This window comes from Bradyrhizobium sp. SZCCHNR1015 (assembly GCF_032489875.1).
Classification (GTDB): domain Bacteria; phylum Pseudomonadota; class Alphaproteobacteria; order Rhizobiales; family Xanthobacteraceae; genus Bradyrhizobium.
In genome coordinates this window covers 296168-353838 of record NZ_JAUEYW010000003.1, presented here as the reverse complement: position 1 = coordinate 353838, position 57671 = coordinate 296168, and the positions used below count along the sequence as shown (strand labels likewise).

At 62.4% G+C, this 57671-nt stretch carries 42 protein-coding genes, 1 tRNA gene and 2 pseudogenes (2 of these 45 running past the window's edge); 17 read left to right on the top strand and 28 right to left on the bottom strand.

From position 1 onward, the window contains the following. The 3 genes from QX128_RS08085 to QX128_RS08075 all read left to right on the top strand — a co-directional run. Positions 1–4051, top strand: the 3' portion of a protein-coding gene (locus tag QX128_RS08085) for a hypothetical protein (RefSeq protein WP_316237164.1). Its footprint begins 1619 nt before the window's first position; only the last 4051 of its 5670 coding nucleotides appear in the window; its start codon lies off the left edge, out of view; it ends in the stop codon at positions 4049–4051. Then, the gene (locus QX128_RS08080) at positions 4044–5927 is read left to right on the top strand and encodes a hypothetical protein (protein ID WP_316237163.1); all 1884 of its coding nucleotides are present in this window, start codon (positions 4044–4046) and stop codon (positions 5925–5927) included. The genes QX128_RS08085 and QX128_RS08080 overlap by 8 nt, the downstream gene beginning before the upstream one ends. Positions 5928–6801: 874 nt before the next feature. Next, positions 6802–9906, top strand: coding sequence for a DEAD/DEAH box helicase (locus tag QX128_RS08075; RefSeq protein ID WP_316237162.1), 3105 nt, complete (start codon positions 6802–6804; stop codon positions 9904–9906). Between the two features lie 301 nt (positions 9907–10207). On the opposite strand, the gene QX128_RS08070 is transcribed toward QX128_RS08075, so the two are convergent. The 19 genes from QX128_RS08070 to QX128_RS07980 all read right to left on the bottom strand — a co-directional run bounded on the left by QX128_RS08070 (position 10208) and on the right by QX128_RS07980 (position 29113). Further along, positions 10208–10705, bottom strand: a complete 498-nt coding sequence (locus tag QX128_RS08070) for a 2Fe-2S iron-sulfur cluster binding domain-containing protein (RefSeq protein WP_316237161.1) — start codon at positions 10703–10705, stop codon at positions 10208–10210. Between the two features lie 21 nt (positions 10706–10726). After that, positions 10727–11257, bottom strand: a complete 531-nt coding sequence (locus QX128_RS08065) for a luciferase family protein (protein ID WP_315804579.1) — start codon at positions 11255–11257, stop codon at positions 10727–10729. A gap of 7 nt (positions 11258–11264) precedes the next feature. Then, complete coding sequence (locus tag QX128_RS08060; RefSeq protein ID WP_316237160.1) at positions 11265–12254, bottom strand: 2Fe-2S iron-sulfur cluster binding domain-containing protein; 990 nt, start codon at positions 12252–12254, stop codon at positions 11265–11267. 56 nt (positions 12255–12310) lie between these two features. Next, positions 12311–13336, bottom strand: coding sequence for a toluene hydroxylase (locus QX128_RS08055; protein ID WP_316237159.1), 1026 nt, complete (start codon positions 13334–13336; stop codon positions 12311–12313). A 21-nt stretch (positions 13337–13357) separates the two neighbouring features. Continuing rightward, positions 13358–13657 (bottom strand): MmoB/DmpM family protein, encoded by a 300-nt coding sequence (locus QX128_RS08050; protein ID WP_315716254.1) that lies wholly within the window; start codon positions 13655–13657, stop codon positions 13358–13360. 9 nt (positions 13658–13666) lie between these two features. Continuing rightward, on the bottom strand, positions 13667–14047 hold the full coding sequence (locus tag QX128_RS08045) for a Rieske 2Fe-2S domain-containing protein (protein WP_316181163.1): 381 nt from the start codon (positions 14045–14047) through the stop codon (positions 13667–13669). Next, positions 14040–14285: a toluene-4-monooxygenase system B family protein gene (locus QX128_RS08040; protein WP_316237158.1), complete on the bottom strand. Its 246-nt coding sequence runs from the start codon at positions 14283–14285 to the stop codon at positions 14040–14042. Before QX128_RS08040 ends, QX128_RS08045 begins: the two co-directional genes overlap by 8 nt. A 102-nt stretch (positions 14286–14387) precedes the next feature. Further along, the gene (locus tag QX128_RS08035) at positions 14388–15872 is read right to left on the bottom strand and encodes an aromatic/alkene/methane monooxygenase hydroxylase/oxygenase subunit alpha (protein ID WP_316237157.1); all 1485 of its coding nucleotides are present in this window, start codon (positions 15870–15872) and stop codon (positions 14388–14390) included. A gap of 426 nt (positions 15873–16298) precedes the next feature. Next, entirely contained in the window at positions 16299–16622 is a 324-nt protein-coding gene (locus QX128_RS08030) for a 2Fe-2S iron-sulfur cluster-binding protein (RefSeq protein ID WP_316237156.1), read from the bottom strand. Positions 16623–16636: 14 nt separating this feature from the next. After that, entirely contained in the window at positions 16637–17398 is a 762-nt protein-coding gene (locus QX128_RS08025; RefSeq protein WP_316237155.1) for an SDR family NAD(P)-dependent oxidoreductase, read from the bottom strand. Next, positions 17395–18009, bottom strand: coding sequence for an HD domain-containing protein (locus tag QX128_RS08020; RefSeq protein ID WP_315804571.1), 615 nt, complete (start codon positions 18007–18009; stop codon positions 17395–17397). The genes QX128_RS08025 and QX128_RS08020 overlap by 4 nt, the downstream gene beginning before the upstream one ends. After that, positions 18009–19454 carry an aldehyde dehydrogenase family protein gene (locus QX128_RS08015; protein ID WP_316237154.1) on the bottom strand — a complete coding sequence of 482 codons (1446 nt, stop codon included), beginning with the start codon at positions 19452–19454 and terminating at the stop codon, positions 18009–18011. The genes QX128_RS08020 and QX128_RS08015 overlap by 1 nt, the downstream gene beginning before the upstream one ends. A gap of 15 nt (positions 19455–19469) precedes the next feature. Beyond that, a complete protein-coding gene (locus tag QX128_RS08010) occupies positions 19470–20072 on the bottom strand; it encodes an HD domain-containing protein (RefSeq protein ID WP_316181170.1) in 603 nt (200 codons plus the stop codon). Positions 20073–20126: 54 nt separating this feature from the next. After that, entirely contained in the window at positions 20127–21935 is a 1809-nt protein-coding gene (locus QX128_RS08005; RefSeq protein WP_316218015.1) for a PEP-utilizing enzyme, read from the bottom strand. Positions 21936–21977: 42 nt separating this feature from the next. Beyond that, the gene (locus QX128_RS08000; protein ID WP_316237153.1) at positions 21978–23057 is read right to left on the bottom strand and encodes a PEP/pyruvate-binding domain-containing protein; all 1080 of its coding nucleotides are present in this window, start codon (positions 23055–23057) and stop codon (positions 21978–21980) included. Positions 23058–23139: 82 nt separating this feature from the next. Beyond that, entirely contained in the window at positions 23140–24396 is a 1257-nt protein-coding gene (locus QX128_RS07995) for a cytochrome P450 (protein ID WP_316237152.1), read from the bottom strand. Between the two features lie 196 nt (positions 24397–24592). Then, positions 24593–26092 carry a bacterial transcriptional activator domain-containing protein gene (locus tag QX128_RS07990; RefSeq protein WP_315804565.1) on the bottom strand — a complete coding sequence of 500 codons (1500 nt, stop codon included), beginning with the start codon at positions 26090–26092 and terminating at the stop codon, positions 24593–24595. A gap of 299 nt (positions 26093–26391) precedes the next feature. Further along, positions 26392–26835, bottom strand: a complete 444-nt coding sequence (locus QX128_RS07985) for a hypothetical protein (RefSeq protein WP_316237151.1) — start codon at positions 26833–26835, stop codon at positions 26392–26394. A 610-nt stretch (positions 26836–27445) separates the two neighbouring features. Further along, complete coding sequence (locus QX128_RS07980) at positions 27446–29113, bottom strand: hypothetical protein (RefSeq protein ID WP_316218012.1); 1668 nt, start codon at positions 29111–29113, stop codon at positions 27446–27448. Positions 29114–29341: 228 nt separating this feature from the next. Here QX128_RS07980 and QX128_RS07975 point away from each other — a divergent pair, with 228 nt between their 5' ends. From QX128_RS07975 to QX128_RS07950, 6 genes are all read left to right on the top strand, one after another. Then, positions 29342–30472 (top strand): phosphatase PAP2 family protein, encoded by a 1131-nt coding sequence (locus QX128_RS07975; protein ID WP_316237150.1) that lies wholly within the window; start codon positions 29342–29344, stop codon positions 30470–30472. Next, positions 30469–32580, top strand: coding sequence for a S8 family serine peptidase (locus QX128_RS07970; protein WP_316237149.1), 2112 nt, complete (start codon positions 30469–30471; stop codon positions 32578–32580). The genes QX128_RS07975 and QX128_RS07970 overlap by 4 nt, the downstream gene beginning before the upstream one ends. 239 nt (positions 32581–32819) lie before the next feature. Next, positions 32820–33497: a hypothetical protein gene (locus QX128_RS07965; RefSeq protein ID WP_316237148.1), complete on the top strand. Its 678-nt coding sequence runs from the start codon at positions 32820–32822 to the stop codon at positions 33495–33497. A gap of 105 nt (positions 33498–33602) precedes the next feature. Next, positions 33603–34721, top strand: a complete 1119-nt coding sequence (locus QX128_RS07960; protein ID WP_316237147.1) for an alpha/beta hydrolase — start codon at positions 33603–33605, stop codon at positions 34719–34721. A 1270-nt stretch (positions 34722–35991) separates the two neighbouring features. Next, positions 35992–36243 carry a hypothetical protein gene (locus QX128_RS07955; RefSeq protein ID WP_316237146.1) on the top strand — a complete coding sequence of 84 codons (252 nt, stop codon included), beginning with the start codon at positions 35992–35994 and terminating at the stop codon, positions 36241–36243. Further along, a complete protein-coding gene (locus tag QX128_RS07950; RefSeq protein ID WP_316237145.1) occupies positions 36240–36719 on the top strand; it encodes a hypothetical protein in 480 nt (159 codons plus the stop codon). The genes QX128_RS07955 and QX128_RS07950 overlap by 4 nt, the downstream gene beginning before the upstream one ends. Here QX128_RS07950 and QX128_RS07945 read toward each other — a convergent pair. Next, complete coding sequence (locus tag QX128_RS07945; protein WP_316237144.1) at positions 36716–39448, bottom strand: AAA family ATPase; 2733 nt, start codon at positions 39446–39448, stop codon at positions 36716–36718. The two genes, QX128_RS07950 and QX128_RS07945, sit on opposite strands and share 4 nt — an antisense overlap. Positions 39449–39769: 321 nt before the next feature. Then, positions 39770–41067 (bottom strand): annotated as a pseudogene (locus tag QX128_RS07940) (DUF2130 domain-containing protein). Between the two features lie 869 nt (positions 41068–41936). On the opposite strand from QX128_RS07940, the gene QX128_RS07935 reads away from it, so the two are divergent. Then, on the top strand, positions 41937–43835 hold the full coding sequence (locus tag QX128_RS07935; protein ID WP_316237143.1) for a hypothetical protein: 1899 nt from the start codon (positions 41937–41939) through the stop codon (positions 43833–43835). A 41-nt stretch (positions 43836–43876) separates the two neighbouring features. Next, positions 43877–44533: a hypothetical protein gene (locus QX128_RS07930; RefSeq protein WP_316237142.1), complete on the top strand. Its 657-nt coding sequence runs from the start codon at positions 43877–43879 to the stop codon at positions 44531–44533. Positions 44534–44624: 91 nt separating this feature from the next. Here QX128_RS07930 and QX128_RS07925 read toward each other — a convergent pair whose 3' ends face one another. From QX128_RS07925 to traA, 4 genes and pseudogenes are all read right to left on the bottom strand, one after another. Then, positions 44625–45914, bottom strand: coding sequence for a DUF6602 domain-containing protein (locus QX128_RS07925; RefSeq protein ID WP_316237141.1), 1290 nt, complete (start codon positions 45912–45914; stop codon positions 44625–44627). A 244-nt stretch (positions 45915–46158) separates the two neighbouring features. Beyond that, a pseudogene (locus tag QX128_RS07920) lies at positions 46159–46407 on the bottom strand (SOS response-associated peptidase); the annotation flags it as partial. A gap of 767 nt (positions 46408–47174) precedes the next feature. After that, positions 47175–47390: an AlpA family transcriptional regulator gene (locus QX128_RS07915; RefSeq protein WP_316237208.1), complete on the bottom strand. Its 216-nt coding sequence runs from the start codon at positions 47388–47390 to the stop codon at positions 47175–47177. A gap of 129 nt (positions 47391–47519) precedes the next feature. After that, positions 47520–50519 (bottom strand): Ti-type conjugative transfer relaxase TraA, encoded by a 3000-nt coding sequence (traA, locus tag QX128_RS07910; protein WP_316237140.1) that lies wholly within the window; start codon positions 50517–50519, stop codon positions 47520–47522. Positions 50520–50690: 171 nt separating this feature from the next. On the opposite strand from traA, the gene QX128_RS07905 reads away from it, so the two are divergent. The 4 genes from QX128_RS07905 to QX128_RS07890 all read left to right on the top strand — a co-directional run bounded on the left by QX128_RS07905 (position 50691) and on the right by QX128_RS07890 (position 54074). Continuing rightward, entirely contained in the window at positions 50691–51017 is a 327-nt protein-coding gene (locus QX128_RS07905; protein ID WP_316237139.1) for a conjugal transfer protein TraD, read from the top strand. Between the two features lies 1 nt (position 51018). Then, a complete protein-coding gene (locus QX128_RS07900; protein WP_316237138.1) occupies positions 51019–51285 on the top strand; it encodes a conjugal transfer protein TraD in 267 nt (88 codons plus the stop codon). A gap of 704 nt (positions 51286–51989) precedes the next feature. Continuing rightward, positions 51990–52595: a hypothetical protein gene (locus QX128_RS07895; RefSeq protein ID WP_316237137.1), complete on the top strand. Its 606-nt coding sequence runs from the start codon at positions 51990–51992 to the stop codon at positions 52593–52595. A gap of 264 nt (positions 52596–52859) precedes the next feature. Then, positions 52860–54074, top strand: coding sequence for a hypothetical protein (locus QX128_RS07890; RefSeq protein ID WP_316237136.1), 1215 nt, complete (start codon positions 52860–52862; stop codon positions 54072–54074). A gap of 259 nt (positions 54075–54333) precedes the next feature. On the opposite strand, the gene QX128_RS07885 is transcribed toward QX128_RS07890, so the two are convergent. Beyond that, positions 54334–54837, bottom strand: a complete 504-nt coding sequence (locus QX128_RS07885; protein WP_316237135.1) for a hypothetical protein — start codon at positions 54835–54837, stop codon at positions 54334–54336. A gap of 65 nt (positions 54838–54902) precedes the next feature. Between QX128_RS07885 and QX128_RS07880 the strand changes: the two genes are divergently transcribed. Then, a complete protein-coding gene (locus tag QX128_RS07880; protein WP_316237134.1) occupies positions 54903–55151 on the top strand; it encodes a helix-turn-helix transcriptional regulator in 249 nt (82 codons plus the stop codon). Between the two features lie 288 nt (positions 55152–55439). Here QX128_RS07880 and QX128_RS07875 read toward each other — a convergent pair whose 3' ends face one another. Together QX128_RS07875 and QX128_RS07870 are read right to left on the bottom strand one after the other, a co-directional pair. After that, complete coding sequence (locus QX128_RS07875; RefSeq protein ID WP_316237133.1) at positions 55440–56810, bottom strand: tyrosine-type recombinase/integrase; 1371 nt, start codon at positions 56808–56810, stop codon at positions 55440–55442. Positions 56811–57032: 222 nt separating this feature from the next. Further along, a tRNA-Leu gene (locus QX128_RS07870) sits at positions 57033–57117 on the bottom strand. A 173-nt stretch (positions 57118–57290) separates the two neighbouring features. Between QX128_RS07870 and QX128_RS07865 the strand changes: the two genes are divergently transcribed. Continuing rightward, on the top strand, positions 57291–57671 hold the 5' portion of the coding sequence (locus tag QX128_RS07865; protein WP_315804559.1) for a disulfide bond formation protein B. 153 nt of this gene lie beyond the right edge of the window; the window shows 381 of its 534 coding nt (coding positions 1–381); the start codon lies at positions 57291–57293; its stop codon lies beyond the right edge, outside the window.

The window sequence follows — 57671 nt, the reverse complement described above, 5'->3', positions numbered from 1 at the left end:
GATCTTCGACGATTCGACGGTGGAGCGGACCCGCGACTTCTTCGTCCGGCACGTGTCGGCGCGCGGGCCGATGCCTACGATCCGCGTCCGTCGTCAGCCCTACGGCATCCTGCCGGCGACGCCGCGCTCGCGCATCCAATGGATCTTCGCCGGGTCGAACGTCGCGGTCGGGGCCACGCACGCACCGGACGATCCGGAATTGCGGTTCCTGATGCGGTTGTATCAACTGCTGCGCAAGGTCGAGGCCGATCTGGAGCCGCTGATGTCGCGGGTGTCCTACATCGGCAAGCCGGGCGGCGACCGTCATCAGATACTGCTCGATGTCCTCGGCCTGCACGCCGGATCGGTGGAATTCCAGCAGCGCTTCGCCGAAAGCTTCAAGGAACTGTACAACCGCCTCGCGATGCAGGGGGCGGGCGGCGCCTTGGTCGCGCTCCTGCTCGCCGCAGGCTATGTCGGAAGCGGGCTCGATCTGCTGAAGCAGCTCGGCTACACGCCGCCCGAGGGAATCGAGGTGCCGGACATCCTTGAGAAACTCTTTCTCAAGGCGCCCAACCAGCTCAAGGGTCCGCTGATCGACGACCGTCCGTTGTCGGAGACCGAGCAGATCCGCGCCTACACCGCCGGCGGCGACAACTACATCGGCTGGCTGATCAAGGCTGCGGCGACCTCCCACGACGCGCTGCGGCTGCAGCAGGGCTTCACCCAGCGCCCGAATGCGCTGCTGTATCTCATGCTGCATCACGCGCTCGACCTGAGCTTCGTCGAGACCAGCATCCGTCTGTTCTTCAATGCCGGGCTGATCGGCGAGACCGAGCTGAAGGCGGCGCGGCGCGAGCCGAAGTTCTTCCAGGTCGAGGAGGCGAGCCTCGCCGTGCCGGCCGCGGCCGGCGGCAGCCGCTGGCGCTACCTCCACCGCAGCGACGCCGCCGTCACCGGAACGGGACTGAGGACGGTCGGCGAGTTCATCCCGACGGTGCTGACCTCGATGGTCGCCACCGCGTATCTCAAGCGCCAGCTCGATGCGCTCGAACGGCTGAAGAGGTCGCCGACGGCGGTTCTGGAACGGGTGTTCGCCGAGCATCTCGACCTCTGCACCTACCGGTTCGACGCCTGGTACGGCGGCATCATGAGCCGCCAACTGGAGCGGATGCGCTATCCGAACGGTGCCGGCCGGGGGACCGCCCAGCCGGGCGCACCGGCCGGCGAGGCGAAGAGGGGAATCTATCTCGGCGCCTATGGCTGGCTCGAGAACGTCAAGCCGGAGTTCAAGAAGCTGACGGCCGTCGAACTGCCGGCAAACCTCGCGGCGATCTTTGCCGATCCCGACGCGCCGCCGCTGATGCGCGACCGCAGCAACCAGGGCTACATCCACGCGCCGTCGCTGAACCAAGCGGTGACCGCCGCGGTGCTGCGCAACGGCTATCTGTCCAACGCCACGCCCGACAATCCGGGCAGCCTCGCTGTCAATCTCAGCTCGGAACGGGTCCGCATCGCGCTGTCGATCATCGAGGGAATGAAGGGCGAGCAGAGCCTCGGCGCGTTGCTCGGCTACCAGTTCGAGCGCGGCCTGCACGACCGCCACGACGTCGAAGTGGACGGGTTCATCTACGACCTCCGCAAGGTGTTCCCGCTGGTCGGCGACCGGCTGACTCCGACGCGTACCGGTCGGCTCGACGCGTTCGGTCGGCGGCTGCGGATCGACCGGGTGGAGGCGCGCAACGTCATCGACGGCCTGGCCTTGGTCGAGCACATCAAGACCAGCGGCGTGAGCAGCTATCCGTTCGGCCACGATGCCGACCTGCCGGCGGCGAGCCCGCAGCAGGCAGCCGCGATCACCGCCGAGGCCGCGCGGATTGCCGACATCGCCGACGCGGTCGCCGACCTCGCGATGGCAGAGAGCGTGCATCAGGTGGTGCAGGGCAACTACGATCGTGCCGGCGCCGTGCTCGACACCTACTCCAAGGGAAAATTCCCGGCGACCCCCGACGTGGTGCGTACGCCGCGGTCGGGGGTGACGCTGACCCACCGGGTGGCGCTGCATCTCAAGGCCGGGCTCGACCCGAACGACGGCGCGCTGACATCGCCGCGGGCGAAGGCGGAGCCTGCGCTCAACGCCTGGCTCGCGGGCATTCTGCCGCCGCCGGCAGCGGTCGCCTGCTCGGTGACGGTCACCGACCCGCTCGATCTTTCCGCCGTCACCTACAACGTGACGCAGGCCGATCTCGGCCTGCTGCCGATCGACCTGCTGTATCTGCTCGATCCGGACAACGATCCAGCCGCCAAGGCGCTCGACGATCTGATCGAAGCGCATGTGATCGCCGCTCATACGCCTCGCCCGGACGCCATGCTGACGATCGCCTACCGCGAGAGGATCGCGGCGATCGCCGGGCATGTGCCGCTGTTCGAGCTGTCGGCGTTGATGCGGCATCTCAGAAGCCTGCTGCTGCGCTCGCGTCCGCTCAAGGCGAGCGACATGGCGATGGCCGGCGAGGCGAACGAGGCGGTCGATCTCGACGCGGCGCTCGCACGCGAGCGGGCGACGCTGCCGCGCGTCCTGCTCGTCGGGGGGCTTGCGGATCTCGACACCTTCCGTACGGCGCTGCAGGCCCGCCTGGACGCCAAGCAGGAGGCGCAGATCGCCACGGAGATCGAGCTGACGATCACCGGCTTCGTGTCGGTGATGCAGGGTCTCGGTCCGTTCGCGCCGTTGCAGACCGGTACCGGTGCCGTCTACGCCGACCGGCGGCGGATCTTCTCCCAGTTGCATGCCGCACTCGCCGGCTACATCGCTCGATGGACCCGACAACTCGCCGAGTTCGACGCACGCATGGCCGCTTACGACGCTGATCCGGGCGCGCCGGACGCGGCGAAGTTCCTGGCGCTGCGGGTGGCCGAAAAGCTGATCGCGACCACGGCGACCGACCCTCTACCGGCGCAACCGGACGATTTCCGCGACGATCTCATGAGCGGCACGCGCGCCGCCTTCGTCGGACAGCGCGCCGCTCTGATCACGCTTTACGACAATGCGTCCGACCTCGCCGCCCTGCACGACGGCATCGAAGCCTCGAAGGCTGCGAACGCCGCGTTCGACGCCGCGGTGATCGACATCGCAGCCCAGCGCGCGGCGATCGTCGCCCTCGCAGAGGACATGGCGAAGCGCACCGCCGCGCTCGCGCTCGAGCTGACGACGCGGCTGCCGGCGATCCAGGCCCGGCTCGATCAATACGATGCCGCGGCGGAGGCGAAGAACAAGATCGAGGCGTTGACCGCGGCGGCGAAGCTGCTGTTCGGCGACGATTTCAAGATCGTGCCGGATTTCGGCCTGCCAGCGGCGCTGGCCGGTGAATGGAGCAACGCCTGGGGCGCGGGCGCGCAGGCGGACGAGACCATTCTCGGGTTCGTCAAGACGACGATCGGACGCCGCTTTCCGCTCGACGACTGGTTCACGGGTGTCGCGCGGGTGCGGTCGAAGCTGCACGATCTGGAAGCCTCGCAGCATCTCGCCGAGGCGTTCACGGGGGCGGGCGTCGCGCTGCAGGCGCTGCAATTTCCGCATCGCCCCGAGTTGCCGTGGCTCGGACTCGAATTCCCGGAGACCGATGCCGACGGAAAGCCGTTCGTGATCGATGAGGACAAGCTGCTCTATACCGCGCATTTCGCCGAAAGCTTCGATCCGGCGCGGCGGCAACTCGGGCTGTTGCTCGACGAGTGGACCGAAGTGATCCCGCGCCCGACCGAAGATACCGGGCTGGCGTTCCACTTCGACCGGCCAAACGCCGAACCGCCGCAGACCCTGCTGCTGGCGCTGCCGCCGAAATTTGTCGGCGCGTGGCAGTGGCAGGATCTCGTCGACACGGTGCGCGAGACGATGGACCTCGCCAAGAAGCGCGCGATCGAGCCCGACCACGTCGACACCACCGCCTATGCCCGCTTCCTGCCGGCGCTGGTGTCCGCCGTGACCTTCCATCCGATCACGGCCTCGCTCAACCTCGCCTTCAACAACAACCTCGCCGCGGTGCTGGCCGAGACGGAGACGGGCAATGGCTGACTATGTCGCGGTTCAGAACCTCTCCGCCGTGTTCTCCGGCAAGGTGAAGCTGCCCACGATCACGTTGTGGAACAGGCTCGAGGGCCGCCCACGCACGCACGATTTCGACCGCGCGCTCAAGGCCGAGGTTCGTGATCCGCTGTGGCTGCTGACGAAGCAGTGGCAGATGGGCGAGTTTCAGGGCGACGACGCCGGCTCGCCGGTCGTCGCCAAGGTGCACATCGAGACCACCGAACTGACGAAATACCGCGCGGCCGGCAATCCGCCCGAAGCGTTCGCCGACGACGTGCCGCTCGAAGCCAAGGTCGAGCGGCGGCCGATCCCGTTCCGTCTCGCCGGCCAGAAGATGGCGTTCGATCTCCGCATCGCCCTGGGCCGACGCTGGCTGAAGCTCGTCGCCGGCATCGAGCCGGGGCTTGCCCAGCAATTCATCGCGGCGCTGCCGCTCGCCATGCCAGATCCGGCGCTCAAGGCCGATGCGCCGGTCGCCGCCCATCGCGAAGCCTGGCAGACGATGGCGGCGCTCGCCGGCAGGTCGATGGACGGCTACGACCTCGTCGAGCATCTGATGGCCGCGCCCGGCAATCACGCGCACGACCTCGTCGCGCTCGGCAACCCGGCCAGCACTGCTGCGATCGAGACGGCGGAGGCGGAATTCCTGGCGTGGTACCGGGAGGCGTTCTACCAGCCCGCCGCGGGTGCGGCCGATGCCTGGCTGCCCGATCGCCTCGAATACGCCTTTGCAGCGTCGGCGCCCAAGGCGGGCGGCGAGAAGCTCGTGGTCGCCGACGAATACTTCCAGGGGCATCTCGACTGGTACAATTTCGACGTCGACGCCTCCGGCGCAGGGCTCGGTGACCTGGCGGACGCGCCGCCGCCTGCCGCCATCGAGACGACCTTCACGGCGTCGTTCATCCCGGCGCCGATCCAGTTCGACGGCATGCCGAACACGCGCTGGTGGACCTTCGAGGAGGGACGAACGAATTTCGGCGACATCGATCCGGAGACGACGGACGTCAACAAGCTGTTGCTGATCGAATTCGGCCTCGTCTACGCCAACGATTGGTTCCTGATGCCGTTCACGGTGCCGGCCGGGGCGATCACCAGGGTCGCCGGCATGAGCGTGACCAACGTCTTCGGAGAGCGGATCTGGGTCGAAGCCGCGGGCAAGGGCGCGGATGAAGATTGGCAACGCTGGTCGATGTTTACGCTGGCGACGAAGGGGAGCGACGACATTCCCGCCGATCTCAGCCTGTTCGTCGTGCCCAGCGTGCCGAAGATCCAGGAGGGCGAGCCGCTGGAATCCGTGGAACTGTTCCGCGACGAGATGGCCAACATGGTGTGGGGCGTCGAGTCGCGGGTGATGTTGGCTTCGGGCGACAGCAAGAGCGGACGCAGCGCCGCGCTCGACACCCGCCGCTATTTCCGTCGCCTGGTGGAGGAGAGCCTGCCGCCGGCCCCACCACCTGCGGCGCCGATCGAGAACGACGCCGCGATCCGCTATCGGCTGATGAGCGAGATGCCGGAGAACTGGATCCCGTTCATCCCAGTGCACATCGACAACGACAGCCGCGAGATTCAGCTGCGTCGCGCCGCGCTGCTGCGGGTCATCGACCGCGACCCGGATCCGCCGGTGCGCGTCGAACCTCGCACAGATCTGCTGCGCCACGGTCTCGACCTCCCGCAGCAGCAGGGCTACAATCTCCATGAGGAGGAGGTGCCGCGCGCGGGCATTCGTGTCACCCAGAGCTTCCAGCGCACGCGCTGGTACAACGGCCGCACTTTCGTCTGGCTCGGCATCCGCAAGGAGACCGATCGCGGCGAGCGGTCGAGCAAGCTCGCTTTCGACACGATCCTTCCGAAGCGGAAGGCATGAACGCATGAAACGTCACCGTCGAATCTGGCGTGGCGCGGCCGCCGGCGGTGGAGGGTTGAACGGGCGCGGGTCATTCCCAAGTCGGTCGTTTCTCGCGCAACGGCAGACGCTCGGTGCCCCAAGACTACGTAGTGGCCGGCAAGCCTGACTATCCGAGGGCCCATTCCCGACCTGAGCGCTTCCTTCATGACACAGCAGGAGCAACGGAGAGCGAGCACGAGGAACACCGGTTGAGCGCGGAGAGGTTCGCATTGATTGTGTCGAATCTGAAGCTGCTGCGTTATTGTACGTTGCGGCCCGAGCCTCTTCGGCAGAGGCCCATAGCCATAAGGACAGAGATCACGCGGCCTCGCTTACGGCATGGGGCAACCGCAGGCTCTGCTCAAACCTCGTGACAGGTAGTCCCACCGCAGGCCGTCAGCCTGGCTCGCGAATTCTGTGCAGCGCAGTCACCAAGGCCGCGATCACGCTTATCAACGCGTTCGTACCATGGTCGTTCAAGAACGAATCTCTCTGCGTCATAGTTGAAATCACACCCCAGTCTGCCCACGTGGAGCGCGACGATGGTGCTGGTCGGTGACACCGTCGCACTTAAGGGGAGAACGGTGATCGACACTCCGAAGTTTGGATCCCGTGAAGCCGTCGAATCCGCTAAAGCTCGACAGAGATTCGCAGGCTTGCATCGCATTCGTCAATTCAGCACGAGAATTCAGTGACCACTGCTCTTCGTACGCCCCGTGGCTCAACGCCGCGCAAGAACACATCAGCAAAGCGCTCCGCGTCACCAAAGGTCGCCCTGCGGAAGAAGACATCTGTTGCGACAACAACGAAGGCTCCGATTCGGACCGGCATTTCCTCCTCGTCTCCATTGGGCATGTTGGCGCTGTATCTTACTGCGCAATGGCGTGCTTCGGGCCGAGGCGGACTTGTGTTCCTCGCCGAAAATGAGAGCCGAGCCGAGCTGTTGGGTGCGATCATCCCAGTTATCGAGCCGGCTTGTGATGTGCTCGTCTATCCCCGTTTGAACACGCTTCCGTTCGATCAGCTTGAGCCGTCACGTGATATCGCGGGTCGGCGGAGCTCCGTCTTGAGACGCCTTGCCAGGGCAAAGAAGCCGATCCTGCTGATCACGACGGTGGAGGCAATAATGGAACTCCTGCCGTTGCCTGCGAACTGGTCTCGTATCGGATTTCCACTTCGGACCGGGGCCGTCTTTTCCGAGGAAGACCTTGAGGCCCGTCTGAAAGCTCTCGGGTACGACCTGGACGACAGTCCGGATTATCCCGGTGGAGTTTTGTTTCACGGCAACACCTTCGAGATATTCCCTGCCGGCGCGCTCGGACCTTTTAGGATCGAGCATTCCGGAGGGAGAATCCGGCGTATTGCAGCGATCAATCCGATAGACCAGGAGGTGATTTCCGAAGCGAAGGAGCTCCTGATTGACCCGATGTCCGAGCGGCTGGCGTTCACGGGCCGGGCGCGAAGAAGGTCCAGCCTATTGGACTATTGTGCGCGCGCCAAATGGATCGCCGACAGCACCGTGCCCAGGCACGCCGAGACCTGGTTGAGCACGATCGACGATGCGGCCGCCCGCAGTGAGCGTGACCGTGCCTATCTCAGCCGGCGCGAATGGGAGCTGGCGGCGAAGAAGATCACTGTCTTGCCGCCAACCACTCCGTATCGTGCGACGCCAGAGTTCTACAAGGCAGCCTCTCCGCGGAAGGCCCTCCGTGCATTTATCGAGGAAGCCCAGCGCGGCAGCGCACGTGTGCTCTTCGTCGCTGCGGTCGAAGCGGATTTGCGTGTGATGGCCCGGATGAGCGCCATCAAGGCCGAATGCGTGCCCGATTGGGCGCAGGCGACCGCAAGGGGCAGGCAGCAGGCTGCGTTGCTGGCAGGCTTCGATGCGGGCTTTGTCGTTCCTGGAAAGAAGCCGCTCGTGGTCGTCACTGCTGCCGACGTGCTCGGCAGCAGGGCGCACCAGCCGCAACCGACGAACTGGGCGTGGACGCCCGGCTTCGATTCGGGAGATCTCCCCGAACTCGGATCCGTGGTCGTTCATCTGCAACGTGGACTCGCACGCCTTGGCGGCTTGCGATCCATGGGCGCGGGCGATCTTTCGGCGCGCGAGATGGTCAGGTTGGTATTCGCCGGAAACGACGCCGTTCTCGTCCCTCTCGCAGAATTGGCCCTGATCTGGCCCTACGCCGCCGAGCTCGGAGACACCTCGCTGGACAAGGCCGACGGCAGCTCGTGGCGGCCGCGGCGAACGGCTGCCGAGACGGAGATTCACGTGGTCGCAAAGGAGCTGGCCAAGCAGATGAGTCAACGCCGGCGGCGCCCAGCTCCGAAGCTCGTGCCGCGCCCTGCTGTCTATGAGAAGTTCGTCGCGCGGTTTCCCTATTTCACCACCCCCGATCAGGCGAAGGCCATCCGCGACGTTCTGGATGATCTTGCATCGGGGCACCCGATGGACCGGATCGTCTGTGGAGACGTCGGTTTTGGCAAAACCGAGGTGGCGCTGCGAGCAGCGGCAGCCGCCGTGCTGGCCGGAAAGCAGGTCGCTATCGTCGTGCCGACGACAGTGCTGGCGCGACAGCATGTCGAAACCTTTCGAAAGCGCTTTGCGCCTCTTGGCATCGATGTTGGAAACCTGTCGCGGGTTGCCTCGACCGCCGAAGCGCGAAAGGTCAGGGAGGGCCTCAAGAGCGGAGAACTCAGGATCGTCGTCGGGACCCTCTCGCTCGCATCCAAGGAGGTGAGATTTGCCGACCTTGGTCTGATCATCATTGACGAGGAGCAGCATTTCGGCGCTGCTGAGAAAGCCATGCTGTCGGGCCTCAATAAGAACGGCCATCGGCTCTGGATGAGTGCGACACCGATCCCCCGCACACTTGCAGCGGGCTTGACGGGCTTGAGGGACCTCAGCGTGATCGCAACCCCGCCGGTCCATCGTGTTCCGGTTGCCACCAAGGTGGCACCGCTCTCGGACATAGCTATCGCCGCTGCCCTGGTTCGCGAGCACAGACGTAACGGTCAGAGTTTCGTCATTTGTCCGCGGATCCAGGATCTCGATCCCATGCTCGCCAGGATCCACGCGCTGGCGCCGGAACTACGTATCATGACCATTCACGGCAAGTTGCCAACCGACGAGATCGACGAGAGGTTGATGGGGTTCGTCGAAGGTCGTTCCGATGTACTACTTGCAACCAACATCGTGGAAAGTGGCCTCGACATCCCACGTGCAAATACCATCGTTGTGTGCTGGCCGGAAAAATTCGGCCTGGCACAATTGCATCAGCTCAGGGGGCGAGTAGGACGGGGCGGCATCCGGGCGTTTGCGCATTTCCTGACGGAAGGCGGCTCCGAACGCTCGGAAAAACGGCTTTCCGCTCTTGAGGAATTGAGTCGTCCGGGCGCTGGCTTCGCGATCAGCGCTCGCGACCTCGACCTGCGCGGTGGTGGCGACCTTCGCTCCGATCGACAATCCGGCCACACGCAGGTGTTCGGACCGACGCTTTACGGCCACCTTCTGACGCTTGCCCTGGAGGGAGACCGCGATGGAATGTCCGCGCTCTGGATCCCTGAGTTGAATCTTCCCATCCCTGAGCTGCTTCCCTCGAGCTATGTGCAATCGGAGGCGGTCAGGCTGGAGATCTACGCTCGAGCCGCTCGGTGCCGGAGTGATGACGATCTGGAGGAGCTCGAGGATGAAACGCACCGTCGATTCGGCAAGCTGCCATCCGAGGCCAGCAATTTCTTTGCTGTCGCCAAGCTCAGGGTAAGTTGCAGGCAACGGGGGATCATGCGTCTCGATGTCGGTCCGGATGCAATTGCCGCAACGATGCTCGCAGGGAGGATCAAGAAGTCACGCTCACGGTCGCTGCAGCGCGAGGGCGATCGCGTCGTCTACCCCGGGCGCAGCGATGAACCTGCTTTACGAAGGGTCGAGCAGTTCTTGGATCTGTTGGACGAATGACGAGGGATTCGTCACTCAACTTGAAGCGATGTTGTGTGCCCTCCTCGGGGGCCCCGAAATGAAAGCGATGGCGCTTCACCCTTGGCAAGGACGATTGAGAGAACCCGTGTTGCGGGACACAGAGACGATCGTTCGAGCTGTTCTGAACCGGCCGGTCGGATGCGGTGGATCGTTCAAGTTCAAAGCTGCGCTGGCGGCCGACCCAGCCCGGATCCCAACAAACGAATGAGTCAGCGACAGAACCAGCTTCACCTTTTTGCGGCTTTGGTGACCACCAGTCCTCATGATATGCAGAAGGACGCTATTTGGGTTTTGGCCCAATCAGCCCCATCTGAGCGGATGTCGCCGGCTCGTCTGTTCGAGTTCCTGTTGCTGAACGGGTGCACGCGTCGACCCGCGCGGTAGCGCGTCCGCGGCGAAACCGGAGACGTGCGCCGGGCGGATAGGCTCGCGCCAGCTGATTGTGCTCGATCCGGTGTTGCATCATGTCCCGTCGGGTCTGGCGCTCGTCGAGCATCAGGACCAGATCCGAGCACGGCTTGGTCGAACACAGCAGCAGAAAGCCGGCTTCAGCGTCCTGAGGGTAGACCGTCAGCGCATCGGAGCGGTCCACGGTGCCCGACACCAAGCGCGCGGCGCATGCGAGACACCAGCCCTGCTCGCAGATGTAGGGGGTCTCGATGCCGGCGTCGATCATGCTGTACAGCAGATATTCGTCGGATGCGGCGTCGAATGTGAACGTCCCCTCCGGACGTTCCAGCCGTATGCGAAACCGCCTGATGCCGCCTTCATTGGTCATGGCCGAGAGCTCCGTCATCGCTCACCACCGGCTGTCGGGCAATGCGACGTCGCCGATGCGGCCGCTGGCGTAGCAGTGCGCCGCCGCGATGATCCGCGCCGCAACCGCCAGCTCGCTTCGATCGCGCGGCGCGTAGACCACGAGGCTCTGCGGTGGCACGGCGCCCGCCATGTAGCGTGCGAACGGATGCACCGTGCCCCAGCCTTTGGCCGCGACCTTCTGCGCCCATTCCGGTCGCAAGGTCAGGTGCAGCGACCCGTCGGGGCGAACGATGAGCCACACCGGCGCGAACACGAAGGCCTCCGGCTGGCCCATGGCATGGATGTCATCGAGCGCGAAGGCGCGGCCTGCGGCGTTCAGCGGCGCCGGCACCTCTTCGACCCCGGCCAGCGCGCATGTGCAGGACACGAGCTGTGCGGCGTATCCGGCGGGCGAGGTGCCGTCGAGCTGGTGGCAGGGCCATGTCGGTGCGAGCCGCGGTGCGCTGCCGGAACGTGTGGCGAGACGACGCAGTCCCGGTGCCATCGCCCAGACGGGTGCAGCACTGCGCAAGCCTGCTCTAGCCGAAGCTGTCATAATGAACCCGCGTGATCGAAACATCGACGGCGCGCAGCAGCGATCTGACCGCGTTCACCATGACCGGCGGGCCGGCGACATAGAACTCGGCCGCCGCGTGATCCAGGACTGCGCTCTGGATGACATCGGTAACGAAGCCGGCCGCATGCGGCCAGTCGGATGGCGCGTGTTCGACCACGGGCAGGTAGCGCCCCTGCGGAATGCGCGCGATCGCCGTCTCGAGCATGTCATCGGCGGCGAGATCCGCCGGTGTGCGGGCGCCGTAGATGACATCCACGGGCGATCCGAAATCGAGGCGCGCCTCCGCGGCCTCGCGCAGCATCGCCAGGATCGGCGCGATGCCGGTGCCTCCCGCCACGAACACCTTGCGTCCCTGCTGTCGACGCAGCGTGCAGGCGCCGAATGGCGCCTCGATGGTGATCTGTGCGCCCGAGGCCAAAGCGGCGAGCGCGTTGCTGCCCTTGCCGCCATCGTAGCGCTTGGCAATGAACTGCAGGGCTTTGCTGCCCGGCAGGTTGCACATCGAGTAGCAGCGCCGTAGCCCTTCGCCGAGATGCAGGATCGCATACTGACCGGGCCGGAAGTTGATCGGCTCGGCCGTCTCGAAGCTGAACTGGCGGATCTCCGGCGCTAGATCGTCGACGCCGCGCAGGATCGCCTGTTGCTCGACGCATCGCGGCGTCGGCGCGGACCAGTCGCCGGGACCACGCGCGATCGTGACGTCCGAGATCGCGCGTGATTGACAGGCCAGGATGCGGCTGCGTCGCGCGTCGCGCGGATTCATCGCCGGAGCGCCGGGAAAGATCGGATCGACCTGACCGTCGACGAGCGTCACCTTGCAGGCGCCGCAACTGCCCCAGCCGCATTCGTAGGCCAGCGCGATGCCCTGGCGTCGTGCTGCCTGCAGGATGGTGTCATGGTCGGCCGCGTCGATCACGACCCCGTCGGGCTCGATGCGGAGTTGTCGGGTCATCCACGCCATCCTTCCAGTCCCGGCGCTCGGCCGGCACGCCGAGTGCGCCTGCCAGACTACAAGCCGCAATCCGCGATCAGCCTCGCCTGGGTCGTCATGGTCCGCTCCAGGATCGCCCGTGCACCGTCGGCCCCGGGCGCGGTCGAAAGTGCCTCGCTGAGCCCGCGCGCGGCGCGTTCGCCGAGCGGCATCCACTTCGCGACCCACTCCCGCAGCAGAGCCGCGTGCTCCGGGACCTTGCCGGTGGCGTAGCGCACCAGGGCCTTGGTGGTCTCGACCGCATAGGCTTCGTCGTAGCTGCGGAAGTCGTCGTGCAGCAGCGCCAGCAGGTCGTCGTCGTTCGTGCGCGCCAGATCGGCGATCTCGCGATTGAAGACGTGATCGAAGATCGGCCGCAGCACCAGATTGCGGGACACGAACGCCTCGCCCCAATCGTAGGCGATCAGCTGCTTCTCGATCAGCTCGCGCAGGCCCTGCCATTGCGGCGCCTGCGTCCAGACGGTACGGGCAATTCCGCTGTCGGCGAGCTCCTCGCGTCCGGTGTCGAGCGCGAGCGCCTTGGCCAGATAGGCCTGGCGCTGCACCCGGCGCATCTCATTGCCCATCTGGAAGTAGAAAGTGTTGGTCACGAACGCCGACGGCGCCATCTGCGCGACATAGGCCGCGCTCATCTGCATCGCGTGTCCCGGGAAGCGCACCGGCAGATAGGCCTGGCCGAGGAAGTCGAGCCACGGTGCAGACAGCTTACGATAGATGTCCTGGCGCTCGAACTCGTCGATCAGGTTGTCGCAATACACCTCGCGGTCCTTCTGATCGCCGACGTAGCGGCGATAGGTGTAGGTGAGGGGATCGCGATAGCCCTCCCAGTCGTCCAGCGCGAATTTCGAGCCTTCGCGATTCCTGAGGTAGAACTGGTTGATCGACCAGTTCTCGGACAGCTCGAATGGCGCCGGCGCGCGGCGAAAGTGGCTGTGGAACTTGTAGGTGACGGCCTCGTATGCCGACGGCAGCCGGCGCTCGGTCCACAGGCTCCAAGTTTTCTTCTGCTTGCGCGCAGCCGGCTTCGCGGTCATTGCGGTCATGACGTGTCCTCCCGGGATTTGCTATGTGTGGATGGTCCAGACCCACTCGTCGTCCATCGATTCGAGTCGCCCGCCGAACGACACCAGGCTCGGCTCGATCTCGGCGAGCCGGAACGGCCGCCCCAGCGCCGCCTGCATGCTCTTCTGCGTCAGGCGGAAGTTGCGGTCGGCCTGGACGCGGACGTAGCCGCCGCGGTCCTCGATGACGATCTCGACGTCCGGATTGTCCTGCTCGCTCGCCGCGATCACGGCGTCGATGATGTCCTCGTCGACGCCCCTGATGACGGGGCCGACCAGTTTCGGAGCTGCTGTCGTGGTCATGGGCTTGTCCTATGCGTCCTGCTCGGTCTTGTGACGGAGGCGGCGCAGCCGGCCGTCATTCGGCACGCCAACCAGAATGGCTTCACCGTCTTTCTTCACGGCGTAGCGAAAGAGGCGGCAGTCGCGCGGGTTGAGGCCGCGGCCGTCATCCATGCTGAATTCCCATTCATGGGCCGAACATGTGATGGTGCCGGATTCGAAATCGACCTTGCCGTCCGCCAGCAGGATCTCCTGGTGCGGGCACATGCCCTGGAAGCAGCGCAAGTCGCCGCCGGGCAGATGCATCACGATCACTTCCTCGCCGTCGACCTCGACGCCGATGAAATCGCCTTCCCAAAGATCGTCCAGCGTTGCGACCTGCGTCCATGTCACGTCGGCATCGTCAGACATAGGCCACCTCGATCCAATCCATCGGCTGGATGCCGGATTGCGCCACCGTCATCGCCGACGGCAGCTCGCGACCGTTGTAGTAGACGCATTTTGGTGCCTTCTGCTCGGCGACGCGAAGTCCGACCGCGTGCTGTGCGACCTTGTCTGCCACGATGCTCATGTCGTCGCCGTCGTCGACAGGGATCAGCAGGACGACGAAGTCGCCGCGGAAATTGGCTTGGAGCGGAAACAGGGCCATGTGTGCCTCCCGGATTGTTGTTATGTCGGTGGTCCTTTCGATTGGAGACGCCGCTCGCGAGCGGCGCCCCTTTTTCCGTGCTGGCCGTCCGTCGCGGCCGGGTCACTCCGCCGCGAGCCGCGACGCGCCATCCCAGGCATAGGCTTGGGCATCGTTGCCGGCGACATCGGGGGTGATGCCCATATATTGCAGGGCGCCTTCCAGCGTCGGTGGCTGGATATGGCCGGCCAGGAAGCGGTCAACGACCGAGAGATGGGTGTCGTAGCGCTCGGGCTGGCTCTTCCACACCCATTCGCAGACTTCGCAGCAGAAGTTCAGCTTGCGTCCATTATGCGTGGTGATCCGCGGCGCCTGGCCGATGCTCGGGCTGCAGATCGGAATGTGGCAGCAGTTGCAGACGATCGGCAGCGTCGCCGGATAGGTCTTCTCGATCCGGCCGGTGTGGACATTGTCGCCGATCACGTCCCACAGCTTGCCGAATCGATCGTTCCAGCCGGGATACTTCTGCTCGAGCCAGTCGCGCTCGGCGGCGGACACGCCGGCGTCGGGATTCCACCACACCGTCGGCCGCCAGAACCAGACGCCCATGTGATAGGCGTGATGGACCCAGTCCAGCTCCGGCAGGAAGTGCTCCTCCCAGTACCATGGCACGTTCATGCCGAGGTCCTTGAACTGGTCCATGAACTGCCGGCAGATCCAGTCCTGCATGAACTCCTTGAACGACATCGTCCGGCTTTCCAGCGGCGTGTAGTAATCCATGGAGATGCCGGTCAGCAACGCGAACAGCTTCCACGACCGCCAGAACATCTGGTCGACCATTTTCTGCGCCTCGGCCTTCTTGCCGTTCTGGATCATGATCTTCAGCGTCGGCTCACCCTGCTGCGAATGCCGCGCCTCGTCGGTCTGGATCGAGGAGATCAGCGCACCGAACTCGATGTCGCCGACATGCAGCGCGTCGGAGGCCATGCCGAGGAACTGCAGATTGGTGAAGCCGGTCTCGAACGTAAATGTGAGCTGGATGGCCGTCGACACCGCATCATTGGCGGTGAACATGTCATCGAACAGGCTGCGCGCCGCGATCACGCCCCATTCGTTGGTATGCATCGCCTTGTGAGCCCAGTCGAATTGCGGGTCCTTTCCGAGCAGGCAATAGGGGAAGTAGATCTGCGCCTGGCCGTGGCGGCATTCGTCGAGCGTCCCGAACGCGGCCATGTTGCGCCAGGCTGCGGCGCGGCCGAACCGTGCCATGCGCGCCTCGCCGATCGAGGCGAAATATTCCGGAACCGGGATCGCGCCGTAATGCGCCTTGATCGCCGACTTCCAGCCGGCGTCGAGATTGTCGTACAGATTGGAGCGCGCGATCGTCGAGCGGATCGAGTAGATGCCGTCGTCCTTGCCGGCCTGGTTGTGGACGTATTCGCGATAGGTCAGCTTGTACGGCTCGTCCCAGACCCACCATTCCTCGCCGTGGATGCCGAAGCTCTTGGATAGCTCCTCTGGAAAGACCTCGTCCTCGCTGACGTAGGAGAAAGCCCAGTTCATGTCGCGGGCCGTGTCGTAATAGTCCCGCCGCTGCAGCTTCGGCATGCGTTGCTCCTCCCGAGCTATGTGATCGCGTTCGTTGCTCTTCGTTGCGGTCCGCTGCCGCCCTTGATGGGCGAACGTTGTGCGGCGCGTGGCGATGGCGTACGAGTCAGGCGGTTGGACCTGATAGATCGTCGCGCGATGTTGTACGATCCAGTGTAGGACGCATTCTTTGGTTTTTCTTTAGGTCGCGGATGCGCACGAACATCGAGCGTATTCGGGCGCGATCGGGAGCGCAGGCGACCGCATTCCTGCTGCTACGCAGGTGACGAGATGATGCAATGCGAAGGGAAGGCGGCGGCGAGGATCGGCGCGGCCGTATCGACCAAGCGGGCCGATCTGTTCAAGCGAGCAGCTCGATGCCCGTCATCGTCCCGCTGCCGATGATGCGTGCGGCGGGATCAAAGACCGGTGCAACTCTCCGGCCGTTCAACGGCCGAGGCCGACGACCTGAAGCACCAGACCGTCGAGCTTATCGGTGATCGAAATCTGGCACGCCAGGCGGCTTTCCGGGCGCACGTCGGCGGCCTCGAATTCGAGCAGGTCGGCCTCGATGTCACCGGCGGGGCCGACACGGTCGATCCAGGCCTTGTCGACGTGACAATGGCAGGTGGCACAGATGCAGGAGCCGCCGCATTCGCCGATGATGCCGTCGACGCCGTTGCGTTTCGCCGCCTGCATGGCGCTTTCGGTGAGCTCTGCATCGACTGTCCGTACGGTGCCGTCGGGCTCGATGAAGGTGATCCTGGGCATGAATCTTCGGGTCCCTAGTTGAACTGCCGGCCGCCGTCGACGATCAGGGTCTGGCCGGTGATGAAGGCCGCGGCGTGTGACGCGAAGAACAGTGCACCGCCGACCATGTCGTCGACATCGGCCGCGCGCTTCAAGGCGCCGCGGGACACGCCATATTCGGCGGCGTTCTCGATCAGGCCGAGGCTGGCCTCGGTGAGCGTGAAGCCCGGCGCGATGACGTTGACAGTGATCTTGTCGTCGCCGAGCTCGCGCGCCAGCGCACGGGTCATCGCGATGACGGCGCCTTTCGATGAGACGTAGTGAAGCCACATCGGTGATCCGCTCATGACGGTCGCCGACGACACGTTGACGATCGCGCCGCCGCCGGCGCGCCGCATGAGCGGCGCGGCCGCCTTGCTCATCATCCACACGCCCTTGACGTTGACGCGCATGACCTGGTCCCACTCGGCTTCGGGGATCGCCTCGAAGCCGCGACGCGCGAGCCCGGCATAGATCGCGGCATTGTTGACCAGCACGTCGAGGCCGCCCATGCGCGCAAGCGCGAATTGCGCCAGCGCCGCGGTGGACGTCTCGTTGGCAACGTCGACCTCGGCGGCGTGCGCCTTGTGGCCGCGGTCGCGGATCAGCCGCGCGGTGTCCTCGGCGCCGCCGAGACGGATGTCGGCGGCCACAACCTCGGCGCCGGCCGCAGCGAAGGCGAGCGCGAAGCCGCGGCCCAGCCCACCGGCGGCGCCGGTGACGACCACACGTTTCCCATGCAGCTGGAACGCACTCATGCTGAAGCCTCGATGTGCAGCAGATCCGTCATGAAGGCAGACGCTGTGCCCTCGGCGATCAGTGCCTGGGCCATGGTGGTGCCGGCCTCGGTCAGCATCGACGGCAGCACGAAGCTTTCCAGCATCGCGAGCGTCTCCTTCGGCGGCGTATCGAACCAGCCGCCGATCGTCGCGACCCCATGGCCGGTGAAGCGCCACAGCTTGTCGGCGTCCTTCATCAGCGCATCCTCGTGCGAGATCGCCTTCTTGCGGGTGTCGTGGCCGTCGATGATCGCCAGGATGGTCTCCACCTGCAGCCCTGGAATCGCCAGCCGTGCGAACGATTCGGCCGCGATCTTCACGCCCTCGATCTCGTGGGCGCGCTGCAGCTCGGGATATCTGGGATTGGGACCGACGGCGGCGGCGAGCTGCTCGGGCGGGAATTTCTTCCAGCCGACGTCGTGCATGAGGATCGCCGGCAGCACCACGGAGGCGTCCGCTTCGGGATGGATCCGCAACAGCGCCTGGCCGAGACGATAGGAGATCAGCGTATGCTCGTCGTTGGAGCGCACGTCGAGCCACGGCCGCGCCGCGAGCCAGACCGGCCAATCCTGGTCGCGCAGAAAATGCATCACCGCAGCTCCGCGTCGTAGGTGAGATAGATGGTCTTGTATTCGAGATAGTCCTCGATACCGTAGCGGCCCTTCTCGCGGCCGATCCCGCTCTGCTTCATGCCGCCGAACGGCGCGCGCTGGTTCGAGCGCTGGATGTCGTTGACCCACACGGAGCCGGCTTCGAGGCGCTCGGCCAAGGTCAGTCCTGTCGCCAGGTTGCGCGAGAACACGAAGGCGGCCAGTCCATAGACTGTCGCATTTGCGAGCCGCAGCGCCTCGCTGCGTTCGTCGAATGGGGCGACACCAAGCACAGGACCGAACGTTTCCTCGGTCATGACGAGCGCGGAGGGGGGCGCATCGGCGATCACGGTCGGCGGCAGGAACCAGCCCTTGTCGTAGAGTCCGCCCGTCAACCGGGCACCGCCGGTCAGCACGGTTGCGCCATTGGCACGGGCATCGGCGATCTGCCGCTCGCTGTTGCGGTAGATCTTCTCGTTGACAACAGGTCCGAGTGCGCAATTCGAGGTCAGCCCGTTGCCGACGTCGAGCTGCGCGACCTTGTCGGCGAGCGCAGCGAGAAAGGCCGCGTAGATGGGGCGCTCGACATAGACGCGATTGACGCGGTAGCAGAACTGGCCGGAATTGGCGAACGCGTGACGGGCGATCGCAGCGGCCGCTGCGCCGATATCGGCGTCGGCGCAGACGATGGCCGGGCACTGGCCGCCGAGCTCGAGCGTGATCCGCTTCATCGTTCCTGCGGCTGCAGCGGCAATCGCCTTGCCAGCTCGGGTGCCGCCGGTGAACGCAATCTTGCGCGGTGTCGGATGCGCGATCATCTGCATGCCGAGGTCGGGGCCGCGGCCGGTGACGACATTGAAGCAGCCCTCGGCAAAGCCGGCGGCATGGAAGATCTCGGCGAGCCGCAGTGTCGACAGCGGCGTGTCCTCGGCAGGCTTGGCGACGACGGTGCAACCGGCCATCAGTGCGGCGCCGAGCTTGAAGCAGAGCAGCGTCACCGGATAGTTGAAGGGCGTGATCGCGACGACGACGCCGACCGGCTCGCGGGTGATGACGATCTTTTCGCCGGCCACACCCGTCAGCGGCATCTCGGCGTGCAGGCGCAGGCCTTCCTCGGCGTAGACGTCGAGCAGTTCGGCCGAGCGCTGAATTTCGCTGATGGCTCCCGCCAGCGGACGGCCAAGCTCCCTGGTCAGCAGGCGGCCGACCTCACCGGCACTCTCGCGCATCAGCCGCGCCGCGTTCTTCTGCAGGCGGGCGCGCTCTGCCACGGGCGTCGTTTTCCACGATTGGAATGCGATCTCGGCTGCGTGGATCGCGGCATCGACATCCGCGGGCCCGGCCTCCGGAACGCTGTCGATCGTCTCGCCCGTTGCCGGATCGACGACGTCGAAGGTCGCGCCGCCTTGGGCTGCAACCCAGCGGCCGCCGATGAACATGTCCATGTCCGCGCCCCTCGCTCAGATCAGGTCGAGCATCAGCGCGGCCCGGGTCTCGCCCAACGCCGCCTCGGCCATCAGCCGTCCGGCTTCGGTCTCGAGCACGCCGAGCTGGGTCGTCAGGCGCGACGCATATTGACGTGGCGTCATCTTGAACCAGTCGCAGGCCACCGCGACGCCGGTGGTCGTGTAGCGCCACAGCTTGTCGGCGTCGCGCACGATCCGGTCGTTCAGCGAGCGCGGGTAGGGGCGGGTGTCGTGGCCGTCGATGATCTCGCCGACCGCGACGATGATGTCCTCCGGCCAATCGGCCTGTTCGAGGACTTCGCGCGACATGCGGACGCCTTCGCTTTCGTGGAGAAAGCGCACATCGGACTGCATCATGTTGGGGCCGAAGCCCTTCTCGATGATGTCCTTCATGTCGATCGCGTACCAGCCGATGTCGTGCAGGATGATTGCGAGCGAAACGATGTCCTCGTCCGCGTCCGGATAGTGCACGAGCAGCTTGCGCGCGTAGGCATAGGACAGGGGAATGTGGACGTCGTTCTTGCGCGCGCGCATGTACGGCTCGCTGATGCGCCAGACCTCGTCATAGCGGTTGCCGACATCGGACCTATCGAGCATTGCAATGTTCCATATGCGGAGAGAGGCCGGCGCTGCCGGCCTCTCTCGATTGGGTCAGGACAGGATGGTCACTTCGCCGGTCGAGCCGTTGACGCGCAGCATCTGTCCGTTCTTGATCGAGGAGCTGGCGCGTCCCGTGCCGGTGACGGCGGGCAGGCCGTATTCGCGGCACACGATCGCGGCGTGGGACATCATGCCGCCGATGTCGGTGACGATCGCGTTGATCTTGCCGAAGATCGGCGCCCAGCTCGGCGCGGTGACCGGCGCGACCAGGATCTCGCCCTGCTGGATCTGGCCGAGCTCGTCAGCGGAGCGCACCACGCGGGCGCGGCCCTCGACGAGGCCGGGGGAGGCGGCCATGCCGGACAGCTTGGTGGTGTTGGCAGCGCCATCGAGCCATCGGCCGATGCTCTCCGTGGTGATGCCCCACAGCATGATCGTGAACGGCTCGGTGATGACGTCGGGCGGATTGTTGAGCGCGGGCTGCGGCGGTGTCGTCGCGAGCGCAGCCAGGATCTTCTTCCGCCGCTCGATCTCCGGCGGCCAATAGGTCGGACCGATCGCCGGTGCGCCGACGGCCCAGCCATTGCCGTAGTCGAACAGCGCGTCGCGGACCTCCTGACGATTCAGATAGAACAGGTCGTCGGCGTCCTTCCAGAAGCCGGCATCGCGGAAGATGGCGCCGAGCTCGCGCATCTTGCGCCAGAATACGCTCATCGACCAATGCTCGATGTAGAAATTGTGGTTCTCGACATAGGGAAACACGGTCCGGGCCAGGCCCAGCTTGCCCTCGAAGGCGGCGCGTGCATCGGCGTCCAGCATCTCGGCATATTCGGACGTGATGCGGTCGCGCTCCTTGGCGATGGCCTCCGTCGGCCGGTCGATCTCCTCGCCCCGCTGCACGCGGACGACGTAATCCCTGACATAGCCGAGCGGGATGTCGAGATGCTCGATCCAGTACTTGTCGGTTGAGTAGAAGCCGTTGCCGGAGGTGAAGTTGAACCAGGGATCCTGCGCCTCGCTCCAGGCCTTCAGCCATTCGCCGCCGTTCGGCGCACGGCCGACCGCGGCCAGCGCCTCGTCGACCGATCCGCTCTTCAGGGCATCGGCGACACCGAGCGTCACGGCGAGCTTGGCGAGCTTCTTCAACTCGTCGTCCGGACGAAACAGGTCGACTTCCACGCCTTGCACCATCTTGGCGATCGCCTGGTCGGGAATGGTGGGGAATTGCCCCTTCATGAAGCTGAAGAAGTCGAGATAGGCCGCGTAGCCGAGATTCAGGAACTCGAAATGATACTGCCAGGTCTTGTAGAGAAGCTGGATCGCCCGGTCATAGGTCTCCATCAGCGCGTAGGTGTTGTCGAGGCCGACTCCCGCCGTGATCCACTCCAGCGGCACGGCTTCGGGCAGCGGCTCGAAGTTGAGCGCCTCGAGATCGGCGATGTTGGCTCGGACCTTCTTGTCCCAGTTCGCCAGCAGGCGATCCCAGTTCTGGAAGTAGTAGCCGGCGCGCTCCATGAAATGCGGCACGCGGCCTGCGATCAGCTCGGGCGCCACCGCCACCGGGCTCATGTAGCAATAGCCATTGTGGATGCGGTATTCGACGCCGTTCGCCGGCGGGATCAGATAGTGCCGCGTGTTGTACTGGCCGAGGCACTTGACCGCGAATTCGACCGTGACGGCGTCGAACGGCTTGAACGGGCTCGGCCAGTGCTGCGAGTCGCAGAACCAGAACTTGCCGTCCTCCTTGTCGCGCAGGCTGTTCTGGAACTGGAGATAATAGGGGTAGAGCTTCTCCCAGCCCTCGGCGCCGACCGGCGTCTTCAGGTCATAGGGACTTGGGAATTTCGCATGCGCCGTCATTGTCGTTTCCCCTCGGTTATCTGTTGTTTGTTGTCGTGATGCTCACCGCTTGGCCTGGACCGGGGCCAGCAGCGTTCCAAGTACACCCGCAATCCCGGTCTCGTAGATCGCGGTCGACTGCTTCTTCCTCTGGCTCCAGACGGTCTCCGGCCGGCTCTGCAGCGCGACGAGGTTCTCGTCCTCAGGGAGATCGGCATCGATCGCCCATTCGACGTCCTGCGGACAGCCCATGCTGCGCTCGAGCGACTTGGCGAGCCTGGCGACGGCGAGCACCTGGGTATTGGACAGGGAAGGCAGGGTGCGACGTTCCGGCGCGATCACGCGCTCGACGGTCCGGCGCTCGGCGCGATCGGCGACGAGCTCGAAATCCTTTTCGGCGATGCGCTGCTTGATGACCTGCAGAAGCACCTTCTCGACGACGAAATTGTCGGGCGTGATTTCGCCGGAGACCACGGGCTCGCCGAGCCCGAAGGCGGAATCGATCACGATCTTGGTACGGTCGCCGTTGATCGGATCCAGCGTCATCGCCACGCCCGCGGCGGCGGCGTTGACCATCTTCTGGACGCCGACCGACATCAGCACGTCGATCTGGCCGAGCCCGTTCTCGGCACGGTAGGAGATCGCGCGCGCGTTGAAGAGACTGGCCCAGCACGCCTTGACCTTCTCGACCACGGCGTCCTCGCCGACCACCCAGAGATAGGTATCCTGCTGGCCGGCGAAGCTGGCGTCGGGCAGGTCCTCGGCGGTCGCCGACGAGCGAACCGCCACCGGAAACTGACCGTCGGGCGACATCCGGCGATACGCCTCGCGGATCGCCTGCTCGACCGCGCCCGGCATCGGCTGCGCCATGATTGCGTCGCGGATCTCGTGCGACAACTTCTCTTCGTCATCGACATCGTCGAGCACGATCCGCGACAGGCGCTCGCTGATCGTCGCCTCGAGTCCGTTGCTTCGAAGATGAAGGGCGTAGGCGTCGGTCGCGACCGCAAATCCCGCGGGAACGCGCACGCCCTGTGCGATCATGCGCGCCAGGCTCGCGCATTTGCCGCCGATGCGCGGGAAGTCGTCCTCGCGTGCGGCTTCGAACGGCACGATGAAGGATGCGGCTGCGTTGGCGCCCATACGTCTGTTCCCCACCTTATGGCCCGGATCGGCTCCGGACTTGTTGTTGCTTGTGAAACGCGGCCAAGTGACGATCGTCGCGTCAGGTCACGTCCCATTCGATCCGAAGCGCCGTCGGCACGCGGAACGAGATGTTGTGAACGAAGTCGATGGTCTGGTCGGCAGCGAGCCGGAGACCAGGAAGCCTGCGGGTGAGCTCGCCGAGCGCGATGGCGAACTCGATGCGGGCCAGCTGCCGGCCGACGCAGGTGTGAATACCGTAGCCGAAGGCCAGATGGCTTCTCGCGTCGGTGCGCCGGACGTCGAAACGGGTCGGCGCGGAGAACACCGCCTCGTCGCGATTGGCGGAGCCGATGAGCAGGAGGATATTGGAATCCTTCGGCACCGGCACGCCGCCGATCTGGGTGTCATTCAGGGCGCGCCGGCGCCAAGCCACGATGGACGGGCTGAAGCGCAAGCATTCCTCGACCGCCTTCGGAATGAGCTGCGGCTCGGCGATGATGGCTTCCCAGTTGTCGCGCCGCTGCAGCAGCTCGCGCATGCCGTTGGCCATCAGGGTCGTCGTGGTCTCGTGGCCGGCGAACAGTACGCTGTAGAGAACGCCGGCGATCTCCTCGTCGCTGATCTCGGCGCCGTCCTTCTGCAGTCGGACCAGATCGCCCGGCAGATCGTCGGTCGGATCGTCGTGGCGCTGACGCACCAGCGCGCGGCAGTAGGTCCAGTATTCGACCATGTTGCGCGCATGCACGATCTGCTCGTCGTCGCTGAGGTCGCCCCACGTCAGCAGCGCGCGGCTCACCGCCCAGGACTTCACGCGCGGCACGTCCATATTGGGAATGCCGACCAGCTTGAACAGCACCAGCGCCGGCACATCATAGGCGAACTCGCGGAAGAAGTCGGCATGTCCGCGATCGGCGAAGGCATCGATCGCCTGGTTGACGACCGCCTTGATCTCCGGCTCGATCGCCCTGAACCGGCGCGGCCCGAAGCAGCCCTGGACCAGCTTGCGGATGCGGGTGTGATCGGGCGGTACCCGCGCCGACAGGCCGGAATAGGCGGTGAAGCCGCCCTCGCGCATGATGCGCTTGCCTTCCTCGCACATCGGGCGAAGCGGGGCCTGGGCGTTCTCCGAGGAGAATGTGCGCCAGTCGTCGAACACAGCCTTGATGTCGGCGTGGCGCGCCACCACGAAATATTTCAGCTCGTCGGAGAAGAAGACAGGCGCCTCGGCGCGGGCCCATTCATAGAACGGGAACGGATCGCGCATCTCGAAGGGATCGAAGTCTTTGGCGGCGTCGCTGTAGGGACACCGCGCCAGCTGAGCTGCCGAACCTGGCATGTCGTCCTCCCATTCGCCGCCCTTGGTGGCGACGTTGTCATGGGCTCACTCTAAGCGGCGGCCTTTGGGTTTTCTTTAGCCCTTAACTCTATGACAATTTGAGACAAATCGTCAATTATGCGGGCGGCGGCAGCCCCATGGCGCATGGCCTGGCCGGCAAAGGTCGCGTTGCCGAGCCGGTCGCGAACGAGCGGCCTTACGCCGTGAGCTTGCGGTGCAGCTCCTGAAGCGAGGCGCTCTTCGGCCGGTTGTCGAAATGCTTGAGCGAGTCGAGGTACAGCTTGAACTGGCGGTCGATCGCTTCGCGTCGTCCTTGCGCCTTGAACACCTGCATTGCCTCGGCATGCGCCATCTCGCACAAGGGATCGATCGCCAGCGCCTTCTGGCAATGCGCGAGCGCGGCCGAGTGGTCGTTGCGTTCGAGATAGATCCGTGCCGCGTCGCGTTGCACCTTGAAGAACATGTCGCGCAGCCAATAGCGCTTGCTCCAGCACCAGTCGCGCTCGCCATCGTCGGCGTACTCGACCGGAATGTCCTCGAACAGGTCTCCGGTGTACAGACGGTCCGCCGCCTGCAGACAGATCAGCGCCTCGTCGCTGGCGCCCGCCTTGATGTGACCCTGGGACTGACGGCAGAGCTGTTCGAAGGTTGAGATGTCGAGCCAGCTGCGCTCCGGGGGCACCAGCACGTAGCGCGATCCCTCGCGTCGGACATAGTTGCGCGTCTCGTCGCGTCCGTTGGGCTGGCCGAGCGCCAGCCGCAGATAGCGCACGGTGTGATAGAGGCGGTTACGCGCGGCCTCAATGTCCTCGGCGTTGGGCCAGAGCAGATCCGCAAGCTCGTCGGTGGCTGCGCCATGGCCGCCCTTCTGCAGCAGATAGGCGAACAGGGTCTTGGTCTTGCGGGTCGCTCCGCCGGGCGGGTCCCAGTTCACCTGGCTGCCGTCGTTGCGATAGATCCGCAACCGTCCGAAGCAGCGGATCTTCCAGCGGTCGCGGCTGTCGAGATGAACTGTACTGGGCTCTTCTGCCGATCGCCGCAACAGCCACATGGGGTCGGCGCCTTCGGCTGCGTGCAGCGCGGCCGCCGATGTCCCGATCCGCAACTCCGGCGCGATCGCGCCGAGCCAGAAATCGACCTGCTCGCGCAACGCGCCGCGCGTCTGCAGCCGCGACGGCAGCCAATGCGGATTGTCCACCAGTCCGGCGCTGGTGAGGATCTGCGGATGGCCGCGCAGCGCGACGAGCAACTGCTCGTCGATCAGCACCCGGCGGTTATAGAGCGAGGCGATCGAGACCTCGGACTGCTGGGTGAGCGTTTCAGCAAGTGCGGGCCAACCCTCGAAATTGGCCGTCGCCGAGTTGGTCTCGAGGCCCCAGCTCATGTCGACGACGAGCAGGGCGGGGCCGTGTCTGCGGGTCGGCGCCACCCACCTCTCGATTCGGCCTGCGACATCTCGAAACGAGATCGGCACCCGCAGCAACGCCATCTCGACAAAGCTCTTGCCCTCGACGAATCCGCTCTTGTTGATGCGCTTTGCGAGCTTCTCGACCCGCGCGACCGCGTTGACGTCCGCCGCGATCACGAAGATCCGGCACGGCTGTGCGACAGTCTGGTAAAGCTTGAAGAAGTCCGCAAAAAGAAGCTTTTGCTGCGTCGCGAATAGGGCGAGGTTGACAGAACTATTCTTGGTCATGGGTCCTCACCCGCGACAACCCCATTGCCGTCAGCAGACTGGAGGTAGTCTAAGAGCGGCCGCCGGAAGGTTGCAAGGCCCTGTTTCGCGAGCATTCCAGCAAGCTGGCGAGATCCAAAGGCCGTGAAATGCGGCAGCGAAATGAATGGCCTTCAGCGACGATGCATGTTCGGGTTCGAGGGAGGGGGATGCGGATCGAGCAAGCCAGCGGAGCTGATTGTCTCAACGCGAGGCTCCTCTAGACCGGCAGGCGCTCGTGGATTGCCGCTCCATGACCTCTCGGATGAAGGGGGACGCCGCTAGAACTGTCGGGCTGGCAGCGAGTTGATGATTGATGTTCGATGGAGGCCAGCCGCGGGATAGGCTTTATCCCTCAGCTTGTCATATGAGAAGTCTGGCTCCGTTGTCTGCAGCTTGCGAACCATCTCGAAAGAAAGCTCACGGTGCCCATTATGGGCATAGAGAGCTGACAAATATCGCAAGGGTGGAGCAAAGGTCGGAGCAAGAGCATGGCTGGCTTCTGCAAGATGGACGGCCTTGTCGAGTTCTCCCGCCATAGTCCCCGCAATGCAGCTCAAGGCATCGAGCTGAAAACGGAAAGGCGCCGCACCAGCGATCGTACGGGCAAGCAATGTGTGCTGAAAGCCGTCCTCTGGTTTGCCGAGATAGCTCTTTGCGATTCCCTGGCAGGCCCAGGCGATCGGGTTGGCGTGGTTCAGTTCGCGCAGCCACCCACGTTCCATCTGCCACCTTCATTCGATGGGACCGAGGGGGCGAACGAAGACCGTGAGTGGTGCGCTCAGTGTTATCGCAGCCGAGTCTGCAGAGCGCAGCATTGAGCGTATTGTCGCCAATCCGGCGACGATAGGCGAAGCGCCAAAGTCGCGGTGGCGAGCATGAAAAACCCGCCTTCATCTCAGCGTTTGTAATCCTTGTCTGCCGGCTTCAGGTGCTGGAGATACGGGGCGGACTCGGCCAGTTCGATTCCACCCACGACTCGCGATACCATGACCTCCGCGAACTTCCATCAAGAATACCGGCAGAGGGGGCGGACGCCAGCGATGGGCAAATGCGGCTTGTCTTTGATGTTGAGGGGTAAACGGCCGACGGCGGATGCGGGCGAACGGTCCAAATGGTGCCCTGGCCGGAATCGAAGCACCGCGAAGAATGCTGTAACCAAGGCTTCCTGGAAGCACCCGAAGTCGGTACTCACAGCCTTACTCACATGATTTATGATTCCATAGGCCATTCGGCTCTCTTGATGGAGCCGTCCACGGCGGTTCATCTTCATCAACGTTGTGCAATGAGGATCAATGAGCTGCGTGGTCAGCATACCGGCGGACTTCAACGTCATCAAAGTTGTCTCGCCGGCAACGAATCGATGATCGATGACCGATGCAGGCCGGCCGCAGGATAGGCCTTGTCGCGCAGCTTGTCGTATGAGAAGTCCGGTTCGCTGGCCTGCAATCTCCTCACCATCTCGGAAGAGAGATCGTGCTTGCCTTCGTGCGCATAGAGCGCTGAAAGGTAACGCAAGGGTGGTGCGAAGGTCGGCGCCAGCGCATGACTGGCCTCCGCCAGATGGACGGCCTTATCGAGTTCGCCCGCCATCGTCCCCGCGATACAGCTCAACGCATCCATCTGGTATCTGAATGGTGCAGTTCCGGCGATGGTGCGCGCAAGCAGCGTATGTTGGAAGCCCTCGTCGGGCTTGCCGAGATAGCTCTTGGCGATTCCCAGACACGCCCAGCCGATCGGATTGGCGTGGTTCAATTGGATGCTGCGTTCGGCTAGTTCGTATGCGGCGACGTAGGACCGCCGCATCATGGTCTGAACGTGCGCGCTCAGGCCCGCAACATAAGAATTGTGAGGTTCGAGTTCGAGGGCGCGGTACATGAAGTCGAGGGCCTCGGCTTGCAGTGTCTGACGGCAACTGAATTGTCGTTCCGCAAGTAGAAAGGTTCGCAGATACGCCCGCCAAGCCAGATAGATCCCGCGTGATTCAATATCGAATGCGGCCGCGAAGAGCTTATCGGCCGTCGCAAAGTTGATCTTGCCGAGCCTGAAAAGATGCAGAATCCCCGAATAGCAGAGATCGGAGGCTACCTCGGCATCCGGCCCGCCCGAATGGACCGTGATGAACTGATCGATGGCGACGTTGACGACGAGATTGACGCACCGCATGACATCCGCATCGTTCAAGTCCAGCGCCTGAATGCCGGGTAGCTGCAGCGTGGACGACCACTTCAGGGTATGTTCCGGTCGCTGCGACAATGCGAGGCGGACGATTTGCCTCGTGTGGCCTCCGAACACGTCCGAATGTAGCGAAAGCGTCTTGCGCGGCGCTGCGTCCTTGTCGTCGCAAGCCGGGTCCATCGTATCCCTACAATCGATGACCTCGGCGACGCCGAGTTCCTGTATGGTTTTTGCGACCGAGTCGATCAGGCTGTCCGCGAGCAACGATGCGTCGGACTCTCCAGACTTGGAGTTGCGAACCAGCACGATCCGATTCCGTGGAATCGAACGTCCGCGCACCGGTTCTTCGAGGGCAATGTCCGCAGGGCGATCGGTCCTTGCTTGGCGCGTAGTGCGGCGATCGCTGAAGTTCTGACGTTGCGATCGAAGCCAGTCCTCGAAACCATCTTCGCCAATATCGATGCCTTCCAGGAGTTCGCCGGAGTCGTCCGCTTTTGTGGCAAGATCGAAATCCGTATCAAATAAGGTCGGATCGAGCGCCAGCACATAGCTGTCCGCAAAAAGCACTCCGTGATCGTTTCCAAATGCCTTTCGAATTTCTGACAGGCTTTGGCGAAGGCTTGCCGCGCCCTGCTCCTTGCCTCGACTGCCCCACAGCTTATCCTGGATCCAGACGCGCGATCTCTTGTTTTCAGGCGATAGCGCCAGCATTGCCAGCAGTGCGCATGCCTTCCGTCCCCGCGGCGTGCAATCTTCACCGTTCGAATTGATGATCTTGGGCGGACCAAATAACCGAAGATGCACCTTGGCTGTCGAACTTCGCATGGATCGCTCTTGAGGGTCCTGCCCTGTCTTTCGTAGCCCGCTACCCTCAAAGGTAGCGGAAGACGTTTCTCAACCATGGAGTGAAATCCTGCGGCAAACACCTGTCAACGTGAAATATGCGTGAAATTGCGTTAATTCCGACTGCGGACGACTTGACCGTTCAGGGCTTCGAACTGAGCATCGTGACGTACCTGAGGTTGTTCGTCGGGTTTTTCCGGGGAGGCGCAAATGGCGCGGATAAGCGGCGAGAGCGGTGAAAGTGGCGAGAGCGGCGAGAGCGGTGAAAGTGGCGAAAGCGCGCGCTCCCGGTCGTTCACGGCAGCACGGGCGCTCATCTCGGGTCGCGAGGGCGTGGTGGGGATATGGCGGGATGTTGGTACCCCTCCGGCAAACTACGAAGCCAAACCGTACGCGCTGGACCGCTGGTCGACGCCGGTGCGATTGCGAACCCTGACCGCCGAACTGCTGTCCGGAATCTACTACGATGTCGGAGATTGCAACGAAACAAGCGAGTCCGTTTGCGTCGAATATCGGGGGCGCGGCGAAGACGGTACATGTGCGTTGATTCACATGATCAGGCCAAGTCCATCCGATTTCGCCAAACAACTGATCTTTGTGCATAACTATGCGGCACTTCGGATGGAGCGCAGCGGCGAGATCATGACGGAGATGACGGACATCCTGTCGTTCCTCGGCTCGGTGGGCTTCCTGCACCCGGATCGAACTCGGCGGACGTTCGAGCTGCTGACGCTGGTCCTGAACGTGACCGGCCTAATCGAGATGCGGGTCAAGCATGCGCTGACCTGCCGGCGACCGGTCGAGTACTCGCCCCAGATCCAGCCGATGATTCCAACGCCCGGTCACGGCTCACTGCCAAGCGGGCACGCGACGGAATCCTTTGCCGCCGCTTTCGTGTTCTATGCGTTGCTGTCGCAAGCCAGAAGCGCACGCATCAAATTCGATAGCGACGATCCGACTTTCGAGCAACTGATGCGGATTGCCGAACGCATCGCCATAAACCGGACGGTTGCCGGTGTTCACTTCCCAGTCGACAGTGTAGCCGGCATGAAGCTCGGTCTCGCCTTGGCGGAGTTCTATATTGCGCGTTTCTGCGGCGGCCGTTTTCTGAAGACGCATGCTTTCGATGGGCGAGGATTCGACGGCGACTTCTGCTACGAAGATTGGATCTCTGAATTCGTCGACGACCCCCAGGAGCGAAAGGCCAAGTCCGACAGCGGACGCAAAATATCTGGAAATACGCGCGCCGAAGTGCCGAAATCCTGTGATCTGAACCATCTCTGGGACCAGGCGGTCGCGGAGTGTCAGTTGATGATCGGAGTGGTAGGCAAATCGCGATGAAGCTTCATTGGAAAAAGACCGCTTGCGACCGTCCCGATCCCTATCTGGACTGGGAATTCCGGACCCGGCGCAAGCCCAACCCGGATCCCTGGTGCTCTGTGCAAATCCAGATCAGGCCGTTGCGCAGCGCTCTTGCGAGCCTTTACGAGCTACAACGCGCCGTCGATGAGGGGTACGTGCCTGACCACGACGTCCCGGCCAAGAAATTCACCATTCGAATGAGCGATGACGAGCGGACTCTCCTGAGTTGGTGGATCAAGGCCCTGGAAGGGCCAAAGCCGCCAAAGATCGATGAAGTCGACATGCAGTTCTTCATCTATCGCAAGGAAACGTTCATCTATCGTGGCGGCAGATTCCGCGATCCCGGATTTTATCGCTCTCTTTTCGTGGGGCCGCCGATCGTCGGTTTGCAGTTCAACGACTTCAACCCCCAGCCCGATCCGACCAGCTTCGAACCTTCCTTCCTGGCGGCTACCAAGGTTGCTATCGGCATCATCGACGACGGGATTGCCTTTGCGCACGAAAGATTTCGAGATCGCCGTATGGTCTCGAAGATCGCGGCCATGTGGCTACAGGAGACGGAGAAGCGGAGTCCGGCAGACAACGCCGTCGTATTCGGCCGCCGCCTTATGCATGACGAGATCAAGCAGTTGTTGCAGGAATCCAAAAGCGAAGACCGCATTTACCGGAAGGTTGGTGCGACCGATTTCGGCAAGACCCGCGCCTACAATCCACTGGCCGCACGCGTCAGCCATGGGACGCATTTGCTCGATCTGGCTGCAGGCGGAGGTCGGGGCAGCGAAGGAGTGTCGATCCTCGCTGTCCAATTGCCGTCGGTGGCGACGATCGACACGTCGGGGCTGACGATGGGAAGCTATGTGCTGCAGGCGGTCAGGATGATCATGACGTGGGCCGATGCATTGAGCGAAGCCGGGAAGCCAATTCCGCTGGTCATGAACTTCAGCTATGGCCTTTTGGCGGGTCCTAAGGATGGCACTCAGTATCTCGAAAAAGCGCTCGCCGGCATGGTCCGCCACCGCAACAAGCGCCATCAAAACCCCAATCTGACCCGCTTGGTCATGCCGGCGGGCAACAGCTATCGCACTCGCGCCGCCGCAAAACTGGAGCTCAAAAAGGAGGTCGAAACCCTGGATTGGGTCATCCACCCCGATAGTGCAGCAACGAACTACGTCGAGATTTGGCTCGATACCGGCGCCGAAGGCAAGCCGGGACAGGCACCGGTGGAGATCTGGCTGACCGCACAGGACGCGAGGACGAGCCCACCCATTCGGCCTAGCGAGGGTTACATTCACCAGGCGACGATCGGTGGCGGTCCGATCGCTGGGATTTATTTCGACCGCATTCAGCGCGGAAAATCCGTACGCGAGCGGATCCTGCTCGCTGTCAATCCGACCGTGCGCAACGACGACTGCCGCGAGATCGCACCTTCCGGTCGCTGGAAGCTGTCTCTTCGGAATTTGACCGGGACGGCGATCACGGCACATGTCTACGTTCAGCGCGACGATACGCCGTTCGGCTACCCGCGGCGCGGCCGCCAATCTTACCTCGATCACGCCGGTGCTTATGACCGAGATCCGCGGACCGGCGACTATCGGCTGCAGAGGGACGGTTGTCCAATTAGGTATGCGGACACCCTATCGTCGATCGCAACCGGCTCGATGATTGAGAGCGACCATGTCATCGTCGTCGGCGCCGCCGAGGCGTCTGAGGGGCATCCCCCTTCCGACTATACGTCGAGCGGCCCCGCTTTGGTTCGGCCGGGGCCGGACTGCTCGGCGTTCGCTGACGAAGGCAATGCGCTCTGGGGCGTCCTCGCCGCGGGCACGTTCAGTGGCTCGGCTGTCAAGCTCAACGGCACCAGCGTCGCCGCGCCTCAGATCGTGCGGAAGGTGGCAGACGAACTGCGGGCGATGGCTCATCCGGCTGCCGACAGTCCGGATGTGCCGGTTGGCATCAATTCGGCGGTGACTAATCCGGTCACGATTCCCATCGATCCACCCGATCCGCGGCTCGGAAAATACATCTTCCGGCCCAGCTCCGATCGACACATTCCGAGGCGTCGATATCCGGCGGTGACGGGGCTCTAGACTGTTCGCCCGCTCTTGCCGAATTGCAGGCAAGGCAATCAGCGCAGTCGTATCCACGCATCAGGCGGGACAGATCAATGGTCTGCATCTAACAGTTAGTTGGAATCGCGAAAATTCGCAGAGCGCTGATGTTTTTCACGAGCGATTTGCGCTGAAATTGCGCTCAATTCACGTCGTCAATGCATCCTTCGCGCGCGCTTGCAAACATTGCAGCGATGAAACGCAGTAGGAGAATTGGCATGGCCGAGAAAGACGATTATCCGATTAATTTGGCTGAGGCTGTTCAACAGCAGAGCATGCTTGCCGTCTACGGCGTTCCTATCAAGGATACGTCGCTCGGCGACTTTTCCCGGCTCGTTTCGCCCGGGCTGACGCGGTTGGCTCAAATTAGGGCCTACGCTATCGGCGAGTTCTGTGTGCGGCTTCCAAAGCCGGTCGTGATGCTGTTGCCGGGGGAGGGGATTCCGACCTCCGATTCCTGCGCTCGGCCCAAGGAACTGAAGTGGTCGGTACTACCAGTTGACAAGACCGTCGCCGTTTCAATGTCGACAGGAAGCTTCATCGAAGTTCTGGACGATGTAGCGACCAAGGGAATTGATGGCGGGTTGACGTTGGAGAACCCGCGGATTCAGGACGGCAAGGCCTGTGTAGACATTCACGCTTGGGCGAGAATCGAAATTTTTGGAGCGCATGTAGATTTTGATCAGCGGATTCCTGTCTGCGTTCCGCTCGAAGGATGCCACACGGTTTACGACGTAGGTTGGGCAAACGTTCAGGTGTGTTTCCGTGCGCCTAACCAGCTATGCGCCAAGCTCTGTATTGGAAAGTGGGGGTTGTCAAAGTGCTGGGATTATTGTGTCCCGGTGCATCTCGTCACCGCCGCAGTAGCGAAGCCCTGCAAGTGTCAAAGCGAATAGCCTGACAATCAGTTTGGCGGCCAGCGGAAGGCGGCCGCCAAACTCTGGAGAGTCCTCAAATCCTGTCGCCCTGAAGTGTGACACTCAAAGCCTGGGAGAAGCAGCATGACCGACCGAGTCCGCGTTCGATTCGCGACCAATCGAAATCCTGTTCCAGGTCCCGATCTGTTCGGGCCAAAGTACAGAGACAACAATCCGAAGCACTATGTCACGGGATCCATCGACGTCTACCGGCTGTCCAACCTTCCGGATACCGGTTGGGTGCCGGACTCCAATTCGGTGCAAATTGATCCGCCGATCGACGCGTCGGTGTTCCAGCCGACCACGCAAAATCACAATGACATCGTGGCGTTCGCGCGCGATCGCGTCGCCGCGGAGCTCGCATCGGCCCGCGCGTCGCAATATGGCCTGATATTGCTGCCGGGTTTCGATTCGACCTTTTTAGGTTCGATGAGCCGTGCCGCGCAGGTCATGTCAAACTACAAAGCGGCAGACATCTTCTGCTTCTCATGGCCATCCCAAGGAAAATTGGACTTGGCGAGCTACAAGGCGGATCGTGATGCGGCCGCCAAGTCCGCCAATGCCGTCGCCGACTCGCTTCGCAGGTTATTCGCCGTTCTCAGGGCGCTTAAAGCCAACCTCCCGGTCTTGCACCTCGTCCCTCATTCGATGGGAAATTATGCACTTCAAAACGCCGTTCAGCTGATACCCGCGAAAGAACGCAACACTCTGCTATTCGAAAGCGCGTTTCTGATGGCGGCCGACGTCAACTACGACGCCTTGTCAAAGGCCAGCGAACTGAAGCCATTGATCACCCTTGCCAAGAAAGTTCTCGTATACAAGAACGGCGGTGACCTGGCGCTGTCGCTGTCCGGCAGCATTCTTCTCAACAACTATCCTCGCTTGGGACAGTGGGGACCGCGTGATCTGAGCAAGCTTTCCAAGACGGTCAACTCGATCGACTGCTCTGATGTTGGATCAACCCAGGGAGACGACGGCGGGTCCCACTACGGACATCAGTACTACCGTCTGTCTCCCTGGGTCCTGAACGATGTTGTTCAGGTTCTGGCTGGAATACCGGCCAACAAGATCGCGGGCCGCCTTCCCGCGATCCCCGATGAAGGAGGCCGCGCTTGGTGGATTCCGTACGATTCGGGGGCTGCATCTTCAGGACGCGGCAAGCCGCGCAAAAACGAGGGAAAGCCGACCAGACGCAAGAAGTGAGCTGAGGTTGGGTCCGGTGGCCCATGATGGTATGGGGAGTTTCGGTGACGCAATCTTCTCCTAACGGCCACGCATCTCACCCCTGCACAAACTGCCCGTCGTGCTGATTCCCCTTGCACCGTCGGGCAAATCACCTGCACATTTTCGGCCATCCCGCCCGCACTGAGAGGGGCGTATCGCGATCGTCACGGGACGTTGCGGCGGGGAGCGGTGGCCGCGGGGCGACGCAGCATCTCATGGAGGTGCGGACGAACGTCGTTTTGCGGACGGTCAAGCCGTGTGGTCCCGACACCCCGACGCTGGTGTCTTGGTCGGCGACGATGTCGATGACGGGGGCAAGCAAGCCGGTCCCCAGGGAGAGCACGGAGCAGCCGTTCAAACCATTGCGCAGGGAAGGCCGGGTTGTTTCCGGCTGAGCCTGTGGTTCCTGCCCCGTGCATTTTTTCCGCACGGGGGCCATGGTGCCAGTCGGCACTCGGCCTTCCCTGCGCCCTCTCAATTCAAGAGGACGCCAGACTGCAGCAGAGCTCGGGCCTGACAGGTCGCGAGATCGCGGTGGCATGGGCGTCAGTAGCTGCGACGAGCGCAGGCTGTTTGACAGGGTTGATGGGAAATCAGAGAGCGCGGCTCAAGCGAGACTTGGGGGGCTCAAACGTCCGGCTTCGCCAAGAGGCTTCGCCGGACACGCTTCGCCCTGCGGGCTACTCGCGCGGCTGCGCCACGCGTAGCCCGCAGGGCGAAGCGTGGTGCCCCTGGCCGGCAGTCGCCTATTCCCATAACCATCTGAATTTAAGGTCATTTTATCCGTCAATCGCTGCCGATACCAGCAGAAATACCAGCAAGATGACGCGCGCTGTATCAGCTCGCAAAAATAAAACAGCAGGCGCCTCGGCAGCACGCGCGGCCCATGCCTTCTGGCCTCTACAATCGTCCCAACCGGAATCGAACCCGGCTCTGACTCCCCATCGGATCGAACTAATTTGATATCACGCGGGCAAGAGAGGATTCTGCCATGCGTACATCGTCTAGTATGCCCCACGACGCCGAGCGGCACTTACCTCGCGCTGGACGGTTTCGGCGGTCGACCGGTTCGCTTGGTGCCAGACGGGCGCCGAAAGCACTCATCCGTCCAATGACGGCGGCGCGCCAATGTCGGACAAGGCGCTGCGGATCATAGGCTGCGATATTGGCCCCGGCGGCGACCAATGTGCGCCCGGCTTCCGCGCGACAACGGCGACCCTACTCAACAAGGAGGGCGCGTTCAACAGCAATGGTGGAAGTCGATCTCGTGCACTACGCGGAGAAAAAAGCGCTGGCGCCTTGGCGGCGCCAGCTCGACAAAGGCGGCAAGAACAAGATCTACGGCATCTACGGCCGTGCCGCCTGTTGCGCCGAACGCCTGCGTTTAATGCAGCATTTGGCTAATTGCCTCTACAACCTGCGCGACGGTGTCTTCGCCGTCTCGCTGCGCAGATCGGCGGCCTGGCTTGGTCTCGTTTCGATCCTCGGCAGCGAATCGTGATATTCATCCACGCTGTCGAGGTCGATCAGCGTCTTGCCTCCCATCTTGTAGGCCCTGATCCTGTCGTGGGCGATCAGCTCATAGGCCTTAGTCTTTCCGAATTTGCCATAGCGGCAACCGTCCTTGAACTCGACGAGTCGGCGACGCTTATTGTTATCATTGTCAACCATGGTTCCTGCATGTGCTTCGAAGATCTCAAGTCATCCGGTTTTGACTTGGCCCCTCGAAGGAAATCATCGAGCTTTCGCAAGGCCACAAAGCTCATCAGGCGTGTTGCCTCGCCCATCAGTTCGGCGCCTCTGTCCAAGCCCGCGACGATGTCTTCTTCATCGAAGAATTTGGCGAAGTCTTCACACCATATCGTGAACACAAAGCAGTGGTCGATGCATTCGCAGATCGTCGCAATCTGGCCGGATCGTGTGTCCATCGCCACTCGTCTCCCCGAACCAGAAAAAGAAAATTGCCGCGCCGGTTAGCGGCTGTGGAGTGTCGCGTAGAACCGCTTTTGAGCTCCAGGCGTTGGCTCATACTTGAAGCAATCCTGATAGTTTTCGATCGCCTGCATCACGCCGAGCAGAGCGGGAGCGGAGAATGCCGTCGTTTGCCCCGTTGCCCAATGGGATACGAAGTTGCCGATGATCGTGGCTGAGTGCATTTGCAAGGCCTGCTTCTGGGCCGGTTCAAGGATGAGGCTGCCGGCCCGATCCTCAAGCTCCACCGCCGCCTTGATGGCGTTGAGGTATTCGCCCGGTGTGCGCTTATCGTCGCCAAACGCGAGATCGGGCGGCACGGGAATGCGGCACTTGTCGATAATCGTTTGTAGGACATATTCGAGATATTGCCGCAGCCGGGGCGCCGCATCGTCCACGCGTCCTTGGTTCAGTAGGGTGTTCGTTGCATCGCGCACCTTGTTGACCGCGCCCGACTGCAGGAGCACGGCCGTGTGCGCAGTTCCTTCGAGCCTTTGATGCGACCAGTCCGGCGAGCCGGAGTGCTTGTTGAACAGCTTCTCCAGCAACGTGTCGTGGCTCAGCAATATCACTTGTGGCCCGTTCGCCTGGAGAGGCCGCGCGAAACGTGTTCGGATGACTTCGACAAGGTGATGCTGGTGCCCGGCATCGAAGCTCGATGTCACATCGTCCAGCACCATGAAACGCGGCGCGCCCCCGTAGAGGGAGGCAGCCGCCAGGTAAACGGAAACGGCAAATGCGTTCCTGTAGCTCTCCGACAGCAGTGCTTGCGCCGAGACGTCGTGAAGGGTCCAGAAGGTTGCCAGGCCGATCGTGAGATCTTCCGTTCCCGACGGTTTGCGAAGGATCGGCGTTACGGGGCTGAACATGATTTGATGGAACAGGTCCTGGCAGAGCGGTTCAACCCTTGCGAGCCGGGTCGCGGCCATTCCCGACTCGGCCTGCGCGAACACCGCGCTCGCCTCGTCGAGGAAGGATTTCAGCCGTGCGATGCGTTGGCCACGTGCGGTGAGCTCGGTTGCCTCCCTTCCGGCTGACTCGAGAGTGGCCCAGTTTGTCTGCAGCCGCTGCGCCGCTTCAATGGCCCGTGTAACTGTCACCAGCGAGGGCGGCATCTTTTTTGAAAGGGCGGCACTTTCGGCTGCGAGCCTTTGTATCTCCGCTTCCGCCTTGGCCCGCATCGTCGCGATGTGCGATGCGAGCGCGGTGATTTCCGCGCTCGCGATGGTCCCTTCCTCGCCGGAACGTTTCAGACGCGCGAGAAGGAGGGCCTCGTCCTCCCCGAGTACGAGCTTTTCGAGCGCATCCAGGTCTGACCAGCCTTTGGCCGCCCATTCCGTAGCCACGGCCGCGGTTGCCGTTTCGACAGCGTCATATTGGCCGAGCTTCTCACGCACGTGGTCGAGCACCGAGCTGTCGTGTTGCACACCGCACGTCGGGCAGAGGTTCGGTGACGCCCATTCGGCCCCAGACATAACTTCGTCGCTGACCTTGTAGAGCCGCTGCAGCGGTTCTCCCGCAGTCCCGGCAAGGGCATCCTCGCGCGTGCGTGCAAGGCCGTGCAGTATCTCGGCGTCACCGTTGGTGGGCGTGGCTTTATTCGCCGTCTTCCATCGCTCTTCGGTTTGTATGAGGGAGGCGAGGCGCGCTTTATCGGGACCGCCTTCAGCGGCGTTCACGGCCGCGTGGCAATCGGCGCCGCTGATCTGCATGAAGGTCTTGCCGTCGCAGTGCGGCGACAACGTGGGTATGGCCGCCAAGGCCGCGTGGCAGCGCGCTTGCGAATCGGCGGCAGGGGCCTGCGGCGCGATTTTTTCAAGGACAAGGGCTTCGTAGTCCGTCTCAATGGCTTTTCGCGCCGCGACGATGGACCGGTCGGCGGCGACCTTCTTGGCAGCTTGCGCGCTTGTATCGAAGTGCGAGTTGAAGGACCGCGTGTGGCTTAGTTGCTGCAGCTGCTGGCGAAGGGTGGAATAGCGGGCAAGACCCAGCAGACCCGAAAAGGAGCGGCCCCGGTTCAACGCCGTCTCATCCATGAAGCTTTGAAAGGTTTGTCCATCGAGAAGCACGAATTCGCGGTTGAGTTCTGCGAGAAGGGCTTCGGCATCTTGGTGGCCGGACACACTCCTTTGGCCTGCTGCGTTGCGGGTAACCGTTATCGTGACCGCGGCTCCGCCATTGTCGGGCCGCAGGGTCAACTTGACTGTGCCGAGGCCGGCCGGGTGAAACCGGTTCAGGTAATAGTCTTGCGGCCGTTCGGCCTGAAGCAGCCGGTCCAGCTTGTCGATCTTGCCCCGGAAGGCAAAGCTCAATGCATCGTAGATCGAGCTCTTGCCGACGCCGTTTGGCGCGGTAATGGAGCTGACGCAATCGGGTTTGAATTTCAGCGCGAGCGGCGCGCCTTCGTTGTTGATGCCGCGAAAGCCTTCGATCTCCAGCCCCTCGAGGAACCATTGGATTGGCGCAGCAACTATTGTTGCCGGGCTCGGCGGCGGCGAAGCGGGCTGGCTGGGGGCGGCGCTGGGTGCCGCAGTGGCGGGCGGGCTCGAGAGAGCTTCCTCAAGCGCGTCGAGCAAGTCGCCTTTGTCTTGTTCACCGTTGGACAAGGCGGGGAGCGCGCCCGCCAGAATGGGACCGGCGACGGCATCCAGCTTTGCGAGCTCGGCTGAGAAATCCGTGACGTTTTGATCGAAGTTGGACGTGTCGCTAAAAGCAAATGGAACGGTTGTCGGCATCGTTTCCTCCCCGTGCCAAAGGTATCACGGGACAGCGCAAATCTCACCAGATTTGCTCGGTTAGCGTGCAATAAAAATTTGGGCAACCGGCGCAGTCGATCATCGCATCTTGCTTATGCGGTCTTCGACGTGGAGCGCGTATCCTCAATCCGATCGCCGCCCTAGGATTCCGACTTCGGACAACGGCGTTGTTGGAGAGCCGCCTTTGGCGTTGCTGGCGGTAGACTAGCCGCGCAGCACGACGTCAGGATGCTACGACTGCCATTCCATAAATTCCGCGCGTTCGAAGCAGGGTAGAAAGCTTCGCGGCTTCCCAGACCATCATCCAGCCCTTCGTTCACTCTCTGCCGAGCTCTCCAGTAGCGGCATATCGAGGCTTGGAATCTCCGGCATGGCTTTGCCGGCAATCGCCTGCAGGTCGCCGACCATGCCCACTGTAGACTCGATCACGGACAGGATTTGCGTCTCGCGCTTGGCCCACTGCCTGCCCATAAACTTGCGCTCCTTGTCGAGGTCCTCGCGCATGTCGTTGAATTTCTCAACAACAGCTTCCACCCTCTGCCGGAACTTGATGCCGGTTAGATATTGATAGACCTGTTCCATCTTGGTCTGTTGTCCGTGCTGCGCTAGGCGCGACCCACTGACCTCGATAAGGGTCTGACGAAGAGCGACAGCAACCGGGAGAGCATAGCGCGGATGAGCGACCCATACCCCGTCGACTAGATCAAAATGCTCGATGTGCTTCGGAAGAGCCTGGGAAATGATAAGGGCAACGTCGGCCCCACAACGCCGCTGGTCGTCCACCCATCGCTCCACGCTTTGGTAGGTTTGGACTCCCAAAGGATGATGCCGGCGGCTTGGCCGATCGAACCATTGACTTGCTGGACAACATCGGCACCCAGCTCGCCTTTGCCGACAGCCTCGACCAAGTCGGTCGGAAAACGCCCACGCAGCAGTACCTCGAGCTCAAGCTCAAGCACTTCGCCCTGGGACTGCTGAGAGCCTTGCTCAGCTTTGCGCTTCAGTTCCTCGATCGTGCGAGCCATCGACTCGATCGTCTGATCCTTTTCCGCGACGCGCAGCCGAGCGGCTTCATCAGCTTCCTGGCGGGCTTTGATCTGAATTTGATTGATCGACGCTTGAACGCGTTTTTCGACAGTGAGATCGAGTTCGCGCTTTTCTTCGTCCAGGGCGCGCTGCCGACGCATCAGCTCCGCCTGTTGTTGCTGGGCCTCGGCAAGCTTGGCATTATTGACCTCCAAGGTTCTCCGGAGCTCAATGGCCTCGGCTTCCTTTGCGAGGAGGTCAGCGGCCGCCGCCTCGTGGGCTTTCTTGGCTTCCGCGGCGACCAGTTGGCCGCGCTCGGCGGCTAGGCGGTTCGAAACCTGTTCCTCAACCTGCTCACGGTCCCTGGCGAGCTGCTCACGCTCCAGCCGCAGCGCCTCGGTCTTGCGCGAAACCTCAGCATCCTTGTTGGCCAACTGTTGCTGGAAGTGTTGCCGGGTCTCAGCCAAAAGCGGAGCCGCAAGAGATTCGGTTAGCGGAATTTCGTGGTTGCAGTTGGGGCATCGAAGGATGGGCTCCTGAGCGGCGCCGGCCGCGGTTGCTCTGAAACTCATGAGTCGTCTCCTTGGTCGCTCCCCCCAGGCTTGCCGGAACTAAAGGTGATACGGCGAGCCGACACGCATGCGGCTGTACCGTGATTTCCACATCCCGGTCGAAGGTTGTGAGCACCCGCATCGGCTTTTCCACCGAAACCAGCTTGAAATGCAGCGGCGATTTTCCGCGCGGACATCAACCGCCTCATGTGCGGCCTAAGGCTGGTGCTGGTTGGCGTTTGGAGGCCGAGCTCGTATCGCCGTCAACAACAAATGAATTTTTGCGGCGATGAGGCGGGAGATCACGAGCGCAGCTGTCGATCTCGCGCTTTTTCACAGGATTCCTCCGCCACTCCAGTACGGATAAATCGGGAAAGACTTGCGGTTGCCGAGCGCGCTTCAACCTACGGATCGAGGCCGCGAGTTCTTTTTCGTGTTGCCGCCAGCTGAAGTACGTTTTCCGTGCAATACTAGAACAAACCAAGAACACGATGTCAAGCCCCTGACAGCGGAACGACGGCAAAAACGAAAGCCGTGACCACGGCAACGCATCCATCGGAAGAGCGACTGAACAGAGTGGTCGGCAGGCGCCTTCGGAGCGCGCGGACGGTCAAGGCCAGCGGCTCTTGTGTTTCAACAGAATTCTTCATGAGGTGCGGGAAAATGCCATTGTCCGTTGGCGCAATGTCATAAGATAGTTCAACTGTAGATGGTACCGCCGACCGTCCAATTTTGGTCATTGATGTATTTCCAAAGCTCATTGAGGAGACGTGGCAGTGTTGTCATTCATATTGAGTGCGTGTTGCGATAACCTTTCGCGGTCCAAGCGCGAACGAACGTCGCAGCGCGCGGCACTGATCGTGGCAATCGCTTCTATGATGTTGGGTGCCATGATCGACAGCGCTCGCTGCGGCCCGCTCGAAGACCTCGTGAACACCAAATATCCTGCCGTCACCGCGGATCAACAGAGCCAGCGCGCGATCAAGACCGCTCTAGATGCGCTTCGCTCGAGTGCCGATGTCAACGTCGGTATCGGTGTCGCGTTTGACGACCTTCGGGCTTTGGTGCTCGCGCGTTCCGAAGTCCAAGCCGCTGGCATCACCGAAATCAAGCTGTCTGGAGACAATGACGTCCTCGACATCTCCTTGACCCTCGATCGCATTGTCGATGGCAAGATCATCCCGGACAGCCGCCAGGCATTGAAAGCTCTGTTCGACAAGCTGCATCCCCATGTGGTTGGACGTATCTCGTTCGGTATCGCCGTCGAAAGCGCGACCGAAGGCGCGACAAATGATCAGGTTACCGCGATCGTCTTCCGGCTTCTGCCTGTCTTCCGCAATATCAAGGTCGACAAAATCACCGTGGATACTGGTGAACTCGGTCAACTTCTCGGAAGAGATACCGCCGATATGACCGGTGCGGCCGACTCCATCGTCAGCTGGCTGAATGGTTATGCGGATCGGATCTCTGGAGGATTGAGCCATCTCGAATTTACGCGGATCTCCGTCCCGATCAGTCCTCTCCCGGCGGAGTCGGCAAATCACTCCTTCCAGGCCTCAACCTCCGGCCAAACGAAAATCGAGGTGAAAGTCACCGGCAACCCCATTTCCTCTCCCGCGCGCGTCGCAGCCATCGCATGGTTGATTGATCGCAACCGGATCATCGGGGTTGTCAAACTGGCGTTCCCCACCGATCCCAAGCCTTCGTCAGGTCCTCAAACTGGCGGAGCCGCGTTCAAGGATCTGAAAGAACTCGTGGACCAGCGAGTAAAGGATGGTCTCGGCATCGCCGACTGGCCCAAGCACACTACCGTAGCTGTGTCCAAATCCCTCATTGCCATCATTCTAAATTCTGCATTCCTGCAATCCCACCTTTGTCTGACAGCTTCTACCGACATCCCGAAGCAGGAGTTCGAGAAAAAAGTCAATCTCCCGGCGGCGAGCCTCATCGATTGCACCCCCTCTAAGCGTTGCGATCAGCCTCACGACGAGCGTAGCTGCGGCGGATGTATTAGTCGCCCCTTCGTCGGTGGCTGTTGGATCCACACCAACGATCCGGTATGCGAGGCCGCAAAAGCTACTCAGAACTCAATTTATGCTGCTAACAAGGCGGCTTGCGAGACGGAGAAAACGACCCTGAAGCTCGCGTGTGAAGGCGGCAAGGGTGTTGTCGATGCCATCGCGCATACTGGAAACTTCGCAAATATCGATGGCAGCTTCGGTACCGGTTCGGCCTCGCTCACGGCTTGTGTCCAAAGTGCGGTATTCACCCCAAAGCTCGATAGCGCCAAGTTGTCGCTTTTGCTCGGAGGGCAGGGAAGTGCTGATACTCATATTCACTTCACGCCCCTAGACATCGTAGGACACCTTGCCTGCCAGGCTCCATGGGGCCAAAGCAAACGTGTCTCCGTCACTCTGCCGAACCAGAACCTCGACGTGACCGCGGAGGCTCATCACACCAGAGCCGAGGATGGCAGTTTGGGGTATGATTTGAAGCTGCGAACGTCTGGTCTCGTCGCGCAAATACGTCCAGCTCCGCGTGATATTATTTTGTCGAGCTATAACATGGATATCGCTTGCGCTCCGATTGCCCCCTTGGTGAACACAATCGGTTTCAGCGCCGCACCCTTTATTCCGGAACTTCGCGGCGAGGTCCGCATCCCCGATCAGGAGCTTTCCTTGCACTACGATGTGCGCCCGGTCCTCGTGAAGGCGGGGCAAACACCCGTAACTTTGCGCTTTTCCGATAATGGGACCGCCCTTGCCGGAACAGCCGAAATCTCTCACTAGAAGTCTAGCGGCAAGTCCGCTCTCATGTCGGCGGGGATCATGTGACCCAGGCTCAAATCGCAAAAATCTGGTTCGTCGTGAGCGCGGTGCTGCTTTACTACGCGCTCAATACGTGGATCGTGGTCCAGGGCGGCAATGAGATTTTCGGAGCAAAACTTGTCGTCTCCAACAAGACACCTGCCGCCATGATCGCGATTCCGATCTGCACAATACTGTTGTTCGCCGCGTCGTGCATCGGGCGCTTTTTTGCGTTGCGCGGCGGCCCTCTCTGGCATCGACGCATTCCAATTGTCGGTTTCGAAGATATCGATACCGGTTCGCGCGAAGGCAGGATTTTTCAAGGCACCATGCTTTCGATATTCTCAATCATCCCGGCGATCGCGCTGATCTTCTTTTGGCACGCATTTGTCACGGCAACAGTGATGTTGAACGACGGCAGTAAAAAACCCGTTGGACTCTTCGATTGGACCGTGCTCGCCAAGACAATTAACGACCCGGCCCGCATTTGCACCGATTTCATGAAAGACCTTCCGGATCCCTGTGTTGCAAACGGCACCGTACTTCCCGGACTAGAGCCGACCGTGTTCGCTGTTCTAACGTTGATGGCCATAGCTGCGCTCGTTGCACATTGGACCGCAGTGCTCGGATCGAGCCAATCGGTTGAGGTGCAAGCGGCAGCAACTCCTAATGCCGAGTAGCGAGAAGCCAGATAGCCGCACGCTGCGGTGCAGAAGTACGCTGGTCGAGCATGTGCAGACTATACAGCGGATGGCACCACCGACGAACTCTTCATTCCTCGGATGCCTTTTTGCGCGCGTCGAGTTGTTCCATCATCCACAGGCCTGCAAGCTCGTCTTCGGCTGTGACGACGGTCTGCCCTGAAGGCATAAACGCCGTGATCAGGTTACCGGGCGTCAAGATGCGTACGTGGGATTCATCAATCCATGCCAGCAGGCGATCGGCTACCAGTCCAGCGATGGCTTCATCAGGATCGAGCTTTTCGTTTTGCGCCCATTCGCGAAAGCCCGGATCACGAACATCAAGTTCTCCTTCACTTGCAGCTTGCTGCAAGATGACCCACTCGTTCGTATTCACCTCACGCGGAGCCCACTGGCTTGATTCAATCGTCGCCAGTTCCTTCTTATCCAACTCGAAATGTTGAAACTCCCAGCCGACGGTCTGTCCCGTTTGTCCAATCCTTGTCAAAAGGAAAGGCGCAAGTCGCTCCATCTGCAGCGTATCGTTCATTGGAAGGTACTGCTTGAATTGATTGGACAACCGCGTCCAAATCAGTTCGAGCAAGATTCTGATAGGATTCTCGTTGTTTGACACAACTGCGATCCACCAGTCATCCAGAAGGGGAGAGATGTAAGGCTGACCGTTCATTTTGAGCAGGCTGTTGCTCCGGCAAATGACCAAGCTCGGAAAGGAGCCGAGCCCAAAGCCGCGTGTGGCTTTATTCTGCTCAATATAGTCAGAGAAGCCGTAGCGAAGACCGGCCTCGTCAACGTAGCCTTCATAACCAAGGACGACTCGTATTGGGCCAGTCAACTCCGTGACGAGCAAATGGTAAAAATACCGCACTTCCTCTGGCAATTGCATTAGCTCCGCCCGCCTCCTGGGATAAAGGCCAGTAAGGCGCGCGAAGGCTGTGAAAGCGGAGGTGACGTCAAACTGTGGTTGCACGCTTTGCACGTAAGCGCCGAACATATCGTTGATGTTGCGGAGTTTCTGAAAGGCGTCGTCCAGATCCGCGCCGTACAGATTCTTCTTCACTTCGAAAACGGCGAGTACATTCTGGATCGGCCAGACGAAATCGCTGGTGTAGGGGACCGGTTTGCCTTCGCCCGTGACAAGCATCGCATCTGTCTGCGGCCCCAGTTGACCGTCGTGCCCTTCGACAAAGCCGCTTACGACGCGTACGTCGAGCTCGACCGGGATGGCGCGATCCAGCAAATCCCGTGTCAACCCCTCATACATGGCCCCAATGGTTGGCGCATGCGTGATGTGTTCTTGTGCGAGCTTGGCGGCCTCTGCCTGTTGAAGGTCCTGCAGGATGTTCGCAAGGCTGGTAATCATGGGGTGTCTTCCCTGGGAGCGTGCTGCTGCTTGAGCGGCGCCCGACGGCGCGCCGCTGTTCCGCCTCGAGTGTCTCAAGATACGATGCGACCGTCGAGGTGAGCACGAATCAGCCCTCTGCCGACTTCGACGCTCGGTGATCCTTACCGGAACCGCAACAAGATCAACACGCCGCAGCTGCCGCCAGAGCCGGTGCCAGATTCTCCGCTCCGTTCGCCACGTGCTCCAACGCACGGTCCATGATCTACCCGGCTGCCTTATCTTCCTTTTCCGGACCGCGCATCACGATCTCCAACGCGTTGTCAGGCAGAGGCCGCTGCAACGCCTTGGCCTCGTCCCACGGCGCGCGCATCCAGATGTCGCGTTCTTCCTCGCTCGTCAGGATCACCGGCATCGCTTTCGGATGAATAGGCGCAACGACGGCGTTCGGCGATGTCGTTAGGAATCCATAGACAAGGTGAGGGCCCGGGATCGGCTTGGACTTCGTGCCGCGGGTGAATGCGCTCGATCTGTCGCGCGAATTTCTTATGGGGAGGCAAATCGTTCAAGCTGGTATCCCGCGTCTCTGTCTTGTCCTGAATCGGTCCCAGCTCGCCATCAAGTGCGGCAGAAACGAGATTCTGTTGCGCCGTGGCGCGAGTACTCCACGAACGCGGCAGCACTGGATCAATGTGAAAAGATCAGTATAACATCGCACCGATCAATCTGAAGGGGCTCCGTTCCTCGCGCGCGCCAGGGTGAAGTGCGGCAAAGGGCCGGCGAGGCGGGGCGACCCTGCTGCGCGACCTGAGGCTGCCAAGCGGACGGCGGCCATATGTCGACATGGCCGAGGCCACCGAGCAGTTGCCGGCGGGAACTACGTGGCTGCTGGTGCTGTTGCGACGCCACGCTCTGATCGGGAACGCAAGGGAGCCAGGGGCGAGCACGGCAACGACGCCTATCCGCAGGCGGCGGAGTGAGGGTCAATCCGGGGCCGCGACAGCGGTCCGGGAACTATGTCGGGAAATTCTCGGCGGCGCGCCGAACTGGCGTGCGGCCGAACGTTACTTGTAACGGTGTAACGCACGATCCGTGACGGCGTAACGCACCCACCAACGCCTCATGTGACGAGGTAACGCGAGTCCGTCTGCTTGGGGACCCCGACCAGGCCAGTGGCAGGCAGTCAAGGCCGAAGCCGCGAAGCGGGGGCGCAATAATGCCACTTTCAAGCCTGCCGCAGGCCCGGCCCACCTCCGCCGGCAGAAGGACAAGCCGTAGAGCTCACCCTACTTCATCGAACTCGCCTTTCGGACGCCACGAGACGGGATCTGCGATCCATCGGTTGATGTCGGATTCATGCCAGCCGGTCCCGTTGACGCTGATCTTGATCTGGGTCGGGAACGTGCCCTCGGCGATCTTGCGGTAGATGGTGGACCGGGACAGCCCAGTTCGGGCAAGAACGGTTTTCAAGCGGACGATACGGTCTCGTTCTCGCATGGCCGCGCTGCCTTCCGCTGGCTGTTTCTGACGACTGCTGAGACCAGACAAGGCATGCATTCAAGGACGCGCAAGAGGATTTCACACGTCATCGTACTGTGGCGAACAATCGGCAGTAAATCGGATTGCTCAAATTCCTAGGCCCCGGCCTCTGCCGAGGTCGATGCCATGTGTGAAGGCCAATTCGAGGCCGAGCCGGCGGCCCGATTCGAACGCGATCCCGAGTTCCCGCTTGCGGTTGTCGAGGAGGGATTCCAGTTGCGGATCGCGTTCGAGGCTTCTGGCCATGTCGCCCATCGCCGAGCGCGTGGCCTTGTAGCCGGAGATATCGCCCGCCTGATACTGGCGCTCGCTGATGTTGTCGAGCTTCTGCCAGTCCTCCACGAAGCGGTCGGCGCGGCGGCCCGGATTGATGCGCAGTTCGGTTTCGAGCTGAAGCGCGCGGATGGCGCGGTCGAGCCGGCCGCTGGCCGCCTCGCGGACCAGTTCTGGGTTCTTCTTGTAGGCGGCTTCGGCGTCGTGCGAGCCATAGGGCCGCACCTCCTCGAAGACCTGGCGGGCCTTTTGTAGTTCTTTCACCTGCTCGGGACTTGCCTCGCCGCCCATCTCCTGCACCTCGAAGATCGCATCCACGGCGCGGGCATGGCGCACGAGCGCCTGGGTACGCACGCGACGCAATTCCTTTTCCGGGTCTGCCGCCACACTCCTTTCCGGCGCTTCGGCTTCGCGCCGCTCGGCTCCGGTACCGCTCCATTCCCTTTCCGGCGTTTCCCGCTCCGGCCTCCGTCCGCCATCCGGGCCGGGCGCATCTCCAGGAGAGCGAAGGCCGTCGAACATGTCCCGCAGCTTTTCCGGCACGACCATGCGCACAATCTCGGTCACGCGCTCGCGGAAGGTGATCCCACGCCGCTCGGCGTAGCTCTGGACCGGATCGGCACGCTCGTAGTCCGAGGCCATCTCCTTGGCCCGGTCGCGGGACAGGGTGCGGACAAGCCGGTCCTGACCGGCAAAATCGTCCCGGCCGTAATGCAGGTGGACGCCGTCGCGGTGCCGCGACAGGGAGACATAGCTGCCATGGGCGTCCATGCCCGGCGTCGCCAGCACATGGGTGCGGTCTACCGTCATGCCCTGCGCCTTGTGGATGGTCGCGGCATAGCCATGGTCGATCCGGTCATAATCCTTGAGTTCGAAGCGAACCGATCGGCCATCGTCGGTCTGCACGGTCATGGATTGCGCGCTGACCCGCTCGATGGACCCGAGCGTGCCGTTCTTCACGCCAAGGCCGCGCTCGTTCTGCAGGAACATGACGCGGTCTCCGCTGGCAAAATCTCTCGCGCCGCGCTCGACGGTCAGGCGGACGTCATCCCCCAGATCACCCGCAGCCCGCATCCGCCCGCGCGCCGCCTCGTTAAGCGCCCGGACCTCGTCGTTGGTATGAGTGAGGATGATCCGGCTCTTGTCAGGCGACGCCTGCCGGTCTCGGTTCCAGCGCTCGATCAGATCGCCGCGCGCCTGTTCGCGGGTCTGGGCCTCATGCACCATGCCGCGGGAGCGATAAACTTCAAGCGCATTACCGGTTTTGCCAGTGGCGAGATCGCGCGTGGCGTCGCGCTGCCAGTCTTCCCGCTGACGGCGCACTTCGCTGATTCCCGCGCCGGCGTGTCGTTCGTGAATCGAACGAAAGGCCGCGCCCGCTTCTATTGCTTGCAACTGCTGGGGATCGCCGACCAGCACGACTTTCGCGCCGGCCTCTGCCGCATGGGATAGAACGCGTTCCAATTGGCGCGTGCCGACCATGCCCGCCTCGTCGATCACCAGCACATCGCGCGACCTGAGCAGGTCGCGGCCTTGTCCCCAGCCATGCTCCAGGCTGGCAATGGTGCGGGACGATATGCCCGATCCGCTTTCAAGATTTTCCGCTGCGATGCCGGACAGCGCCAAGCCACGGACCTCATAGCCGGCCGCTTCCCAGGCCTCTCGCGCCACGCCCAGCATCGCGCTCTTTCCCGTTCCGGCATAGCCGACCACAATGCCGAGATCGCGCCCATCGGTGATATGCGCCAGCGCGTTGGCCTGCTCGCCGGAAAGCAAAAGCCCGCGCCGTTCAGCGCGCAGGAGTGCGGCCTGCCTGTGAGCATCATTGACCGCATAGCGCTCCCGTTCCGCCATTAGTTTAGCAGCGCGATACAGGCGCTGTTCGGCCTCAATCATCTCGCGGGTCGTGAAGCGATCTTCACCGCGTCCGTCCTTGCCGAGTTCGACCAGACCAGGTGCGCCGCGCATCGCGCCCGTGACCTCGTTGAACTGGTCGATGCCGTCGCTGTGCCGATGCGCGAACTTCGCCATGTCGCGCTGCGTGAAGGTCGATTGTTGCTGGGTGATCGCATCCAGTGCGACGGAAGGATCGGCAATGATCCTCTCGCCATTGTTCCGCGCGATCTCGCGGTGCATCTCGGCGCGGTCAGCGGCCTCGATTCCTTCGCCTTCGATCCGCTGCGCCGGCGCACCGATCTGGCTTTGCGGTTCAAGCGCGAGGCCCTGTGCTTCGAGGCTGCGGTGGTCGATCCGCGCGTCGATGTCGAGCTCGGCCAGCCGCTCGTTGGCAAGCTCCGCCCAGCGTTCGCGCCAGCGCTCCACCATCTCGGTGCGGTTCCACTCCCGCACTTTCCGGCCAAAACCGGTCTCGTCCACCGCGCGCATGGTCAGCATGACGTGGGCATGGGGTTTGGGCACGCCGTCCTCGGCCATATCCCAATGCACATTGAGATCGGCGATCATGCCCCGATCGACGAATTCGCCCCGAACGAAGTCGCGGGCGAGTTCGATGCTCTGTGCCTCACTCATCTCGCGCGGAAGGGCGAATTCGACTTCACGGGCAAGCTGCGCGTCCTTGCGGACTTCGAAGGCTTCGACATCGTTCCAAAGCCGTTCGCGATCGCGCCATGCTGGCGGCGCGTTCTCCGGCAACATCACCTCAGAATGGACGACGCCGCGCTTTCCCGAAAAATCGTGGCTACGCTCAAGGCGCTCGTCGCGCAGCCGCGAACCCGAGCGGTAGGCGGCCGACGCTACCGCACTGGAGCCAGACTTGCGGCCAATGACCTTGACGTGAAGATGATAGATCGCCATCGCGATCAGATCAGTGGCACGGCAGAGCGCACGTCGGAACGACGTATAAGCGCGCCCTCCCTCGAAAAATTCTCGGGAGGGACTACCGCGTCCCAGGCCGTCCTGGCGACCTTACAGCATTGTGCCGGGTGCTCGTCTATCATTTCTCCATCAACCCTGACGGAGACGATGATGCGCAAACCACGGGACTTCGACGCAGCACTAAAAGCGCTCGAAGACAAGGCGCGAGGACTGAAGACCCGCAAAGTGCAGCAACTCGGTGAACTGGTGATTGCTACCGGGGCAGACGCGCTTAACGCCAACGAACTGGCGGGCGCGCTGGTCGTGCTAGCCGAGACAAAAGAAGCCGGAAAGAGGGAGGCATGGGCCAAACGCGGGGCCGCGTTTTTTCAAAGCCGGGCACGGCGAACTGCGCCGCCAGCTGACCGAAACGCGGATGGCGCTCCTGCGCAACCGAGCGGCACGCAACCGGCATCAGGCCGCAAGGGCGCGACATAACATGCGCACGTGGCAGGTCGAGCGCCGCCGGCGCACGCGGCATCTAATCGAACTCGGCGGCCTCGTCGTGAAAGCCGGTATCGTAGACCTGACCGGCGACGACCGCGCCACGATTTTCGGCGCGCTGCTCTGGATGGCCGACAAGCTCCAAAGCGGTCAGGGCGAACGGGCGCGAGCGCTGTGGGTAGCGAAGGGGAAGCAAGCGTTTGAGGCGGATCCGGCAACACACAAGGGGACAGATCGAACTGTTTCAGCAGCACATCGTTGATGCACGATAATGGTAGTCCGCCGAGCGACTGCGTGCGCGGAGCGTCGTTCTAGTATGCGATCGGCGCTAGAAGCGGGGCGAAGGAACTCGCGATCCGCCAAATGTGTTTCGGCTCCGAACATTGACCCCACAGGTGCGAGGTTTATCAAACATTTAGGACGTCGATCGGTCCCTGGACCCCACGCCGACCCACAGGCTGGGGATGCAGTTGAGATCATCGAGCCGATCAGCGTCGAGAGGAGCGTCGCTGTTAGTTCGGCAGCGAGCGCATTCTGATACGGTATCATGCTGAGGCGGCGGTCTTCGACGTCCCGGCGCCATATCCGACGTCATGGATCAGCTTCGCGCGCATTTCAACTGGGGCAGGCGCATTCGATTGGCAGGTCGTCCCATGGCAATGGCGGTGAGTCCCCATGGATCGGCCGAAGACCGGGCTTGATTTGGCCGCTGTTCGAACCGTTCAATCGTCCTGATTGCTGGTGCGAGCGCGCAACTTGGCTTAGGTCTCCATTGCGGCCTGCGGCGAGCTCCAAAAGTCCGGCACGCGATCAGGTCCGGGGGGCGAGATGGTTCGGTGTGCAGCTGTCGTGTTTGGACTGAGTTGTCTTGCCTCGGCCGCTTTGGCCCGGGCCCCGGCGATGGCAACTCTCAGACCGGAGGCCAGCAAGTCGTGCATCGGGGTGATTGCCGCCGCCGACCGCTTCATGGTGACGAAGATCGGGTTCACTGCATTTGACAGCGAGACCTTGGTGGCGCCGATCGAGAGCTGGGGCCTCGATGATCTCATCGCCGCACGGGTTCGCGTCGCAGCGGGGGCCGGCGCCACGGTGCTGCGCCTGACCTATCCCAAGAGCGCGTTCGATCCGTTCTACGATCCTCCATCTCGCCCGGCTCCGCCGCCCGGCCGCCAGTTGACAGATATCGTTCGGCGGATCGCGGGGAGCACCAGGTGCAGGCGCTACGTCGTCATCACGGCGTCTCCCGGAGCATATTCTCCGACCAACAAGACAATTGCCGGAGTAGGAGTCTATCAGAACAGCCTCTCAAAAAGCGTGTACGTCTACGCTCATCTCCTCGTCACGGTTTTTGACGGGGAAAGCTTTGCCATTCGCCAAAATCCCTACGCAACCCTCCAAGCGAGGCTCGAGCGGGCTTTCGTGCCGAGGAAGGATTTCGATCGCGAGATCGATCGCACGTTGTTCCCGTCGTCCGCGGCGGAAGCGGCCAACAGCGCTGCCTTGCGCAATGGCGCACGCGGCGTCGTGGCGGAAAGCCTCGACGACTTCCTGCCTGCGTTTTTCCGGGAGTGAGACACGGCTGACGCCAGAACCCTGGCCGCGCCTACCGGTCACCCCAGGTGCTTCGAACGACGACATATTCGCCGCGCTGTGGCGGCGCTTACGATTGCGGCAAGACCAGCAGGTGCAGGAGTGGGCGGAACTCGGCTGACTGAGATTTCTGCGCCCGTCGCATGAGTTGCCACATTGCGTGCTGAACGGGGGCGCTCTTCTATGACAGTTCGTGGGCGAACACTCACCCGGCGCGAGCTCTACGACCTGGTCTGGGCGACGCCGATGAGCAAGCTTGCCCGAGAGTTCGGTATCTCGGATGTCGGTCTCAAGAAGGTTTGCGACCGCCACCGAGTGCCAACACCCGGGCGTGGTTACTGGGCGCAGCTCGAAGCGGGTAAGAACCCGAAGAAAACGCACTTCACCGACGTACCGGAACCTGCGCTCAATCGCATCGAGATTCGGCCCGGCCTAGTGGACCTGCCCGAGCCCGTTCGGCAGGTCATCGAAGCGCGGAAAGCCGAGCGCAAGCTTGCGGCACCTCGACGCCAGCGATTGCTGGCGCCTGCACCGATCCACGAGCCCATCACCGACGTCCACCCGGCCGTGCGGCAGACCGTCCAGGCCCTGCGAAAGTGCACGCCGTCCAGCGTTTCGGCCGAGGCCTTCGGCGACGGCTTGTGCGGCGTGACGGTCGGTCGGGAGAGCATCGAGCGCGCAGCATACGTCCTTGATCGGCTCGCCCGTGCCCTGGAAGTTAACGGAACGCCCCTTGCCCCGACTGGCGAAGCCATGCAGGTGACGGTCGGGCCGGAAAGGGCGGTCTTTAACCTCAAAGAACGAACGCGTACGGTCGCGCATGTGCCAACGGCCGATGAACTGGCCGAAGTGGCGCGGCGGCGAGAGCAACGGGAGCGGCACTGGCGTAACCCGAGCCGATGGCCTGCCCCGCCTTACGGAGCGGTCTACCCTGAGAGGGACACCGTCTGGACCGGCGAACTCTTGATCCAGATTGATGGATACAGCGATGGGGTTCGCCGGTCCTGGGCTGATGGCCGAACTCAACGTCTCGAAGACCTGGTGTCATCGGTCGTCGATGGAATTACGGTGCTTTTGGCCGCGCGAAAGGTGGCGCGCCAGCAACGAGAAGAAAGAGACAGGAGAGAAGCCGAGTTACAGCGGCGCCACGATCTCGCCCGCGCCCGGTCTAAACGAGAGGAAGCTCGCTCCGCCTTCGCAGACGACATCGTGAAGCTCACCCGTGAGGCGGACGCTCTCCGCTCCTGGCTTGCTCAAGGGCACCTGACGAAAGCCCCTCAGACGAACGGGCAGGTTGCCCGCTTCCGTGCCTGGCTAAAGGACCGATTGCAGACGATTGAAAACAAGCTCGATCCAGTCATGGTCGAGCGCGTGCTCGCCAACCAGAAGCTCTTCCCGAACCCTGAAGAGGACGAGCTACACGATCCGTTGGGAGACCCGCCCCCCAGGCGCTGGTACTGAACCGCACATCGCTGAATTGGCCGGACGCTGGGTGACGCACTTGCCTACCCCTCGGCTCAATAGGAGAGGTGGATTCTGTTCGGTTGTTCGATTTGGCATGGGCCGTGTTTCGGCGTTCGGAAGCGCTGGTGGGGCACGATTCGTCCAACTCCACAAAGATCTTGCGAGGAATCGTCAGAGGAGTTAGCGGAACACGTACGAAAGCCAGTCCAGCTCTGCTTGCGAGACGCTAAAGCCATCGTCCGGTTGTCGCGAACAACTATGCGTCCCGGTCATCGCGAAGCGGCAATGGAAGCCCGGCAGTTTCGCATACGGCTTCGATTAGGAGGCGAACGGCCCGCGCATCCCAATCGATCTGATCGATCGGTGCGTTCCAGTATTCGGATACAACGTGGGCTGCATGCCGAGCTTTTACGCCGTGACCAAGGGCAGTAAGCGCTGGCGTCTGCATGATGGCCCGCTCGATGGGTTCTAAGCGTCGGAGCGCGTCCTCGATCTCCTCGAGGTGGGCTTCCGAGCCCAAGCTCTGCAATTTCTGAATTTGAGCCGCCACTCCCTCGAACTGCTCGCCTAGCGTCATGAGCGCCGAATCTTCATCGGTTGCCTGCATGGCGAAGCCTATCTCCGTATCATGACCGCGCGCATTCCCCGTGTGGATCGGCCGAAAGGCGCTGGTTTCTCTGGTCTGAGACAAGTCAGTTCCTGCGATATGACGGCGATTGTGGTCGGGCAAAAGAGCGGCCCACACGACGATAATATCCAATTTTTAGATAATCTGCAAATCGGATTATTTGAGTTGCCCTCGATCTACCGAGGGGCGGCTGTCGAATGTCTCAAACGCTTCAATCGCCACGCCATGAGGCGTTGAGGGCGTTTATAGTAGAAAAGCGCAAGAAGGCTGGTCTCACGCAGGCCGAGGTAGCTGCAAAACTTGGCCGTTACCAATCGTTCATTGCAAATGTTGAAAGTGGCCAACGGCGAATCGATGTGGTTGAATTGATTGATATTGCAAATGCCATCGGTTTTGATCCGCGAGAGGCGATAAAGAGGTTGAAGTCGGTCAGTTCAAAGTCTTAAGAACGTCAGGCGATGGTACCGTCTGTCGCTTCTCAGCCGATGCTCGCGCGCGTCAATAGTCCCTCGCGTGCGGCACCCGGTTCAGCCATAGTCTGGAGGACAGAGTGACCGCGACATATGTCCCGTGGGATGAACCCTGTAGCTCAAGTATTGTAGTATAAACGCCGGGGCACTGCTCCGGTATCGGTTGATTGAGCACACTTAAGTCGTGAACATCGCCTACGCTCCATACATAAGCTTGCCACAGATCTAACCGGGCAGCATCAACCCCATCTGAAAATAGGCGATTCAAGCCTGCGTGCCTCCCTTGATCGGCATCACCTTCTTGGGATCGAGCCAGTGGTCGATCCGATCAGCCCAATGCTGCATCAGCCTCGTGCGCGAGCCGATCAGCGCGAGCGGTCCGTGCTTCTTGTAGAGCCCTTCCACAGTCGAATTATCGAGATGCGCGAGCTGCAGCTCGACGACATCGCCATCCCATGCCTTGGCGTCCTTGATCTCTTCGTGGTGAGACAGGGTCGAGAAGGTGGTCCGGAACCCGTGGGCGCAATGATCAGTCTTGGTGTCAATGCCAAGCAGCCGCAAGCGCTTGTTGAGCGTGTTGTTCGATAGCGGGGCATCCTTCGAGCAGGAAAATGCGTATCGGCGATGGCCGGTCAGCTTCTGAACGCTGCGCAGGATTGCAAGTGCCTGCCGTGACAAAGGCACGACATGGTCCCAACCGGTCTTCATCTTGGTGGCTGGAATAGTCCAGCGTTCGGCATCCCAATCGACCTCGCTCCACTCCATTTCATTGACCATGCCGGGGCGGGGAATGGTCAGCGCGTCGAAGCGCAAGGCAAGGCCCACAACGTCACCAAACCTCGCTCTCGTCCAGGGTGCGCTGATGAGCTTGAAGACGCGCGTCACGTCGCGCGGTTCGGTGACGCCGGGACGCGGGGTCGAAATGTTGGCAATCATCTGCCCATTCAGGTTGCGGAATGGATTGTAGCCGTCGCCTTCAACATCAGCATAGTTGCAGATTTGCTCACAGATGCTGCGCACGCGGTCGCGTGTTTCCAGCTTTCCGTCGGCTTCGTATGAACGCATGAAAGCGAGCACGTCCGGACGCTTGATGTCTTGCCTGCATAGCTTGCCGAAGCGATCCTTGACGTAGCCGACGCGCAGCTCAAGCACCTCAATAGTCTTGGGATCACGTACCGCGACGACCCTACCGCGTTTGACTTTCTCGACCTTCTTCTTCGCAAGCCATTCGTCCGCCCATTGCCCGAAAGGCCGGGCGGCCGCCTGCCTGTGCTTGTCGAGCTGCTTCTCGATGCTCGGGTCTTTGCCTTCCTTGAGCAGGTCTTTGGCCTTGTCGCGCTCGCGCCGCGCGTCTGCGAGCGAGAACGTGCCATCCCTGCCGTTGCCGTAGGGGCCGATGGAGTAGGTTTTCTGGCGGCCGTGGAAACGGTAGTCCATCCGCCAGAGCTTGGAGGCAGCGTTGCCGGGCCTGCTCACGTCCGGCGTGACGAAGAGATAGAGCCAGCCGCCGGTCACGTCGGAAATCTTGGCGGGACTCCACGCGCCCTTGTCGAATTTCGGTCGGGCGGCGCGGCAGTCGACGTCGGTCCTGATCTGCTTGGGATTGGCGCACGCGCCATCGTTCTTGCCGGCCATCTGCTCAATTCCTTCATTCGGAATAGCGAAAGTCGCCGTGAACGTTTGTTCTCCCGATACCAGCAAGATACCAGCAAAAATACCAGCAAATCGGCCGGCTGGGATCGGAGGAGAACAAACGGTGACGAACGAAAATGTACGCGGAAGTGCCTATTTTTCAAGGGTTTCCGAGCACTGCGCGGGCGGTTGCGGACGTTTGAGAACGGGCTTGAACAGCCTAGTTGGTGCCCCTGGCCGGAATCGAACCAGCACTCCTTGCGGAACTCGATTTTGAGTCGAGCGCGTCTACCAGTTCCGCCACAGGGGCATTCGCCGGGCCTGTGCAGGAACCATAGCGAAGCGGGCGGACTATAGCGGGCGGTCGGGCCGGGTCAACCCGCACGGACGTGATGGGCGCGCATCTCGACAGCTTTCGCGGGCCGGAGTAGGAGCCGGAACGGCCCGGCATGGGACCGGAGGCAGCCCCGTTCGGGAGGACCGATGACCAATACTTCTGTGATGGCGCGCCCTGCGGCGGGGAGCATGAGCCCGGCGGTGGCGGCGGCGCTGCTCGCGGCCGGCATCGCGGCGGCGGCCTTGGCCGGCGCCTGGTACATGCAGCTGGTCTGGGGCCTGCAGCCCTGCGAGCTCTGCCTGAAGCAGCGCTGGGCCTATTATGCGATCGTCCCGCTCGGGCTGCTGATCGCGCTCGCCGCCAAAGGCGGCGCACCGCGCGCGCTGGTGCTCGCGGGGCTCGGCGTGGTCGCGCTGGCCGCGCTCGGCAATGCCGGGCTCGGCGTCTATCATTCCGGGGTCGAATGGGGCTTCTGGCCGGGCCCGACCGAATGCACCGGGCCGATCGGCAATCTCGGCAGCGCCGGC

Excerpts from the sequence above, each read along its gene's own strand:
- QX128_RS08070 (WP_316237161.1), bottom strand. The coding sequence starts at position 10,705 with ATGACCAATGAAGGCGGCATCAGGCGGTTTCGCATACGGCTGGAACGT.
- QX128_RS07895 (WP_316237137.1), top strand. The coding sequence starts at position 51,990 with ATGGTGACGAAGATCGGGTTCACTGCATTTGACAGCGAGACCTTGGTG.
- QX128_RS07945 (WP_316237144.1), bottom strand. The coding sequence starts at position 39,448 with ATGCCGACAACCGTTCCATTTGCTTTTAGCGACACGTCCAACTTCGAT.
- QX128_RS07935 (WP_316237143.1), top strand. The coding sequence starts at position 41,937 with ATGATCGACAGCGCTCGCTGCGGCCCGCTCGAAGACCTCGTGAACACC.
- traA (WP_316237140.1), bottom strand. The coding sequence starts at position 50,519 with ATGGCGATCTATCATCTTCACGTCAAGGTCATTGGCCGCAAGTCTGGC.
- QX128_RS08075 (WP_316237162.1), top strand. The coding sequence starts at position 6,802 with ATGTTGGCGCTGTATCTTACTGCGCAATGGCGTGCTTCGGGCCGAGGC.
- QX128_RS07995 (WP_316237152.1), bottom strand. The coding sequence starts at position 24,396 with ATGCCAGGTTCGGCAGCTCAGCTGGCGCGGTGTCCCTACAGCGACGCC.
- QX128_RS08035 (WP_316237157.1), bottom strand. The coding sequence starts at position 15,872 with ATGCCGAAGCTGCAGCGGCGGGACTATTACGACACGGCCCGCGACATG.
- QX128_RS08045 (WP_316181163.1), bottom strand. The coding sequence starts at position 14,047 with ATGTCTGACGATGCCGACGTGACATGGACGCAGGTCGCAACGCTGGAC.
- QX128_RS08050 (WP_315716254.1), bottom strand. The coding sequence starts at position 13,657 with ATGACCACGACAGCAGCTCCGAAACTGGTCGGCCCCGTCATCAGGGGC.
- QX128_RS07970 (WP_316237149.1), top strand. The coding sequence starts at position 30,469 with ATGAAGCTTCATTGGAAAAAGACCGCTTGCGACCGTCCCGATCCCTAT.
- QX128_RS07875 (WP_316237133.1), bottom strand. The coding sequence starts at position 56,810 with ATGGCCGGCAAGAACGATGGCGCGTGCGCCAATCCCAAGCAGATCAGG.
- QX128_RS07925 (WP_316237141.1), bottom strand. The coding sequence starts at position 45,914 with ATGATTACCAGCCTTGCGAACATCCTGCAGGACCTTCAACAGGCAGAG.
- QX128_RS07980 (WP_316218012.1), bottom strand. The coding sequence starts at position 29,113 with ATGCGAAGTTCGACAGCCAAGGTGCATCTTCGGTTATTTGGTCCGCCC.
- QX128_RS07990 (WP_315804565.1), bottom strand. The coding sequence starts at position 26,092 with ATGACCAAGAATAGTTCTGTCAACCTCGCCCTATTCGCGACGCAGCAA.
- QX128_RS07985 (WP_316237151.1), bottom strand. The coding sequence starts at position 26,835 with ATGGAACGTGGGTGGCTGCGCGAACTGAACCACGCCAACCCGATCGCC.
- QX128_RS08010 (WP_316181170.1), bottom strand. The coding sequence starts at position 20,072 with ATGCTCGATAGGTCCGATGTCGGCAACCGCTATGACGAGGTCTGGCGC.
- QX128_RS07915 (WP_316237208.1), bottom strand. The coding sequence starts at position 47,390 with ATGCGAGAACGAGACCGTATCGTCCGCTTGAAAACCGTTCTTGCCCGA.
- QX128_RS07960 (WP_316237147.1), top strand. The coding sequence starts at position 33,603 with ATGACCGACCGAGTCCGCGTTCGATTCGCGACCAATCGAAATCCTGTT.
- QX128_RS07890 (WP_316237136.1), top strand. The coding sequence starts at position 52,860 with ATGAGCAAGCTTGCCCGAGAGTTCGGTATCTCGGATGTCGGTCTCAAG.
- QX128_RS08030 (WP_316237156.1), bottom strand. The coding sequence starts at position 16,622 with ATGCCCAGGATCACCTTCATCGAGCCCGACGGCACCGTACGGACAGTC.
- QX128_RS07955 (WP_316237146.1), top strand. The coding sequence starts at position 35,992 with ATGGTGGAAGTCGATCTCGTGCACTACGCGGAGAAAAAAGCGCTGGCG.
- QX128_RS07900 (WP_316237138.1), top strand. The coding sequence starts at position 51,019 with ATGCGCACGTGGCAGGTCGAGCGCCGCCGGCGCACGCGGCATCTAATC.
- QX128_RS08055 (WP_316237159.1), bottom strand. The coding sequence starts at position 13,336 with ATGACCGCAATGACCGCGAAGCCGGCTGCGCGCAAGCAGAAGAAAACT.
- QX128_RS08005 (WP_316218015.1), bottom strand. The coding sequence starts at position 21,935 with ATGACGGCGCATGCGAAATTCCCAAGTCCCTATGACCTGAAGACGCCG.
- QX128_RS07880 (WP_316237134.1), top strand. The coding sequence starts at position 54,903 with ATGTCTCAAACGCTTCAATCGCCACGCCATGAGGCGTTGAGGGCGTTT.
- QX128_RS07905 (WP_316237139.1), top strand. The coding sequence starts at position 50,691 with ATGCGCAAACCACGGGACTTCGACGCAGCACTAAAAGCGCTCGAAGAC.
- QX128_RS08000 (WP_316237153.1), bottom strand. The coding sequence starts at position 23,057 with ATGGGCGCCAACGCAGCCGCATCCTTCATCGTGCCGTTCGAAGCCGCA.
- QX128_RS08015 (WP_316237154.1), bottom strand. The coding sequence starts at position 19,454 with ATGGACATGTTCATCGGCGGCCGCTGGGTTGCAGCCCAAGGCGGCGCG.
- QX128_RS08080 (WP_316237163.1), top strand. The coding sequence starts at position 4,044 with ATGGCTGACTATGTCGCGGTTCAGAACCTCTCCGCCGTGTTCTCCGGC.
- QX128_RS07965 (WP_316237148.1), top strand. The coding sequence starts at position 32,820 with ATGGCCGAGAAAGACGATTATCCGATTAATTTGGCTGAGGCTGTTCAA.
- QX128_RS08020 (WP_315804571.1), bottom strand. The coding sequence starts at position 18,009 with ATGCATTTTCTGCGCGACCAGGATTGGCCGGTCTGGCTCGCGGCGCGG.
- QX128_RS08060 (WP_316237160.1), bottom strand. The coding sequence starts at position 12,254 with ATGACCCGACAACTCCGCATCGAGCCCGACGGGGTCGTGATCGACGCG.
- QX128_RS08025 (WP_316237155.1), bottom strand. The coding sequence starts at position 17,398 with ATGAGTGCGTTCCAGCTGCATGGGAAACGTGTGGTCGTCACCGGCGCC.
- QX128_RS07975 (WP_316237150.1), top strand. The coding sequence starts at position 29,342 with ATGGCGCGGATAAGCGGCGAGAGCGGTGAAAGTGGCGAGAGCGGCGAG.
- QX128_RS08040 (WP_316237158.1), bottom strand. The coding sequence starts at position 14,285 with ATGGCCCTGTTTCCGCTCCAAGCCAATTTCCGCGGCGACTTCGTCGTC.